Genomic DNA, 56,711 nt, shown 5'->3' with positions numbered 1-56,711 from the left:
CGGAGAATTCAGGCTTTTTTTAATAATATAGTTTGCATAATAAAATTATGTAATTTTGAGCTTATAAGCTCTCACAATGATCCCGTCATTGGCAGGTTCGAAGTCAAACTCTGGCTGCCGTTCAAAACCTATTCTTTCATATAAAAGGATAGCCCTCTCCATAAATTGTCCGGTATGCAGCCCAATTGCGGTAAAGCCCTGTGCTTTTGCCCGGCTGATACATTCCGATACCAGCGCTGTCGCAACTCCTCTTCCCCGTGTATCAGGTGAAACAGCCAGCATCCGGATTTCAGGGTAATCCAGCAGTTCAACTGCCCCTTCGTAAGCATCTGTTTTGGCAGGGAAAAGTGCAACACTTCCAGTTACCTTTCCATCCCATTCCGCTATTATTAGTTCCACCCCCGGCTGAATATCCGCCTCTGATGAAATAGCCTTCTTTAAGGACTCCCAATGCTCAGGCGGAATGCTTTTGTGATGTTCCTTATAGGATTGAACCCGTTGTTCCCGTATAAAAGCTAATTCATTTTCCCTTGCATTACGGATTATCATCGTTTCACCTTTCCCTTAGGAATTTTTCTTTACTCTTACTTAACGCTTCGCGGTTATGTTTCGAATATAAACCAGACAGGTCTGGCCCTTTTGGTAAAATTCCTGCTGATTTTTGGTCGTTGCTCGCTATATGGTTGGACAAATGATAATGTACCTTAATCGCATGGAAATCTGTTGTGTCCCCAAAGCCTGGAGTTTGGTATAAATCCCGCAAGTATCCCCATAGGTTAGGGAAATCGACTATTCTATTTCGGTTTGTTTTAAAAGCGGCATAATAAGCAGCGTCAAAACGGATTAAAGTAGAATACAAACGGACATCAGAGTCAGTAATAAAATCACCAAATAGGAATCTCTGTGTAGAAAGACGGTCCTCCAATTCATCGAGTCTCGTAAACAGAGTATCATAAGCCTCTTCATATGCTTCCTGGGACTGTGCAAAACCACATTTATACACTCCATTATTTACATCGTTGAAGATGATACCGTTTATAGAATCAATTTCCTCCCGGATACTTTCCGGATATAAATCTGGTGCATTTTCTTTATGAAAAGGTGCCCAAACCGTCTCGAAATAGTTTGTTAGTCTAAAATAATCATTATTTACAACCTTTGTTTCCTGTAGATCGACGATCACTGGAACGGTAGGACGGCCGCTGTATTCCGGGTCAGTTTTTTTATAAATCTCGCTTAAATAACGAATGCCAAGTACCGGGTCCACACTGCCCTCATCAAGGGAAAATTCCCAATCCACCTGGGGAGTTTTTGGCCGCATCGGACTTGCTGTTCCAAGACTTATCACTTCTTCCAAACCTAAAATTCTTCGGACAATCACAGAGCGATGTGCCCAGGGGCAAACGGCCGACCATAGTAAACGGTAACGCCCCGCCTCAACAGGCAAATCATCTGGCCCATTTCCAAATGGAGTGATAAATCTATTTGTCTGACGGTTAAAAGAACCATCCGCTTTAATTTCTGCTACTGATTTTTATTGTTTCTGACATGTTTTCCACCTCACATTTACCTACTATATTAAACAACTCATAAATATTTTCCTACTTAATTTTTTTAAAATTCTTTCTATAAGTCTAAGTTTCTTGTGTAATTCTTTGGAATTAAGTAAAATAGAATAGTATTAACCTTATCGTTAACTTAACTTATTACCTGGGAGGAAACCAATTTGGAAAACGTAAAAGGAAGATGGGCACTGATTACCGGAGCTAGCCGAGGTGTAGGTTATCAAACGGCTATATTTATGGCAAAGCAAGGCTGTAATCTTATCTTACATAGCAGAAGTCTGGAGCATACGAAAAAAGTTGAGGAAGAAGTTAAAGAGCTTGGTGTAGAATCTTATAGCGTTCAGGCGGAGCTTGCGAACCATGATGAAGTAGTTGCGATGCTTGATGAAATTGAGGGCAAAGAAACTCCAGTTGATATTATTTTTAACAATGCCGCTGTTCAAATTGCATATAGAAATGATTACTGGAAAACACCAGTTGAAGATTTTGATATGAGCTTTAGAATCAACTTTATATCTATAGCTACCATATGTAACCGCTTAATGCCTAAAATGGTTGAACGTGGATTTGGACGCGTTATCAATACAACAAGCGGCATTAAAAACCAGCCAGAGCAGTCTGCATATGCTGCTAGTAAGGCTGCTCTTGATAAATATACGAAGGATTTGGCTTCAAAGCTTGAAGGAACTAATGTGATGATCAATATTACAGATCCAAACTGGTGCCGAACAGATTTGGGAGGACAGCAGGCTCCTAACTCCGTTGAAAGCGTTATTCCGGGTGTAGCAGTGGGTGCTTTGGTCGATGATAAGAAAAGCGGCCGATTCTTTCACGCTAGCAGATTCTACGGCTTAACTCTAGAGGAAGCCGTTGAAAAAGCAGAAACGATTGAAGCAAAGCCATACGTGATTTAAAAATAAGCGCGCATTCAGAAATGAAGGATTTCGGTTTGAGGTAAAAAAAAGTAACCAAATTTGAACCCTCGATTATCTATGTCGAGGGTTTTGACCGTAACAAATATATTTAGCAACTCTCAATGGAAAAATCCATTTAGTTCGATACGTGTAAATCCTTCTTCATATACTCTAGAAAATGCCGCCTAACTTCTATTAAATATAGTTGTTCTCCAATTTCCGGATCATCAGTTCCTTTAACTAAATAGCATCTTTCTTCCCCTGCCGCTATATCTTCCTGTAAATAACTACCGGTCAACTTCTACTTCCGAACCTACAACTGTTTCTTCACCTAGTTCGAGTCCAGCCCCCAGCGGTGGTTAGTAATTTTTTCCTGAAAATACTAGTTTTCTATTAGAATAGGATTATTTTTAATAATAGCAGCAAAGGGCCTTGGTCTATTTTTTGCATATGTAAAAGCTGCAAATTTAGAAATTAACTAAGCTATCTGTTCTCTAAAAAGTAGTGGTGTCTTCGTTTGAGGAATTTGTGCATTTGTTAAGGAAATCGTGCATTTGTTAAGGAAATCATGCATTTGTTTAAGGAAATCATGCATTTGTTTAAGGGAATCGTGCATTTGTTTAAGGAAATCGTGCATTTGTTTAAGGAAATCGTGCATTTGTTTAAGAAAATCGTGCATTTAATTAAGGAATTCGTGCATTTAATTAAGGAATTCGTGCATTTGTTTAAAGAATTCGTGCATTCCGAATTCATTTGTGGGCATAAAGGGGTATAGTGGCCATAAATCCTTTTGGTCGGAAGGGTTTTTTCTTTAAAAGTTTAATTTATTGGCGTTAGATACATCAAAATCGACTAAAAGTTACATCTTTTTAAATAAAAACCACGAATATCAGAACTTATTGGAAGATGAATCGACCCACAGGTGGTTAATCTAAAAAGGTTATCCGCTGGGGATAACCTCTATTTATTAGTTGCACGCTGAATTACGATATTTTCGATTTCCCTATGCCTGCTTAGCTGGCCGGTATGTATGATGTTCTGGCCTTGCTTTTGCCTGATGCGAACCTTTTGGTTTACTTCATTTAATAGAAGACCTGAAAATAAAAGGTAAGGAACAAGAATAACCTGTCCCCGCGTAATTTTTGAAATCTCCTCAAGCCCTTCATCAAGTCGAGGTGAAGCAGCTGCCATATAACATACTGAAACCTCTGTTACAGGCAAACGGCTTCGAATTCCTTCAGCGATTTTTGAAAAATCCTTCAGTGTATCCGGGTCACTGCTTCCCCTGCCAACAATCAGAACAGAGTCTTGATCTGACAAATCAGGTGCTGAGCTCCTTACAAGCTCCGCTGCAGCATCCAGCATGAGGTCCTGGACCCCAAATGGATCACTGATTGTTACTTTAATAGAGGGATTTTCTTTCATTAAAGGGGCTAGAGCTTGGGGGATATCAGACTTGATATGACCGGCTGCAAGCAGGAACAATGGAACAACCGTGATTTCTGTTGCCCCTTTTTCTGCACAAGCCCGAAACCCTTCCTCAATTGAAGGCTCCGTCAATTCCAGGAAAGAAAGCTCCTGAATGGGTGCATCAATCCGCTCTTTCACTCTTTCTATAAAAAGCCTTGCTTCTTCTGCTCCCTTTTTCGAACGTGTTCCATGTCCGATAAATAGAATCCCTTTCATATTAAAGCTCCTTTCAAACTAAACGTGAACAACCGGAAGATGTGGCTGAATTTCTTCTTCAAACCAATGAAGTTTTTGATGCAGCCTGACAACATCTCCAATGACAATCATACTTGGATTTGAAATGCCTTCTTCTTCTACCCGGTTTTCAATTGTTTCTAATGTGCCGACTACTGTCTTCTGAACGCCAAGAGTCCCCCAATGGACAAGAGCTATCGGTGTCATCGGTGACTTGCCGGCTTTGATTAACTTATTTTTAATAGAAGGAAGATGGGAAACTCCCATATAGACACATATCGTATCAACGGCCTTTGCTAAGTGTTCCCACTGATGTTCGGCTTCCACATCACCAATCTGGTGGCCGGTAAGGAAAGCAAAGCTGCGGCTTAATGTCCGGTGGGTTACTGGTATGCCCGCATAGGCAGACGCAGCAATACCAGATGTGATACCTGGAACGATTTCAAAGGTGATGCCATGTTTCGCACATTCTTCAGCCTCTTCCCCGCCCCGGCCAAATACAAAAGGATCTCCGCCCTTTAATCGGACAACGTTTAGGCCCTTTTTCGAATACTTTACTAAAAAGTGATTAATCGTTTCCTGCTTCATTGCGTGGTGATGTGGCAGTTTTCCGCAGTAAACAAGCTGAGCATCCTTCTTTGCTTGCTTTAAAAGTTCAGGATTTACGAGTCTGTCATAGAGAATTACTTCTGCTTCCTGAATAAGTCGTAAACCCTTAACCGTAATTAAATCCGGATCCCCGGGGCCGGCTCCTACTAAATATACTTTTCCTGCCATTTCATCACCACCCTTTTACTCTATTTTATTTAGATTATGTTATGATCCGTCAAATAGCTGAGAATCGTTTCTACCGCTTCTTCAACTGATAATGAACCGGTCTGTATAGTCAGTTCCGGGGTTTCCGGAGCCTCGTAAGGAGAATCGATACCGGTAAAGTCTTTTATTTCACCGCGGCGTGCTTTTTCATAAAGCTTCTTAGGATCCCTGCGTTCACATTCCTCAAGCGGGCAATCGACAAATACTTCGATAAACTCACCTTCTGAAAATAAGGATCGAACCTGGTCCCTGTCCGAACGGAAGGGTGAAATAAATGCTGTGGTTACTATTGTACCACTGTCGACGAACAGTTTCGATACTTCCCCAATTCTTCTAATATTTTCTGTACGGTCATGGTCTGAAAAACCTAAATCCTTGTTAAGTCCATGGCGGATATTATCTCCGTCAAGAACATATTCGTGGATACCCCTCTGAAACAAACTCGCTGAAACGGCATTAGCGAGGGTGGATTTACCAGAACCAGATAGTCCGGTAAACCACAATACTGCGCTGCCATGTCCGTTATTTACTTTACGTTCGTTTTTAGTAATGGCTGTATCATGCCATTTAATGTTAGTTGACTTTGACATTGAATTCTTCCTCCTAGACCCTTGATTCTTCTTTCATGCCTTCGATCAATACTTCGACTACTTCCTTACGGCTGAACGTGGATGGCGGAAGCTGTCCTGCACGAAGCATTTCTCTTACCTTTGTTCCAGAAAGAATCACGCGGTTTTCCTTGCTGTGCGGGCAGGTTTTATCAGAAGCCATGCCTTCACATTTAGTGCAGTAGAAGCTATGTTCAAAAAATAAAGGCTTGATGCCCAGCTCTTCTTCGGAAAAATTGCTGAAAATATGCTGAGCGTCGTATGTGCCGTAATAATTGCCAACCCCTGCATGGTCACGGCCGACGATAAAGTGTGTGCATCCGAAATTCTTACGCGCAATTGCATGGAAAATGGCTTCGCGTGGGCCTGCATATCTCATCGCTGCTGGGTATACACCTAGCTGGACGCGATCTTGCGGATAGTAATTTTCTAAAAGAACACGGTAGCTTTTCAGGCGTACGTCCGCAGAAATATCATCTGACTTGGTTTCACCAACTAGGGGATTAACAAACAAGCCGTCTACCGTTTCAAGAGCTGCTTTTTGGATATACTCATGAGCTCTGTGGATTGGATTTCTAGTCTGGAATCCAACGACTGTTTTCCATCCCTTACCTTCAAAAAGAGCACGGGTATCTTTCGGCTCAAACCAAACGTCGCCGAACACACCTTTTTCTGGCTTTTTCACAAGAGTAACGTCACCTGCAACATAAACAGGGCCTCTTTCAAAAAGACGCTTAACACCTGGATGGGCAGTTTCGTTAGTTTTATAGACTTCAATCGCTTCTTTTTCCAAATCCGGCTCATACCAGCTGGAAACCTTAATAACGCCATAAGCTTTGCCGTTATGGACAAGTTTAATTTCTTCGCCCTCCTGCAAGCCTCCAGCAATTTCAAAAGAAACGGGAAGTGTTACTGGGATGGACCAAATAGTGCCATCGGCCAGTCTCATTCTGCTTACAACAGATTCATAATCTTCTTTTCCAAGAAAACCGGTTAACGGGCTGAACAACCCGACGCCTATTAATTCAAGATCGCTTAGGGCGATATTATCAATCTCAATTTCTTTGTTTACAGATGCAAGATCATAGCTAGGGTTATAAGCATCAATTAACTTTCCCCCATGTGGTTTTGGTAAAAATGACATTTCAATCAACCTTTCTCAGCAAATTTAGTTCTTTTGTTTGATTTTTTTCCGATACGGAGGTTACAGCGCTTTTCTTAATCAGGAAGATGACTCCAAATACTGAAATCAACACGCCCGCCATTGCAACAATCGGATATATATTATGTTCAATCAAAAGCTGGATTAATGTATAAGAAATGACCATGGATAATACTGGTGACACAATCCAAACGGTCAAAAGCTTAACAACGATATCTTTTTTCAACACGCTCTTCCCATGTTTGGCAAAGCCTATGCCAATAATGGAAGAAGTAGTGATTTGAGTAAGCGGCACAGGAATGCCAAATACGGATGCTGTGGTTACGATTGTAGCCCCGATTCCGGAAATAATGCTTCCCTCTTCAAGCCTTAGTGATGTGATTTTTTTGCCGTTTGTTTCAAGGACTCTATGACCTAAGAATGCTGCTCCGAGAGCGACAAATAATCCACCCCACAGAATACCGCTATTCGTGGTCATTAACCCTGCTGCTACTAACGGACCTACGGCATTTGCCACGTTGTTCATTCCAGCTGAAAATGCCTCAAACAGTCCCATGCAAACAACTAAAACCGCAAGAATTGGACCTGCTTTGGATGATGTCACCCATTTTTTAATCCACTTTCTTTCCAAAACAAACGCCGCAGCAATCGCAATCAGGAAAGCAGCAAATGGAGTCAAAAGCCAGAACATCGCGATCCAGGCAATTTTCCCAACAAATACTGACTGATATACAATTCCAGCACCTATAACGGATCCGACTGCCACTTCGCTAGTTGATAATGGAATGCCGAAGACATTGGCTAGAAACAGAGATGTCGCAGCAGCTGTTAAAACGACCAGCGCTATGGCATTTGTAAAGGTGGAGCTTGGAACAATACCGCTGCCAATGGTTTTCACTACTTCTCCTCCGCCAAGCCATGCTCCAAGGAAGACAGCGATCGCGCAAAGAAAAAGGGCAATCTGGCGGTTTTTTATAACGCCAGCTCCATAAGAAATACCCATTGATGCAGCTGCACCGCTTGCACCTATATTAAAAGCAAAAAACAAACCAATTAGGATTGCCAATATTGTGAGCATGAATGTCCTCCTTAACGTGTGTGCAGGCCACACTCTGTCTTGCTGCTTCCTGCCCATCTTCCTTCACGGGAATCACCATTACCGCTAACGGCCTGTGTACATGGGAAGCAGCCGATGCTTGGGTAATTTTGATCATGCAGGGCGTTGTAAGGAAGGTCTTTTTCTTTGATGTACTCCCACACTTCATCCCAGGTCCAATGAATTAAAGGACAAACCTTGATATTTTGGAACTTTTCATCTTGATTTAAAAATTCTGTATTAGCTCTTGTTGGAGATTGTTCCCTTCTCAATCCTGAAATCCATGCATCTTTTGAGGTCAGAGTTTCTCGCAAAGGAATGACCTTTCTGATTTGGCAGCATAGACCTGGGTCCCTTTTCCATAAAGCAGAACCATATTGTTCTCTCTGCTCATCAAGTGTCAGCTCTGGCTTCTTTTTTTCAATGCGAAGCGATGGGAACCTCTGCTGGATTTTTTCAATAACATCATAGGTTTCAGGAAAATGAAGATCTGTATCGAGAAAAACAATATGAGCATCTGGTTTAACCTGCTGTATAAGATCTATCAAAACAATCGCTTCTGCACCAAAGCTTGAAGCATAAACAATCTTATCTTCCGGATAGTGGCTGTAGGCCCACTTTAATACATTGAGAGCTCCCTTTGCCCCGTCATCCAGTGAAAACTGGTTTGTAATTTCTTGAATATTAACGATATTTTCCATTTCTATAACCTCCGCAATTGATTCTGTCCACTAAAAAAAGGCAGTCTTACTCCCTTAATCCATAAGGGGAAGACCGCCTCTAGTTTGTCTAGTCAGCGTTTATTCTGTTGAAGACGAACCTTTTCATTTTTCTCAATTTGAATGATTTTACCGTCCTGAACAATCAAAGTGATTGATCCGAATTTTAAAGTAGCAAGCATTTGTTCAAGATGAGGAATTATTTCTTCCCACTCCTCTGGCTTCAAATGGGTTCGCCTCCTTTTTATAACAAAACCTCTCCTGGCTTGGAGAGGTGATTTTTTGAAGTTCACCTTATCTCCCAAAATGAGCAACATTTTGCTGGAATTGGCACCTTGTTTAACAGGTTGCCGGGCATCATTGGGCCAGTTCCCTCAGCCGCTCTGGATAAGTGTTATTCAGTTGATGAAATTAATCCTACCATACCAATAGGAATTCTGCAATTACTTAAATTAAAAATTTTTAAATTAATTCATTTTTACCAGTTTTTTTGGTTTGAATGGTTATAAAAAAGGCCGGAACCACAAGGGTTGACCGGCTTTTTAGAAACATAGAATTTTATAATTTTTTTGCCAATTACCCAGTGTTTAATTCCGACCTAAATGCTAGTACATTGCAGAAACGTTTCTGTCCTTAAGTCTAAAAATATAGACATGTTTTATCAAAGCGAGGATTCCGGTCTTTTTTAATAAATAGGCCCTTCTTATCTCCAATTTCTTGCTCAAACTGTTCCTCGCAAGGATCCTCAGATATTGTCTTGCTTCATATTAAGGCATGGTCCCCTACTTGATGACTCTTCCTGCATAAGTCCTCGTTTTTTCTGGGTAGTGGAAAATTAATATTCCCTGTGTTGATATTAGTAAAAAAGCAAATAACTAACGTATGATCAAAGTCTAAGGGGATGAGTATGGAAGATAAATATAAGAAACTGCCTTCATTAGCTTCCAACTCCATTTATTTGGGGATTTTATTGGCCATCGTTGGCGGTTTTTTAGATGCCTATACCTTCATTAGCCGTGATGGAGTGTTTGCCAATGCTCAAACGGGGAATTTGGTGCTCCTTGCAGTAAATGCTGCTGAGAAGGAATGGAAACAGTCGATACTTTATATCCCCCCTGTTGCTGCTTTTATTGCAGGTGTTTTTGTATCCGAAATTGTTAAGATTCCTCATATTAGAGAATTATTGTATAGCTATAGGCGTTCTATTCTTATATTAGAATGTGTTATTCTCTTCGCAGTGGGCTTTATGCCGGAAAGTGTACCTGATATCATCGTTACTGTAAGTATTTCATTTGTTTCCTCTTTACAAATTTCGACCTTTAATAAAATTGATAAATGGGCTTATAATTCTACGATGGCAACGGGTAATTTAAGGACCGCTGCCAAAGCAGCCTATTCAGCATTTATTGAAAATGATGACGAATCGAGAAAGCAATTCATAGATTTTGTAACGATTATTGGTTCTTTTTTATGCGGAGCTTTAATAGGAACCTTTTCCACCACTTATATTGGGGATCATGCCATATGGATTGCTTCAGTAACTTTGGTGATTACTCTCATCTTATATCACAGGGAAAAAGGCTATTTTAGAAAATAAAAGCCGGTATCATCCAAAGATACCGGCAATTTCTTTAATTAAAGGTTTCCACCATTTGTTTGGATTACATCCTTGTACCAGTAGAAGGATTTCTTGCGGCTGCGGTCCATTGTTCCGCTGCCATCGTCATGCTTGTCTACATATATGAAGCCGTAACGTTTTGAATACTCACCTGATGAAGCAGATACAGGTCGATACACCCCCAAGGTGTGTAACCCATCAACTCAACACCATCTTCAATAGCTTCGCCCATTTCACAGATATGTTCTCGAAGATATTCAATTCGGTAATCGTCATTGATCGTTCCGTCTTCCTCCACCTTGTCATAGGCACCCAACCCATTTTCTACAACAAAAAGAGGAACCTGATAGCGGTCATATAGTTTATTTAAAGTTATTCGCAAACCGATTGGGTCTACTTCCCAGCCCCAGTCACTTGCTTTTAGGAACGGATTTCGTACTCCGCCAATCAAGTTACCCTGGCTGTTTTCCTCATCTGTTTTTACCATTTTCTCGGTACGTGACATATAATAGCTGAACCCGATGTAATCTACTGTTCCTTCCTTTAATAGTTCAAGGTCACCTTCCTCGATTTGAAGCTCGATATTATGCTTTTTAAAATAACGCTGAATAAATTTAGGATACTCCCCGCGGACTTGTACATCACCACAGAAATTGTTGAAAAAACGCTCTTCTTCAAGGGCATACATCACATTTTCCGGATTAGAATTCCAAGAATATACCGGTGCATAAAGAAGCATACAGCCTATTTTTGCATCAGGAATGATTTTGTGGCATGCCTTAACCGCAATGGCGCTCGCCACAAATTGATGATGGAATGCTTGGAAGGTTGGCTGGTAACGATCCTCTTCTTTTTGAATAGAGAAACCAAGACCCATGATCGGCATCGCCAAACCGCTGTTAATTTCGTTAAAGGTCATCCAGTACTTAACCTTATCTTTATAACGATTGAATAGGACATTTACATATCTTTCAAAAAAGGAAACTACTTCACGGCTTCTCCAGCCGCCATATTCTTTAACAAGTGTTACTGGCATTTCATAGTGGGATATCGTTACAACCGGCTCAATGCCTTGTCTGATAAGCTCATCAAATACCCGGTCGTAAAATGCAAGACCTTCTTCATTCGCTTCCAATTCATTTCCGTTGGGGAAGATACGAGTCCAGGCAATGGACATACGGAATACTTTAAATCCCATTTCCTTAAAAAGAGCAATATCCTCCTTGTAACGGTGATAGAAGTCAATTCCTTCATGGTTTGGGTAGTATTTATCCTGATCGATTTCAAAATTGAAGCCAGGCTCCTGCAGTATTTTCAGGCGCTGTTTTCCGCCTGGCAGTACATCTGCAATATTTAAGCCTTTATTACCTTCGTGAAAACCGCCTTCCATTTGGTTAGCAGCCGTTGCTCCTCCCCATAAAAAACCTTCAGGAAATCTTTTTTCGGATTGTACCATTTGTAATTCCTCCTTATTATAAGTTCTATATATTTACAGGCGTGACAAATGTCCCGCTCTGGAAATAAGCATTATGCCTGCAAAGCAAGAAAAGCTTCGCTCGTGTTAACCTTTCCCTTTTTGACAGGAGAAATGGATTCGTAGTTATCTGTATTTGTAATAATAATAGGAGTGATTAAATCATAGCCCTCTGCTTTAATAGCATCCATATCAAAGGTTACGAGAATGTCGCCAACATTAACTAAATCCCCATCCTTTACATGTGCTGTAAAGTGCTTGCCATCCAATCGAACGGTGTCTAATCCAACATGAATCAAAATTTCAGCACCTTTGTCGCTCGTAATACCAATGGCATGCTTTGTTTTAAAAATAGTGGTTACTTTTCCTGTCACAGGTGATACCACTTTTCCCTCTTCTGGCTGGATAGCAACACCCTTACCCATAATTTCAGAAGAAAAAGTATGATCATTTACTTCACTAAGTTCTTTAACTTCGCCTTTTAAAGGGCTGTATAATTTTTCAGCAGCTATAACCATTTCAGATTTTGCATCCATTATCGTTTCTTCATTATTTAAAGATGGAGTTTGGTCTTCTTCTGATTCAATGTCATCAAATCCCATGATAAATGCTGCCGCAGCACCTGCAACGAAAGCAATCGGCAATCCGATGAGCGCGTATACAAAGGTCGATCCGATAAAGGAAGTAATACCAGGAAGTCCAACATTTCCTCCAAGTATAAAGTACTTTACACCAAGTGCACTATAATAAGCTCCACCAACGGCTCCACCAATCAAGGCACCGATAAAAGGCTTTTTCAGACGCATGTTAACACCGTACATAGCCGGTTCAGTGATTCCCATTAAAGCTGTTAAGCTAGTGGTCATAGCCAATGATTTAAACGATTTATTTTTAGAGCGAAGTGAAACGGCAAATGCAGCTCCTGCCTGTCCCATATTCGCAGTAAACATAGAAGGCAGAATAAAATCATACCCCTTAGTTGCAAGATTGTTCATGACAATTGGCAAGAATGCATAGTGCATACCGGTCATGATAATCAATGACCATGTACCTCCTAGGATAAGACCGGCGAAAATCCAACCGTGAGCGAATAATGCACCTACTCCTAAAGATAGATAGTTTCCGATAATAGCACCTAAAGGGCCAACAGCAATTAAAGTCACAGGGACGATGATTAATAAGGTTAAAGTTGGAACAACAATTAGTTTTACCACGCTTGGAATGATCCGATCAAGCCATTTTTCAAGGTAAGAGGCTATCCAGATGGCAAGTAAAATCGGTATAACTGTAGATGAATACGTTACTGAAGTTACGGGAATTCCAAGGAACGCTACCTTATGCCCTGAGCTTAAAAGAGCAGTTAGATTAGGATGAAGAATCGCTGCCCCGATAGCGGCTGCTACATAAACATTGCTTCCGAACTTACGGGCTGCACTGACTGCGAGCAGGATTGGCAGGAAGTAAAAGGCTCCATCACCAATTGCATTTAGAATCGTATACATCTGGCTTTTATCCGTAAACCAGCCAAATGTTAGCGCAATAGCAAGAATTCCCTTAACCAAACCGGCTCCCGCTATTGCTGGCAGAATCGGTGTAAATACTCCGGAAATAACATCAAAAATGGCGCTGATCACATTTATTTTCTTACCTGATGTTGATTGTCCGCCTTCTAAGTTTTTGCTGCTGTTTTCCTGGATGGCTTTATAAACTTTTGGAACATCGTTTCCGATAATGATTTGGAATTGGTCGCCGCTCATGTTGGTTCCCATCACGCCAGGCACTTTTTCAAGCGCTTTGCGATCTGCTTTGCTTTTATCATATAAATTAAAACGTAAACGAGTCATGCAGTGAATCATATTTTGAATATTGCTTTCCCCGCCAACAAACTCAATGATACTTTTTGCGGTTTGATTGTAATCCATGGAATTTTCCTCCCACTATGTTTGTTTTTTTACAAAAAAATAACCTGAACAGCAAACATGATAGGACCTAAGAATCCAAAATGTGCGCTGCTCAGGTTTTGCCTGCTTCACCAGTAACAATCCTGATTTTGATAATATTCATTTTTGATGTTTCGGCAGATTCTCTTACTTGGGTATGGCCATTACCTAAGTGAAAAACCAAATCAATGCTTCACAAAGAAGATGTGATTTTGCTTGCCTGACCAGTAATCCTTTATAAGGATCTTCTGAAACTAAAAAAACCTAAATTGCACGTCGGGAAATTAGACGTTGCAATTTAGGTTTTGCCTGCATTATCAGTAACAATCCTAAAAATTACGATTCATTTATAGGAAAAGGATAGCATGGCGGTTCATTTTTTGTCAACGCTTTCTTTTAAAAAAGTTAACGGCGATTTACCACTCTCTCAATATGAATGGATAGATAAGCCATTTCCTCTTTTTCAAGTGAATGATTGTGAGTTTTTACTATAAAATTCTTTATTTTTTCTGTGCATTTAAAGGCTTCCGGATATTTATCCTTGACCATGTCATAAAGAAAATCGTCCTTACTTTCTAAATTGCTGTTGGTATACAAACGCTGCGCAAAAAACTTTAAGTGAGTCAGAAAGCGAAAATAATTAAGAGACTCCTCGTCAAGTTCAATTCGGAAATGATATTTCACAATATTGAGGATATCCTGAATCAGCCTTGTCATATTAACCACGTTCGGCATTTCCTCGTTCAACTCAGCGTTTACGAGATGCATGGCAATAAAGCCGGCTTCATCCTCAGGAAGCGATATACCCAATTTTTCTTCTATTTTCTCAATGGCCTTTAAGCCAATTTCATACTCATCTTTATAGAATCTCTTAATTTCCCATAGAAGTGCATTGCTGATCATCATACACTTTTTACTTCTCTCAATCGCAAAGTTGATATGATCTGTAAGTGAAACATAAATGCTGTCGTTCAGACTTTTACCTAAAGTCTTTTTAGCATAGCTAATGATACCCTCGGATATTTTCATATATTCCATAGGTACTTCATACAAAAGAGTCTTGAACTTTTCGGAGACGTCTTTATTTTCAAGTTTGAAGATCTTTTCAATCTTGGACTCGTCCACCACGTCACCAGGCCTTTTTTGGAAAGCAATCCCCCGGCCCATGACTACCAGTTCCTTTTTCTGCTCATCAAGGACGCTGATGACATTGTTATTTATCACTTTAGCAATGATCATATTCATCACCTGTTCTAATCAGTTTAAGAAAAAAATAAAAACCCAAGCCTAATAAAGAATGATTAGACTTAGGTTTTGCCTGCTTCACCAGTAACAACCCAGAAGTTTTAATTTTAGTTAATAAAATAGTAACATCTTTTAAAAAAGGGTGCAATTGTTTTTGGACTAGTATTGATAACGCTTACGAGCGGAATGAATAAAAAGCACCCCAATCATGAGATGCTGGAATATCAAAAATCTCTTCTGACTTTTTCTTTTGGTGCTGCAACTGTGATGCCAGTAGTTTCTTCAAAATTATATAAGCTTGTTGGGAGATCAGTAAATCGCTCTAATTCATTATATGCTGGAATCCCGTGGTAAGACATATCCAAACCTTCTTCTTCTTCCCGGGCGCTGGCACGGAAACCGACAGTCATCTCACAAACCTTTGCCATAAATGATCCTCCAAGTAATCCCCAAATGATTACTACTGCTGCACCTAATAATTGGATATACAAAAGATGCCCATTTCCTGTGGTTAATAGGCCTTCTGATTTATCGAAAAGTCCCACAGCGATGGTTCCAAAAACTCCATTGAATCCATGGACTGCTACTGCACCCACGGGATCATCAACCTTTAAATTATCTACTAACAAGGTAGCGTATATGACAATCAGGCCACTGATTACCCCGATTGCAATCGCACTCCATTGGGAAACAAAAGCACAACCGGCTGTAACTGCCACAAGTCCGGATAAAACGCCGTTGATAGTCATACTCGGATCTGCTTTGCCAAATTTCTTCATTGTTAAAAATAAAGCAGAGGTTCCGCCCGCTGCCCCGGCAAGCATTGTATTTATTGCTATAGATGCCAAGGAAGAATTGGAAGCATCAAGGGTGCTTCCTGCATTAAAAGCAAACCAGCCAAACCATAGAATAAATGCACCAGCTGAGGCAAGTGGTATATTACTCGGTGCAAATACATTCGCACTTCCATCCGAATTAAATCTTCCCTTACGCGGGCCCAACAGTTTTGCCATCGAAAAGGCTGTAAACCCTCCCAGTGCATGTATGGCAGCAGACCCGGCAAAGTCTTTCATTCCAAGCTTTGCGAGCCAGCCATGTTCATTCCAAATCCAATGTCCAGAAAGAGGATAAATGATTATACAAATTAATAATGCAGACACTAAATATGCTTTAAAATTCATCCGTTCCGCAACCGCTCCGGAAACAATGGAAATGCATGCTACTGCGAAACCCATCTGGAATAATACAAACGCGGGACTCGGCAGCTGCATGGCAAGAACGATAGATTCTGGATGGCCAAATAAAGTTGTCCCTACCATGCCAAACGCATCTTTCCCGAACATTACGGCAAAACCAATCATCCAAAAAGCTAACGCACCAACCGTTAAATCTACAAAAATTTTCATAATGACATTAACAGCATTTTTTGTTCTCACAAATCCAGCTTCTAATAAACTAAATCCGCCCTCCATAAATAGAATCATTGCGGCAGCCAAAACAACCCAAATCGTATTTAAAAACTCTAGTTTCATGCTGTCAATCCTCCTGATTCGCTAAATCGTCAATATCAAAATCTGGCTGCCCTGTTCGAATGTTATATGCCTCCAGTATTGGATAAACATAAATTTTTCCGTCTCCGTCTTCGCCTGTCTGAGCGGCATTAAAAATCGTTTTGATGGTTGGCTCAACCATATAATCCGAAAGGATAATTTCTAATTTAACCTTCGGATGAAGTGTTACCTGATAATTTTTCCCGCGATATACTCCCTGTGTATCCTTCTGTTTTCCTCTTCCAACTACCTGAGAAACAGTAAAACCTGTAATTCCTATTTTCTTTAAATCTTTGATTGTCTCCGTAAGTCTTTCTGGTCTAATAATGGCATCTATTTTTTTCATCCGAACCACCTCATGTAAGGTTTTCTAACATCATTTGTTAAAGGATATAACATGCTGTACTTGTTCGTCAACTATCAATCCTTTATTAGTTGGTTTAAACAAGCGTAATTACTAGTTGAAAAGTGTTACAAAAGTCCAACCTGAAAATAAAAATCATCATAACTTGTTTATAGAGATGTTTATATACGGGGTGAATAGGATGTCTATTGGGGAAAATGAAGAAAAGACAGAAAGGCAAATCGATCCGATGGCTAAATTTTTGTTCGGAGGCAGAAGGTTCCAAGAGGTTAATCAAGAGGTTAATCGTGAGGAAAATCAAGAAGAAAACTTTGACTCAAACCATTCTGAACGCAAGAACTTCAGATGGCAGCAAAGACCTTTTTCGCGGCAAAGGAATCCAGGCAATGATTGGCTTCTAGGAGGCAGAAATCAAAGGAGCCAGCCCAGGAATGAAATAGAAAAAGTGCTTAACCAGGTCGATTATGAATTACTTATGGAAACTATTGATTCCTGTTATAACTCCTACGAGCAAATAAAACCCTTGGTTTTTCCATATTTACAAAAGTTTATAGGTAAGTTTAAACAAAAATAAAGAGAGAACTCCGGCGGGTTCTCTCAATGTTGTTATCATAAATTTTGCTCAAGCCACTTCAGTAATGTTAAGGTCAGTTCTTTACGTACATTTGTATAGAGATGCTCTGTATCAAAAGTTTTAGTTAGAAGGTGTTTTGCGTTTGCTTTTTCGAGCATGTCCACCAAAGGATCATGAAAATATTCCTTTGGCAGTTCTTTATCATGGGTGGCAGCAGTTAAAAGCAGCCTTCTGTTGGCTAACTCCGGTGCGAACAGGAAGGTATTCCACTTTTCACTGTTATCGCGAACTTCCTCAACAATGATTTCCGGCGTACTGCCATTAAGAAAAAATGTTCCTTCTTCTAACATAGCATATAGCTTGTCTTCTATTGCTGGATTTTGATCCATCATTTGTACAAACAAGGCAAAATTGGCTCCTGACATAGAGACAATTGTTTTTATGGAAGGATCGAGCGAGGCCGTTTTTAGAGCTAAAAACCCTCCAAAACTATGCCCTATCAGAGCTATCCGATTCACATCTACTCGATTTTCTATAGCCACATCATCTTGTTTTATGTATTTAATGGTGGCGAAAACATCCTCAAGTGAATTTGTAAAAGAGAAATCCCCCTTGCTTCCCCAAGCTCCACGGTAATTAATCACCAATACATTCCATCCACTTTGATGAAGAGATGTGGCAATATCAAAATTCATTACAACTCCAGGGAAACCATGAAGCATGATTATTGTAGCGTGCGGTCCTTCTCCTGCTGCAATATACATACGGCCGGCAATCGTATCCTCTCCACTTGGAATTCTTAATAAGACTAATTTTCCTGAAGTATCGCTAACCATTCCTCTCCACTCCAATCTCATCTGCGTACCTTATCCTTTTTAAAACCTTCTATAAAAAGGCTATTTCTCCTGCAAACAAATTGACTTAGGGGAATAGTCTTCTTCATCAATAACCATTTGTGAGGAATAATTGTGTCCGTTAACCGCCCTCTATAGAACAGAAAAACTTTGTCTGTCCGAAAAATAAACTCTATAGGACAGAAAATTTTAGAGAAAAAATTCAAATGCCCTTAATCCATTTTAATCTATCCAAATCTGCGTAATCGGATGGGCGTTTTTGCTGGCTCCTGCATGAGATAATCCATATATGTCTTCAATCGTTCTTAAAAGGTCAAAGTGATCTTTTTCTTCATTATAACTCCCTTTTTTTATCATTGGTCCCACCAAAAAAGTAGGAATCTTGTTTCCTTGAGACTTATCGTCTTCATCCCATGTAACAATTAATAGACTGTTATTCTTTTCCGTCCATTTTACATAAGAATCAAGATGAAGCTTTAGCCAATTATCGGCCTGACGTATGGTTCCATCGTGCATATCGTTTCTTAGAGTCGGAATCACAAAAGATACGGTTGGCAGCTTATTAAAATCAGATGGAAAGTTATTTAAAGGCTGGTTGGCGCTTTTCGGAACATTTGTGAAGTTGACCCAAGGATTATGCTTGCGGGCATATCCACTTGGATCATTTGTTGACGGTCCATTAAATCCAACGGATGGCATTCCTTCCGAATACCCTTTAAACGTTAAATTCTTGTCCGCCAGTTCACTAGCAAGATTGGGTGCAGTAAATGTTTTTCTAGGAACCCTATCACCAGTTACACCCTGATTCGATCCTGAAAATAAATCAATATAATTTGGCTGGCTTGGGTGCTCAATTGCGTGGTAATTCGTTAAATTTGCTCCCTTTTTCATCAAGGAATTCATATAGGGTGCAGAAGGATTTCCCGCTATTTCCTTATGAGAATGGTTTTCCTCAACCACAATGACAATATGATTGATTTGTGGAAGGCTGTCCGTTACCTGATTCTGAGCTTTTTCTGCTTTTTTGACTATTTTTTTAGACTGTTCTTTTGAACAAGCTGATAAAAGGAATAATAATGCTGCTAAAAGGATTAAGATGTTCTTTTTCAAAAGAAGCACCTGCTTTCTTGGGATCATGTATCAAGAATAATATTACCCATAAAAATACTTCAATAACAAAAAAAGCAGGATACCTGCTTCTGAAATTTGTTAATTACTTTCAGCTAAAGCCTTCATGTTACGTTGTACGAATACCTATTTATAACTTCGATGCATTTAGCATGCGGGAAAATCCGATACTTTCTGCCAAGTCTGCTATTTGTAAAATGCATGTTTTTTTATCGAATCATTCATTTTGTCTATCGTTCATATAGCGAAGAAATTCTCTCGTGATATAGGAAACATATCTGTCCTTTTTTAAAATAACTCCTAGTTCCCAAGGGATAACTGGATTTGTTATTTTAATCGCTTTAACGGTTTCATGGTTGATCTTTTTTTCAATAGGCTGAGGAAGAATGGCAACACCAATGTTTTGTTCGACCAAGGCGACGATAAAATCCCATTGTGAGCTCTCATAAGAAACATTTGGAGTAAAACCTGCTTTTATACATTCTTCAATAATTTTGTCATGAAGCATAAATGCCTCATTAAATAAAATAAAGGACTCCTCATGTGTCCTTTCCAGGGATATCTCGGTTTGTGATGCAATTGGATGAGTGCTGTGAACGAACAGCTGCATTTCTTCTGAAACGAAAGGAATAACATTAAATCTATCCGCTTCCACCGGTAAAACCACAACGCCTAAATCGATTTCCCCGTCCTCTACCAGCGCTTTAACCTTATTTGCCCCTACCTCTATTAATTGAATGGTAACTCCAGGATATAAATCCTGAAATCCCTTGATGATTTCCGGGAAAAATAAAACGCCTATGAGAGGTGGTATGCCAATTTTGATTTTCCCCTTCTTCAAATTCATCAGGTCATACAGCAGCAATGACACTTCATCAATCGATGCTAGTATTTTTTGACCCTGTTCAAAAACGATCTCACCGGCATCTGTCAGTTCGATTTTTCTGGAGGATCGGTCAATGAGTTCTACCTCCAGCTCATCCTCCAGACTTTTAACCATCTTACTTAAGGTTGGCTGTGTTAAATGTAGAATGTTAGAGGCCTTTGTAAAATTCTTTTGCTTTGCTACTTCCACAAAGTAGCTTAATTGTTTTATGTCCATATAGTTAACCTCACTATAGTCATCATGCATAGTTGAAATAAGAATAATTCATTTTAACTATAGTTTTAACGATAATCAAGGATAGTTAAGCGGAAAAACATCCCAGAAAAATAAAAAACTCGCCCTAAGGCGAGGAGTATAATTTGGGTGGAAAAAAGTTTGTTGCTAGGATTAGAATATTTTCCCCCCAAAAACCTGGTGGCAGTTCAAGATTTATTCTTGATAAACCGTTATAAGAACATTTTCTTATTGTCGCCATTAGATGATGAAGAATTCTCAGTTATCGGATTGATATCATTGTCTGTCATAAAAAACGCGTGGTGTTTCATTAACTTCTCTTTAAGGTTATCCGAAACTCGCTCTGCATTGTAAGCACAAACGGTAATTATTTTTATATTACTTACAATTTTATTCACTTCATTTTCAAATTCCTCTAGTGTGGTTTCAAAATCTTTGGGATCTCCCCATTCGACATGTCCCCATGTTCGGACAGGCTTGTTTTTTTCCAAATAAGGATTAACGATTTCGGAAAAATAGGACAAAATGGTTTGGGGATAAAAATTGTTATTTAGCCAATAAAATTTAAGGTTATTAAAAAAACGTATTTTTTTAAGTTGTTCCTTCGTTAACTTCAATTCCAGTCTTTTATAAATAAGTGGATAAATTCTCTCGTTTTCAATCATTATTATAATATCTTCCTGTTTAATTCCGGAAAGAATGTAAGAAACAGCATTTTGTATATAACTTTCCAACTCACAAGAATAATAGAATACATGAACGCCTTTCGACTGCTTCAAATGATTAGAAAGTTGAGAAATTTTTTTATCCAAAATTGCCATTCTCCTTTATACTACTGGATAAAGTAAATGTATAAATTTAATATAAATTTAGTTTACTATTACGAAAAAAATTATAAAATCTTTGTTTTATTTAGGTGCTTCCCTGGTGAAGGAATGCCAAGAAAATCTTCATTCACTTGGCCAGCTGACAGCAGGTTCAAGGAGGGTTATTCTGTTATTTATAGTATCAAGATTAACTGTTGCACCAATAGGAATAGTTGCTTTATAGATACCATGTGAGGTAGTTAAGTTTTTTATTAAAGGCTTACCCAACGGTACTAACATTTCGTTAATGATATCATCCCAGCTTTTTCCGTAAGCTTCAGCACAGTAAGTACATTCACCAAGTATAATACCAATGCAATCTCTAAATTTCCCGGCGGATTTTAGATGATTTAAATACCGGTAAACTGTATTTATGGGTTCCGTTTTTTCTTCCAAAAGAAGAATCTTGCCTCGGGTATCAATCTCAAACGGTGTTCCTAAACTGTCTACAATAGAAGTTAAATTACCTCCCACGATCCTTCCTGTCACGTTTCCCGAAACTAGGCTGATGAGTGGAATATTCGGTGGATTTACGATTTGTCTTGGTGAAGTAAATGTAGAAACAGCCGAATAGAAGGAAGTGTAGTTATATGGAGGTGTTGATGGAAGAAAATCTTCAAGCATTAAACCTAAAAAAGTGATCATTCCGGTAAACTGGTACAGAACATTTAAAACAATGGAAATATCGCTATAACCAGAAACGATTTTTGGGTTACTTGCAATAATCGGATAATCTAAAAATGGCAAAATCCCCAATGATCCTGTTCCTCCACGGACAGATAAAATCATTTTGACACTAGGATCCATGAACATGCTCATTAAGTCAGATGCCCTTTGCTGGTCAGACCCTGCCAAAAATCCGTTTTGTGCATAAACGTAATTTCCCACTGCCACATTAAAACCGCTATTTTGAAGATTAGCGATGGCCTGATTAATTTTTTCCGCCGGATACGGACTAGCTAGAGATACAACGCCAACGGTATCTCCCTGCAGTAATGTAGGTGGACGTGTTGCCATACTTGTTCCTCCTAAGTATAGGTTCCCCCTTTATCTATATGTACCATTGGGCGTTTTGGATTCTTATTTAGTTTTGTTTTTTGATTGAAATCCTTGTAAACAGACTTTAACTTTGTTGTTCTTTTTCTGAAAAGAATCAATGCTATGATGGTTAATGTGCAAATATAATCTGCTTTATATAAAGAGAGTGACAATAAATGCTGAATTTAAAAGAAGCTGCTGAACAATTAACTTTGGCTGGTATTGCCGCCAGTGATGAAGAAGTAATGAGGTGGATTGGGGAAGGAAAAATAAAAGCCGATATATATCAAACTAGAAAAGTAACTTATAAGATCAGTTTAAAGGATCTTACTGAGTTTATTTTAAAACAAAAAACATCGCAGTTTGCTTCTCGATTAGAAGCTTCAATACGGGAAAACCAAAGACTTGATGAAGAGATCCAGCTTTTAAAAACGCGAATACATATTGAACAATCAAAAGTTCGCACTCTAAAAAAATTACTAAACACACAAATTGAAAATAGCGGTCCCAGCTCAATCGGTGAATTCCTTGGATTAAAACAACCCGGAAACAGTCAAATAATGAAGAAAGAATTTAAAAAGCTGCTAAAAGCACTTCATCCAGACCGTGGCGGTGACGAAAGGCTTTTTAAAGTGTTTAATGAACACTATGAAAACCTAAAATAAAATGACCTCTTAGAGGTCTTTTTTAACATCATTCTATTCTTGCAAGCCCTAAGCTGTAGTGGGTTCCTAAAATTTTTTCAATTTTATCTGCACTTTCTTTCTCACATTTTACTAGTAAAACTACGTCGATTATATGCTTTCTAATTCTTTTCTTGTTGGTTGTCTTTTTAAAAAAATAATCTACTGCAAGCCCAATAAGGGTTCCTGCTACTAATCCAATGGATGCCCAAATGATTGGCCCCAATATAGAACAAACCCATTTAAAAAACCGCATCGGTTAAAGATGCGGTTTCTACTCTTTTTAAAGTAAAGAAATGTTTTCAGGTAATTTTAAGGATGTCAAAATTTCAAGTTCATCCAGGCGGGGTTTAGCGTAGGAAGAACGGCTTAGTAAGGTATTGTCCAAATAAGCTGGATGAGACATAACTTCTACTGTTATTCCATCTGCCACTTTTTCAGAAAGAGATGTGAAAAAGTCCGCTTTGACTCCGTCACCATAGAACTCCGATAAGGATATATCCGAGAAAGGATTAACCCCCTCTAGGGCCTTGTCTCCATTTACTCTAACTGGTAAATCATATTTGTTTGAAAGCTTTTGGACGACTGGGAGAAATTTCTCTAATGTATGTACGTGATGATGACTGTCAAAATGGGTTGGTGTTAGGCCTGATTTAAGAAACTTTTCTATTTGAGCCGTCCATTCTCTTTCAAGCTCATCTAAAGAAATGTCTTTATAATCATTTAAATAAGATTGCGAATGAAAGTTTCCTTTTTCATCAACCAGAGAAGGAACATCCTGCAATAATGGTTTACCTGCCGTAAGCACTAAATGGATGCCGACAGAAAGGCTGGGATTACTTTTAGCCAAAGAAATTGCATGTTCTGTGCCTTGCATGTTCATCATCATCGTTGTTGAATTCACGATGCCGTATAAATGGCTGTCTACTATTCCATGGTTAACCCCATGGCATAAACCAAAATCATCTGCGTTTACGATTAGCTTTATCATTTTTGTGCTCCTTTTATGAAAGAATATGAAACTATTTTTTTTATGCCTGCGCACAAATTCTTTTGTTTTCCCTTACGTTCTTTAAACGAGTTTCGGTCACTAAATGTGTCCTGATTTACCTCTTTTGGATTTGAAGATGGGTTTAAGGTCCCTAAATATGTTACTCCATTGCTCCTTAGGGCAGGTATGAGTTCACCATTTGGTTTGGTCGTAACCATTTTTGCTGGATAGATCCCCTTTTTTGGTTTATAACAAGTCAAGCATTTCTAATCCGTGCCAGATTCCATCGTCATTGATGTCTTTTGTCACATAGTTGGCTGATTGCTTAACCAGTTCTGGTGCATTTCCCATTGCTACACCATTCCCTACGAACTCCAGCATTTCAATATCATTCAATCCATCACCAAAAGCACAAACGGCTTCTTTTTCAAACCCTAGATGGTTAATAACCGCTTCTATCCCTTTCGCTTTCGATCCTCCGGATGGAAGCACGTCGGACACAAAAGGGTGCCAGCGGATGAAATTTAACTCACCCAATAAGGAGGAATAATGGTGATTCTCCTCTTCATAACAAAATAACAAAGCCTGGTAGATCTCCCTATTTTTAAAATAGTGACGATCAAACAATAGCGGGTGCTCTATTGTTATAGGTGATAAAATTTCTTCAGCATTTTTATGCCGTTCGAACATCATGCTCATATTGTCCTGATCGACAAACACCAGGGGATGATTATTCTTAAAGGCATTTTGATACAGCAGGTTCAATGTTTTTTTGCTTAAGGGATTTTTAAAAAGCACATCTCCATTATGAACAGCGTATTGACCATTCAGGCTTATAAAAGTATGAATGTCCAGCTCATCACGAAGTTTTTTAAACATAAATGGAGCACGTCCCGTCGCAAATGCTACCTCATGCCCTTGTTCCTTAAGCTTTCTAATGGCACTTTTCGCCGTGGCTGGGAGCTGCTGATCCTGATCAATGAGCGTACCATCAATATCAAAAAATATTAATCTTTTATCCAGAAGGCTCCCTCCCTTGCCTAAACAGAAAAAACTTAAAGGAAGTCCTCGAAAGGTGCTTCCCTTAAGTAACTTCTATTATTGGTTGCTGTATTCCGGCATACTGAACTGAGGAAGAAACTCTTTGTGTGCTTCCAGCATTTCATCGAGAATAACTTTAGCAACTCTGTCACTTGGTACAAGCGGGTTGATGGTCATTGCCAATAAAGCGGTATTGTAATCACCTGTTACGGCAGCTTCAATTGCTACTCGTTCAAATGACTTGATTTGCTGAACAAGCCCGTTAACTGAAACAGGAAGTTCGCCCATTGCGATTGGTTTAGGGCCATCTTTTGTAATGACACAGCTTATTTCCACTGCGGATTCAAATGGCAGATTGGCAATTGCGCCCCTATTCATAGTATTAACTGCCTGAATATCCTTTTTGTCAGTATACATAGAATGGATAAGTCTTACTGCTGCATCGCTGTAATAAGCGCCCCCGCGTTTTTCTAACTGTGGAGGCTTGATTGATAGATTCGGATCTTTATATAACTCGAACAATTCATCTTCAAGCTTTTGAACTACCTGTGCTCTAGTGCCGCCTTCTTCGTAGTTTTTCAGCTCTTTTTTCAGCATGTCACCGGACTTGTAATAATAGTTATGGTACGGGCAGGTCATAACATTTAATGCCTGTAGAAATTCAGGCTCCCAGCCCATTGCTTCTATATTTTTCATGGTGATGCTTTTTTCCCTGTCGGAAATTAAGTCTATAACTTTGTCCTTAACAGAAACACCATCAACATAGACATCCAAGCCATAAACCATATGGTTTAATCCTGCAAAATCAATTCTTACTCGGCTATGTTCAACATCAAGGAGTTTTGCGACGCCCATCTCCATTCCAATCGGAACATTGCAAAGGCCTACTACTTTTTTGATGCCGCTATGTCTTAGTACCGCTTCTGTCACCATGCCTGCAGGATTCGTAAAGTTAATTAACCATGCATTCGGGCAAAGCTCTTCCATATCACGGCAAATGTCCAAGATGACAGGTATCGTACGAAGGGCCTTAAACAATCCGCCAGGTCCATTGGTTTCCTGTCCAAGAACACCATGCTTTAATGGAATACCTTCATCCTTAGCTCTTGCATCCAGCAAACCAACACGGAATTGAGTTGTAACATAGTCAGCATCCTGCAAAGCCTGTCTTCTGTCGAGTGACAAATGTATATCGATTGATACACCGGCTTTTTCAACCATTCTTTTAGCAAGTCCGCCAACGATTTCAAGCTTTTCTTTTCCAGCTTCAACGTCCACCAGCCATATTTCACTTACTGGCAGCTCATCATAATATTTTATGAAGCCTTCGATTAACTCAGGAGTATAGCTTGATCCCCCGCCAATTGTTACGATTTTTATTCCTGTCTTCATTCTGTTCACCTCTGTATGATTTTAAGAAAAAACAGCAGCTCAGGTCATCTGCCCCTGAGCATGATAAAAAGCTGATTTAATTCATCTCTCTATTTTTTTAAGACTATTAAACACTAAAAGTATCATTTGATTTTGGTACAGTTTGTGTCTGCTGTCTCTTCGCTTCCATGCGGCCCTGCAGGATAACAAACGGGATGTAAATAGCAATTGAAATTCCGAAGTTCACCAATGATAAGATCGCACCTGAAATATGTCCGCCCGTAGCCAGCCAGCCGCCTATTCCGACTGGTGTTACCCAAGGAATATTAGCAACCACCGGGTATACTAAGTGAGTTTGAATAGCAAGGTATGAAACAGTTGTCAAGATAACGGGTGTTGCAATAAAAGGTATTAGGAAAAGCGGATTGAGTACAATCGGTACACCGAAAATAACAGGTTCATTGATCTGAAATAGTCCTGGAGGTGCAGCGATCGCAACCAATTGCTTCTGACGTTTTCTGGCCATGAGCATAAAGGCAACAAGTAATCCCAGTGTAGCTCCAGAGCCTCCAAGGTTTACAAATGCATCAGCAAAGCTTCCTGCGTAAATATGGTATTTATCCATATCAGTTACATGATCTTTATATAGATTAATATTATCTGTCCCTAATTTTGTAAGAAGCGGTGTTTTGATTCCTTCAAGAATATTGTCACCGTGTAATCCAACCGACCAGAATAAATGAATCAATAAGGTAACTAAAATAGCAAATGGAAGTGAATCAACTGCCCCGCTTAAAGGCTCTACCAGAACTCGGCTTAACCAGTCATTGAAGTATTCTCCGCTTGTCATCATTCGGAAAACTAGTCCAATCAGACCCATGATGAATACGGTTCCCATGCCAGGAATCAGGCGGGCAAAGCTTCGTGCTACTGCTGGCGGTACACCATCAGGCAGTTTGATCTCAAGGCGTTTAACTCTTGAAAGGCGGGTGAAAATTTCTGTCGCAATAATAGCAATGATAATAGCGGTAAAAAGTGCAGTTGCGCCAAAATATTTGTTTTGCATTAATCCCCAAACAGGATCTTTAAGACCTTCTATTTTCGCAACCTGAGGTATTAAAACAAAAAAGCTTGCACCGGATACTAGCATAGCTTCAAAACCATCATCACCATACGATTTAGAAAGTTTATAAGCAATACCAAAAACCGCAAAAACACTCATAAATGCCATGGTACCCCACCAGATGTCGCCACCCAGCATGGTCCAATTTTCGCCGAAAATGGCTTTCATCATCGTACCGTAAGGTTTAATCAATTCCCCGATATTATTGAAAAGGACCGCGAAGGATCCAACCATGGTAATGGCCAGCATTCCTACAAAAGTGTCACGAATAGCAATAAGATGACGCTGACTTCCTAATCTAGCTGCATATGGCAAAATATATGTTTCTAGAAATTTCATCATATAGGTTATCTCCCCTTAAGCTCATAAGCTTGTTTTAATACAGCTTCCCCGTTGCAAAGACCATAATTAACAGGGTTAATCGAATCCACCGGAATTCCTTTACTATCTCCGACCGTTTTTAACTTTGGTAAAAGATAACGAACCTGTGGGCCCAAGAGCAGTACATCAGCTTTGTCGATATTCTCGTTTACTTCTGAATGTCCTACAGCCCAGATTTTGCAATCAATTCCTTGTGCTTTTGCGCTAGCTTCCATTTTCGTAACTAATAGACTTGTTGACATACCCGCGGAGCAGACTAATAAAATATTCATTTCATTTTCCTCCTGTCATTATTTGAAAGCGATTACAAAACTTTTGAAAAAAAACACATGATGACTTAGGTTATCTACTTTTGCAGCCAAACTGGAAAACTAGCACCTCCTAAAAAATAATTATGTATAGCTGGGCGAACCTTTAACCTTATTGTAATTACAATTCAGAATATTATCAATACATTTTTTAAAAGTTGTTATAACAAATTTTTAAAATGTAACTTATCAGTACAATTTCTTTCCTGTTTCTGCTAATCTATTTATATCAGGGGGTATTGCAATGATAGAGGAATTAAAGGACGGAAACGCCCTGCATCTGCAGGTAAAGGATGCAATTGTTCAATTAATCAAAGATGGAGAATACGAGCCGGATTCACAGCTGCCAACGGAGGCCGAGTTCTGTGATAAGTATGGGGTTAGCAGAACAACGGTAAGGACAGCACTCCAGCAATTAGTGACTGAAGGATATGTTTATAGAAAACGCGGCAGCGGCACCTTTGTTTCCGCCAATAAAGTAAAACAAGTTTTAACTACAACTGTTGAACGATTTACAGATCAAATAACAATGCAAGGCAAAAAACCCCTAATTAAAGTATTAGGGCTTAATGTCATTCCAGCAGATGACTTTCTTAGCGAACTATTAAATATTTCCGAAGGTGAACCAATTAATGTACTTGAAAGGATTCGCTATGTAAATGATGAGCCTCTTCAGTTTGAGATCGCCTACTTACCCTGGTATCAAACCCCGGGCTTAAATAGAAAAGAATGCGAAAAGTCCTTATATGAACTGCTAAATGTCCAATTTGGGCTAAAAGTAAGCAAGACAATAGAATCGCTGGAACTATTTAGTGCAGATGAAACCACTGCGGAGAAGCTCCAGATCGCTGCCGGGGATCCCTGCTTTGCTTTAGATACCCTTGCCTACTTAATTGATGGTTCCATCATTGAATATTCTAAAACGATTTTTAGAGGCGACATGGCTCATTTTGTCATCGAACGTAATTATGAATAAAAGCACAGGGGAATTTATCCTGCTGTGCTTTTTACTTTTTATCTTTATTAAAATCAGGTTTTATAACCCAATGTTCGGTAAGAATTTCCTTCAGGATATATAATACCTACTTTTCTCCTCCCCATTGCATTTTCAAAAATTAACATGCCATGCGGCAGATAATCAAATTCTCTGCCTTTGAAAATCAATCTTCTAGGACTATCATTTACATTTTCTATAATTGTATCAATTTCATTTTTATTGGTAATAACTTCTGTTCTGTGGTCCATAAAGGTAATAGTCAATTTATTACAATATCTTGTGGTTATGTACATAAACAAGATTGGAAAAAATATATTTTCTTAGCAGCTCTACTCCCTTAATGAAAAAAAGCGATGCTTCTTTTTGAAGCATCGCTTAGTTATTTGGCGGGAAAAAAGTGTCATCCCAGGGGTTTTTCTCAGAATGCTCATCACGTTTTTTTAAACTGGGTGAACTCATGAGGAACTTGAGCATGAAAAATAAGCCGGCGATTAAACAGACGATTCCTATTACGGCATATATCACAAAAACCAACCCCTTTTATTTTCAATTATACCATAAATTTACATATTGGACGGCATTCGTTTAAAAAATCTGGCAGTCCTATTAACCTAAAAAAAGATGCATACAAGCTGTAATTAGTAAAAAGATTCCCACTCCAATGTTAAAGTAAGACATTTGCAGTGGTTGTTTTTTATTTTTAGCGATCTCTGCTCCATTAAGAATCAGTAAAACTGCTGCAATTGAATAAATGAATGGGATTAAATCTTTCCTGGTGAAAAAGCTTACTGTTGACAGAATCAAACAAACAATAGCAAGAAAAATTCGTAACCAAGTAAGTTTTTTTGAGGCCATAATTCCTCTCCCCTTAATCTTTATTAGATTCCTCTATATTAAGTATAATCGATTACTAATTTCTATTTTATAAAATTTTAGTCTGGCTGCTTACATATGACATTAATTGCAATGGACAGTATATGAACTTTTTTCAAAAAATTTGGGACAAATAAATGTTCAATTTGTGAAAACAATCACAATATAGTAGAAACCTATTATACTCAAGGTGTCTTAGAAGAACGTTAACTTCGGAAGGAGCAATTATAATGGGTTTATTACTTGGTATTTTTATAGGATTGGTTTCAGGAGCAGTAATAGGAGCAGCTATTTCATTACCGGTAGGTTCAGCATTGGGGATTTTCATCGACAGGAGCTTTGGTGGCTGGTCTTTAGGAATTGAGTTTGTGTTAATTCTTTTGAGTATTTTAGTCATCTTTAAGTTCTTTAATATTCATTTAAGAAAAAGTAAAAAAGCTATATAAACCTTTAAGGTACAGACACGGTTCTGTACCTCTTTTCATTCTGTTTCATTCCAGCTTTGACTTGTTAAAATTCGATGGTTAATATAAGATTAACAGCCAAATAGGCTTTTAGTGCAGTGAGAACAAGTTTGAAAGGATTTTGCAGGATGAAACTTCATGAAACAGATGATCTTGGAGAAACAAGGAGAACAATTATTAAAACAGCACATAATTTGTTTATGGAAAGCGGATATCGCGCAGTTTCTACCAGGCAGATTGCGGATGCATGCGGATTGACTCAGCCTGCACTTTATCACCATTTTAAAAATAAAGAAACTTTATATATAGAAGTCATTTTAAACGAAATACATAAAACAAAAACCGGGCTTGAACGAATCATCAAGCGCCATAAGGATTTAAAGGAAAGACTAGTCGAAGTTGCTTACTTTATCTTAATTAATAAGCCTGAGGATATGAGCCAAATGTTCAGGGATATCCAGCAGGAATTATCAGAAGATGCAAGAAAGCTTATTTCCGATAGCTGGTTTAATGGATTTATTATCCCTATCTCTGAGATTTTTGCAAAAGGACTGGAGGCCGGCGAACTCCGGTCTCCTGGTGATTTTGGAACCGACCCGGTTAATTCAGCGTTCCTTCTTCTAAATTTATTAAGCCACTCCCCTTTTGAGGCGCGCAATGCAGCTCCACAGGATCAAAAAAAGGTATATGAAAAGCATGTAAATATGATTGTAAATGTTCTTTTATATGGGTTATCACCCAATCAAGAAAAAATATAATTTAATTATATTTTTTTGCCAGCCGCTTATCACTTGATAAATAGTTAATAACGCATTATGCTAAAAATATATTTGTATAAAAGGATTTTATTTATGTATTACTTATCACTTGATAAGTTAAAGGAGAGGGAAAAATAAAAAAAGGCTTCTTGGGAAAATACTCAAATTCTGTCGGTGGGAAACGGGGAAAATGGATTACTCTTGCCATCTGGATTGTGGTGGTAGGCTTGCTAAATACCATTTTTCCACAGGCAAACTCACAGGAGAATAATCTGGCAGCTAATTTAAAAAATAAGCAGCCTTCCGTTGCAGCTCAAGAGCTTGCGGAAAAAGAATTTCCTTCCGGAACAGGGAAACCCGCACTACTTACCTGGTATCACGGTACAGGAATAACCGATGAAGACTTAAAGGCCATTCAGGGCTTTGCTGAAAAAATAACCACAGACCCTATGCCCTATCAGACAGAGGCACCTCCATTTCATAAGCTGCCCCTGCCTGCACTAAAACAGCAGCTATCAAAGGATGGAACCACATTCATCTATCCAATTTTGTTTGATAAAAAGGCAAGCACGGAGGAATTGAATAAAAGTATTGATCAGTTAGATAAATTAGCAGCTTCCCAATTTGATAAAAATCCGTTAAAAGTCTCACTTTCAAATAAAGACAGTCTGCTGTTTAGAGTCACTGGCCCTGTTGGTATTGAAGTGGATGCCACAGCGCTTTTTTCACAGGGTGATTTTAAACTTCTGTTTGCAACTGTGCTTTTGGTTCTGGTTTTCCTTCTCGCTATCTATCGTTCCCCTATCCTGGCTTTGGTACCCTTAGTCGCAGTAGGATTTGCTTATGGGGTAATTAACCCAATACTTGGAGCTGCAGGTAAGGAAGGCTGGGTAACGTTTGATTCTCAAGGGCTTTCAATCATGACTGTTCTTCTTTTTGGAGCCGGAACCGATTATTGTTTATTCTTGATTGCTCGATTCAGAAGTGTTTTACAGGAAGAAGAAAGCAAAATGACTGCTTTAAAAAGTGCTTTGGGAGGTTCTTCCGGAGCAATTGCTATGAGTGGCCTGACGGTTGTGTTTTCATTATTAGCACTCCTTCTCGCTCATTATGGTTCTATTCAGCGCTTTGCGATTCCGTTTAGCTTATCCATCTTTATTATGATGATTGCCAGCTTAACTTTGGTCCCTGCTCTTCTGGGGATTTTCGGCAGGATTTCTTTTTTCCCTTTCATTCCAAGAACAGAGGAAATGATAAAAGAACGTGCCCTGCGCAAAGGAAAACCAGTTCCCGCTGCAAAGGCAAAGCACAAAATTGGCACTTTTTTAGGCGAGTTTATTTCTAAACATCCTAAAATGATTGCGATTATCACAACAGTCGTGTTAGGTGTTTTTGCTTTTTCGGCGAGCCAAATTTCCTATACCTTTGACACACTTTCCTCCTTTCCAAAGGATATGCCGTCAAGAGAAGGTTTCAAAATTATTTCAGATCATTTTACTCCGGGTCAGTTAGCACCTGTTCAGGTTATGATTGATACAGAAGGAAAAGAAGTAAACGCCGGGGAAAATTTGAAGGCACTCTCCTTTGTATCAAAGGTGTCAGAGCCGAAAACGGGAAAGAACAATAAGAACCTTTTATCCTATGACGTTGAACTTAAGGAAAATCCATACTCCAATAAGGTCATGGATCAGATACCAGCCATTAAAAAAGCAGCACAAGCGTCCCTCAAAGATGCCGGAAGTTCCACAAAAAATGTGTGGGTATCAGGCCAAACAGCACAACAATATGACACCAGGGAAACAACCCACCGAGATGAAAGTGTTGTAATACCCGTAATCATCGTAATGATTGCCGTTTTGTTGTTCATTTATCTGCGTTCGATTGTCGCCATGGTTTACCTGATAGCGACCGTGCTGCTATCCTTTTTCAGTGCACTTGGTTTGGGATGGATTGTCCTTCATTATCTGTTTGATGTACAGGCAATCCAGGGATTCATTCCTTTGTATGCCTTTGTCTTTATCGTGGCATTAGGCGAAGACTACAACATCTTTATGATTTCGAGCATCTGGAAAAAAGCCCGCCGGGTCCCTCTCGCAGAGGCAGTAAGAGATGGCGTTGCTGAAACAGGTTCAGTCATCACCTCTGCAGGTTTGATTCTGGCAGGAACCTTTGCTGTTCTGGCTACCCTTCCAATTCAAATCCTTGTCCAATTCGGAACCATCACAGCGCTTGGTGTTTTACTTGATACCTTTATTGTCCGTCCTTTTTTAGTACCGGCACTTACCGTTTGGATTGGCAAATATGCTTTCTGGCCAGCAAAGCAGGAACAGAAAACAGTTAATCAGGATATGTAAACAAACCCCCTCAGTAAACTGAGGGGGTTTGTTTTATTCCAGGTGATAAACTCTGCGTTCTTATAAGCCACTTCTCCAAGGCTTCTCCCCTTTTATTTTCTAAAAAGCCAACGGTAATTTTATCGTCTATACCTGGATTGGTGGGGCTTAGGGGTTTAATAAAAACACCCCGCTGCAGAATTTGCAGCGGGGTGCTGGTCATTTTCTTTTGTTTATGGTCAATAGAAAAGTTGGGAATTCAGGATAGCCTGTTGGTTCGGTTGCCTTTTTATTTTCTGTATTTGTGGATGGAACTTGTGCATTTATGGATGAACTCGTGCATTACCGTTGTAGAAACGTGCATTTGCTGGATGAATTCGTGCATTACCGTTGTAGAAACGTGCATTTGCTGGATGAATTCGTGCATTACTTAAGCAGAAACGTGCATTAATGAAATGTTTGGGAGGTATTTTGGAGAAAAATTTAGTAATTTATATCATTTTTAGATCCAGGCATAAAAAAGAAATCTCTTTTTTAACTAAAACGTTAAATTTTCTTTTATTTTTTTAAAAAAAATGAAAGAAAAATAAAGAAAACCAACCTAATTACCTTGTGGGGTATGCCCTGTAAGTATAAAAATAATTCCAGGATCAAAAAAACGATTCAGTTTTACCTGAATCGTTCATTAATCTATTTATCTCTTAATCCCTTAATCCTTTTCCCCTCTACAAATGAAGGTGTTTTTAGACCTAGGAGATTATATATTGTAGGTGCAATATCTAAATTAGAAACAGGTTTAATTTGTTTACCTTTTTCAATATCGGAACCTGCTGCCATAAAGACAGCTTTAAGTTTCTCTCTTTCTGGATTTCCTCCATGAGTTCCAAGTTCAGGTGAAGGTGTTACTGATTCGGAGGCACCGTTCCCCATTATATAACCAGGTGCTGCCATCAACAGGATGTCCCCTTCATGAGTGTCCTTCCTTATCGCTTTTTCATTTTTATGAAGAATCCTTACTTCTTCATATGGATGAACCTGTCTGTTTTTAATGTAACCCGTCATGTCCTTGGTATCTTCTTTAATAGATGAAAGTGTCAACCCTTCATTTGTAAGGCTGTCCCACATTTCTTTGGCATAATGTGATACTACTTTTGTGCCTTCAGTTCTTTTTATTTTTTTGTCTTTAAAGGCTTTAATAACCTCATCTCTTACCTTCTCATAATCCTGTTTAGGAACAATGCCGGATTTTTCTCTTGATTCAAGATTAATGTATACATGGGCAGCAGAACCGCTCGGAATGGCAATCGCCTTTGTTTTTTTCAAATCAACATTCCCCTTGTCATCCAAAACTAGAAGGCCCGCGTCTTTGAGGACCTTGTTAGGCTCAAGCATGGAATGCGCAGGTTCCATTCCGTGATCCGAAACAATGAACAAGTTATCATTCTTATCAAGAGACTTTTCTGTTTTGCCAACCACTTTATCTGCAACTTTATAGGACCATTCAATATAGTTCTGATACTTTTTTGATTTTTCAGGAGAGTATCCAGGCTGGCGTGGATCGGTCATTAAATAGAGATGCTCTTGATGGTCAATTTGAGGAGCATATAACATAACCACATCTGGGTTGTACTCTTTTTTAATAAAAAGCGAAACATCCGTAACCCAATCTACGAATCTTTCAGAAATTTGCTCATACTCCTTCCTTGTAATCCAACCTTTTTCAAAAGCAGTGTCATCAGCTTCCACTGGAAAAAATCCAAAACGGTCCTTTACTTCTTTTTTAAAATGATCGGGTCCATCAATCCGGCCGGAAGTAACAGGCGTTCTATACATTTCCGTTTCCTTTTCTAATTTCTCATCACCTTGGGAGAAACGGTACCAGAACCCGGCAGTTTCACCATCCTTTACTGGGATGCTAATTGAACCCCATTTCCCTGACTTTATTGCGTTATCATCTTGATTAAGTTCTTTCTTTTTAGAAACAATGAATTTATCATAATTAATCTTTTGGTCGTCTGTTGTATCAATCGCCAAAATAAAGTAAGTTTGATTTTTTTCATTTTTCATCTCAATATGGAGTTCAGTATCCTTTGCAGGACTAAAGCTTTTCGGAGTATTCCTCCAGTTTGATGCTTTTCTGAACGTGAGTTTATCATTATTGCTAGGGGACCATGTTTCTCCATAATAAACCGTGTAGTCTGCCTCTTTTCCTTTTTGAGGCACTGCCCCCGGAAACGCAATCGTTGCTGTTGTTTTTCCTTGCTGTTTTGCTTCTAGCCAAAGAGGATCAACCTCTGGCCTAGTTAAAAATGCGTCCTTCTTATTTGTCAAAGAAGCTCCTGACTGTTGCCATACATTACTGACGACAGAGGTTTTAAGCGGACTTGCTCCTGTTGCGATGGCTGCATGGGACGGTGCCGTCAGTGAAGGGCTGATCGTTGTAGAATACTTTGCAATTGTCCCTTTTTTAAACACCTTCTTTATATGAGGAAGCTTGTTTTCTTTTACATATCTCCTCATCAAATCATTTCTCATTCCATCAAAAGAAATAAGGATGACTTTTTTATTATTTGTATCTGCGAATGCGGCGCTCGCTCCTGGGCCGAATCCAGCCAAAACAAAAACTACTATTACTAAAACTTTTGCTATTCTTGTTGTCATTCGTTCACCTGCTTAACTTTTGTCTATGCTCTGTATACCCTCATTCTTCTATTTTTAAAAATTTAAATGGTGGATGGTATGGTATTAATTTATTAAACTTCTAATTTTTGCATGATTAAAAGTTTTTAAACGGGGAATATACAAACCAAGAACAAAAATACTTATAGAGGTGATTTCAAATGAGAAAAGAAAAAATTTCATTAACAGAGTTTACTAGTGAAGAAGGATTTGAATTAAAAGGTTATATTTCTCAACTATTTGAACACGTATCTTCTGAAGAAAATAATAAAGAACAAAGCTAATCAGACTATGCTGATTAGCTTTTATTTTGTTTATTCACCTTTTTTCTTTGAAAAATTACCACAACGGCAGCACATAAAGAAAATCCCAAAATAATAAAGACCATAAACAATAAAGTAAGTAAGGAAATGCTTTTTGGATTAAGATCAGTTTGAGAAGCAAAATAATTTGCAGCGAGTTTACTGCTAACAATGAATATGACGATTTCAAAAAATGCAGCTATTAGAATATAAAATTTCCTCAATCACTCCACCTCTTTATTGTTTCTGTATCCACTCTAGGTCTAATTTAGCATTTTATCTCAAACCCTCTATCAATTATTTTTTTCTAAGAGTTCAATTATTCGATCAAGCTTTTCCTCAATGCTTTTATTGCTGTGATTTCTGGTGTTTGAATGAATAAGCATTCTTCTAATAAAAAGAGCAAAGGATATTACAAACAATATTAAAAGAAAAAAAACGATCAAAATATAAAATAAACTGCCCATATTTTATCCCCTTTTACTTTTATTAAAAAAAGGTGGGATACTCCTCATGCAGCCTTTTCGGCAAGTTACTTCACAAACTTAGACATAAGAATATCATCCACATATTCTTTATCGCTTAATTTGAGTTCTTTAATTTTACGGCCTTCTTCAATAAATCCCATACTTTTATATAAGGATATTGCACGTTGGTTGGTTGAAAATACTCCTAAACTTACCTTTTCAATGAAGGGGGTTTTTTCTGTCCAGCCTAATAATTCCTTCAAAAGCACCTTTCCAATTCCCATGCTTCTGTTTTTTTCGCGATCATCATAAGCGACTACTTCCCAAATCAATATTTGTACCGCTTTGTAGATAAACGTTAGTTAAAAAAGTAAATTAGAATTAATTCTATGTTGGGAAAAGTTTGAAACAAAAAAGAGAGCCAAGGTTACCTTTTTTGTGATCTTATAATTTGAAGGGTTTTTTGCTGTTTGGAAGAAGTTTTATACCTATCCCTTATAAAACTAAGGGAATGAAAAAGGAGTGAGAACCAAATTCTAATCTTGCGATAAATACATCAATTTGGTTAAATCCAGTTTAGAAATGTCGAAGTTTGAGCCGATTGATTTTAATAAAGTTTGGTAAAAAGGAACATCTTCTGTTAATGGCATTTCCTCAAACAACTTCAAATCCACTTTATAGTTGTAATATGAAGCGCAATTATCCTTTAAATCCACTAACCCATCAGCAAATGTCTCAATCATCACGCTATCTTCCTGCGATAGGGGTTCATCCGAAATGATGTCCACTTTGATGATATTGTTGCAGACACCAATATCCTCTTTCTCCATGTACTGAAAGGTCGTTCCAATATCCTCTAACATAAGAGGTCTCCGCAAATCCTCAATGACCATATATCCCAATGAAATGTTGTTCTTGAAAGCCATAAAGATCTCCAAATCCCTCAACCTGAGTGTTCTTCTAAACTTAAACATCTTTTGGCTCCTGTTCAACGGTTACTCTCCCTCCATTTTGCTTAATGAGTTGATCCAGCTTATTTTCTATGTTTTTTAATATATTCCTAACTGAAATCAAGTAGGTATATCCCTGAAATAATAAAGAAAGCACTATAATGGCCAATATTATAAAGCCCATAATGATAAGAAATTCTGGCATATCTCCACCCCTGGATAGTAAAATGAGCTGCCCAACGACAGCTCATTTAAAAATTTTATTTTTGTTTTTGCCTTTGTGCCTTTAGTTCAAAGTACGCTTTAAATACTTCGTCGGCGATTTCTAAGTTAACATGTGTTTTGTCCGTAGTAGACCAAGGAACAACTACAGAAAGGGCGATTTCAGGATTGTCGTAAGGTGCATATCCCACAAAGGTTACGTCCCAGGTCATTGGGTGAATAGGTAATGGTCCGTCGTATAATGCCTGGGCTGTTCCTGTCTTCCCAGCAATCTTGTATTGTTTATTTTTAATGGTTCCGTATCCTGTGCCCTGCGGGTCATTTACAACCAGTCTGAATCCTTCTTGAACACGGTTAATCCATTCTTCCTTCATATCAATTTTATTAAGGACTTTAGGCTGAATTTGCTGAAAAACTGGCCCCAATTGATTTGAACTAAAATCTGGCTCTCGAATTTCTTTTACTAAGTGTGGCTGGAGACGGTAGCCGCCGTTTGCGATTGTAGAAACATATTGCACAAGCTGCAAAGGTGTATAGGTGTCATATTGTCCAATGGCAAAGTCAAGCACTTTACCGGCCTCTTGCGGTATTTGCCCAGCTCCATATCCAGACATTTCTCCTGGCAGATCAATGCCCGTTTTAACCCCTAATCCAAATTGGGCAAAATTGTTTCTTAATTTGTTGATGGCGGCCACTTTATTGATACGCAGCGGGGCCTCCCTCACGTATTGCTGCTGTCCGCCAATTTTCATGGCCGTTAAGAACATGTAGACGTTTGATGATCTTTTTAGCGCATATAAATCATTAATATTACCAAAACCAGACGTATTCCAGGATTTTTTCACCTGTGTGCCTTTAAACTTTAATGGCTGGTCATATTGATAGGTGTTCGGACTTATTGCTCCCGTTTGGTATCCTGTTAATACTGTGGCACCCTTAACAACCGATCCCATTGAATAGGAGGTTGTCATATTGCCAAGAGCAAAATCATTTATGCTTGTTTTTCCTGTTTCAGGATCCTTTACATATTGTTTGCCAGCCATGGCGAGCAGTTCACCTGTCTTCGGATTCATGACCGAGACCATGGTTCTGTCCATGTAAGGCTGGCCAATCTTAAATTTTCCAAGCTTATCCTGAATAATGGCTTCGACTTTCTTTTGCAGGTCGACATCTATAGATAAAACTAAATCCTTGCCGCTCTCTCCTTTTTTGATTACCTCTGAATCTATAACATTACCTGATTTGTCAGTAACATTTTTGACCATTTCCTTTTGGCCCTGCAGCACATCTTCATACTGTTGTTCCAGATAGCTCTTGCCTACACGGTCATTTCTGCTATATCCTTCAGCCATAAAAAAATCTAACTTATCCTTCGGTAGACCCTCTTTCGAGCTTGTCACTTTACCCAGAATAGAGCTTAAAGTACTATTTCCATCCTGCTCTTTTAATACATAATCCCGATCCCAATCTGTAGTTGCATCCACGCCAGGCAAATAATCCAGGTTTTGGCTTACGATAGCATACTCTTCATCGGTAACATCTTTATTTTTAATCGTATGAGGAATTAAGGCGGTTGCACTCGACATTTCACGGAATATAGCAAGCACTTCTAATTCCTGCTTTGAAAAAGAATTTAACTCCTGTTCCGTTATTCTTTTTCTGGTTAGATCGTAGATTTCTTTATTGTATTCTTTCGTATCTAAATCTTTTTTCTTTAATTTTTTTTCATCTTCTTTGGTTATTTTGGCCTTTGCTTCATTTGGATGTTTGATAATCCAGAAGTCTTCCCTATCCCTTTTGGTAATTGCTTTAAAGTCCTCTTCCGTATCTTTACTTATGAGATCTGCTAATTTAGCTGCGGTGCTTAACATCTCTTTTTGATCCACATTGTTTGCCCGTGTATAGGTAATAGCCTTTAATGGTTTATTGCCTACAATCAGCTTCCCGTTGGTATCAAAAATACGCCCGCGTGGGACAGATGAATTAACGGGTACGACCTCTTGTTTGTTAATCTCATTTTTGTAGGTTTCACCATAAACAATCTGGACGATTCCCAACCGCAAAATCAGTGCAGAAAACAATATAAATACGACGAAGAAAAGAAAATTCAATCTTGCAGGCAAGTGATTCTTATTCTTATTTTTTTTTGTTGATAAGTTCACCTTTATTGCCTCCCCCTGTTTAACATGAATGTAAAATCCTTGAAAATATTGTCTAATTATGTACTGAATGAATAAAAATTCCAAGCTATTCTTCTATCATACTATCATAAAATTCCAAGAATTTGTAAAAGTAACACATAAAATGGCCTAAATACTTTAACCCAATATTAATGGCGAAAATTTGCCGAGGCACGGGGAGTAATTATTCCCAAACTCAGTCTTCCATTCACTAGGTCATAATGGTTTTTAGAAGGCCTTAATGTTTTAATAACAAAAGAAAAAAGCTGTTAACAGCAGCTTTTTTCATTAATAAAGAGTATAAAGTTTACATTTAATTGTCTAGCTCCAGCGCCCAGCGAGTTTTCATCTCTGTAAAGCTTCCTTGAGTATCTTGCATCAAGTATGACATTAGGTGATACTTGGTGCAGCTTGTGTCCATCCCGCTTCTCCCTACGATAAGTCAACATCGAACTCAAGTGCTCCTGCGCCACAGCTTTTTCAAAGAAGGTTAAGTTCAACTCGTAGCAAAGCTGCATGTCGTTTATTCAGAGAAACCGTTACAGGAAGTTTGTTCAGGTAGTTGCTTCGCTGAATGGGCGCTTGCGCTTTTCTTGTTTTAATCAAGTTTCGCTCGATCAGCGGCTTTTGGAGGTTCCTCCATCCAGCCATGATCAATCAAAATATTAGCTCCGTCTTCTACAAACAAAGATACATTCATTAGGGATTTTGCGTATAGAAAACCTATATCTTTTCTCCCGTTCACGGCCATTGAGTTGCCAAACGCCCTAATCTTTATGGAGAACATATCTACTTTATGAAATAACATGAGTTTATCAGAAAAAGGCGAGAAGGATGAAGTGGTGACTAAGTGATCGAGCAACGTAGGAGAAGGCAGTCCCTGGTGATTCATCTTTTCACTGCATTGCTCAATGATTTTGTCGGTGATATTTAAACCACGTTTAAATAAATCACGTACCTTTTCATTTTTTGCTACCTGAGTGAATCCTATTAATAATGCTTTGCTTGTCGCATTGCTCTCAATATTATCATATAGATGGGTTATTTCTAATGCATGAAGCGGCCGTATATCCCCTATAAAGCCATTTAAATAACTTTGTTTTTTTACAAAATCAACTCTTTCTGGAATCGGAATTTCAGGGGCTTTGATGATTAAGCCTTTTCCAATTAAAACATTATTAATCTGGCCTAAAAAAACCACTGTACATTCATTACATCTTACAAAAAACTCTCTAATATCCTCCCTCAGGACTAAGGGAATAGCGACTGCGTAAAGGCTCATCCCCGCTTTACAAGCATATTTCAAATAGTGCACATAAAAATCATCCTGATACAAACGTGGAGCTTCAAGATTAACATCGTTTTCGGTAAAGCCTATAGGTACTGGGATGTTTTCACCCTTCATGAACCCCTCTATTTTGGACATAAAGTCTTCACTTAGACTTAATCCATTTTGAAGAAGCAGTTTAATGTCTTTGTCGTCTACATGCTTAATAAAATATTTTAAAATCTGATTTGACATACTGTTCCCGACATATGTAGCCCAAAGTTTCCCCATTTCCGCGGCAGTTAATTTTTGATCAGGGCTTAACTTTTTAGCGCTTATCTGAATAGGTTTCATTATTTTCATCACTAAACCCCTTAATTACTTTTGAGTTTAGTTTTTCTAACTAATCAGCAATTATACAAATTGAATAAATCAGTTCGTATGGAAAGAAACTATTTATTATGGTACTCAATCAGCCAGCAATCCTGAAGTACGCCTTCATGCAGCTCTTGTTTTAGGAGCATTTTCACCTTTTTAAATCCGCATTTCTCATAGCACTTGATTGCTCTTACATTTCGTACTTGGGGATCCAACACTACTCGGTCAGCTTTTTTCTGTTTGATTAGGAATTGAACCATTGACGAAACAAGTAAGGTTCCAACACCTTTATTCCAATGCTCTGGTTCACCTATAAACTGGTCCGTTCCATAAATCGTTTCTTGTTGTGAATAACCATATACTTTTTTCATTTCTTCATCTAATAAGTAAAATTGAATATAACCAATTTCACGGCCTTCATAATCAATAATACATCTTACTTGCCCTCGATCGGATTTATAAAAGACGCTATTTACTTTTTCAATACTAAAAGGATTGTTTCTTCCTTCATAAAATTCCAGAACAGTTGGGTCTGAAAGCCATTTTGCAAGCAGATAATTATCTTTTTTTCCAGCTGTCGAACTTTCAACTTTCCATTTATAAAAAATATAATAACGCTTCACACCCTTCTTATTCTGTAATAGAAGGGATATCCAATTTCCAAATATTTTGGTCCTTTTTTAAACCGATCGCCACAGCGTCAGTAAACGAGCCTATGCTAACCTTCATTACGACTGTTTCTGTATGATCATTCTGGTAACGCCAACGAAGATCTGGATTGCCAGCACCTCCCCAAGAAGGACTAAGGGTTGCAACTGCATCTCCTAGCTGGAGCCGTTTTGGTTTTATTAACATGATTACACCCTCCCCACTGGAAGATAGAAAACATCCTCTTCTCCCAATACCTCACTGGTTGGAAGAAATCCTAAATTTTTATAAAGTTTGCGAGCAACCTCGTTGTCCTTATTAACAGTTAACCGAATTTCCTTGCACTGGGGAAATTTCGTTTTTATCCAATGAATGATTTCGAGCATTGCTGCTTTGCCATATCCTTTTCCCTGATATTTTTCATCAATCAAAAGACCGTTAATCCAATACATATTCGTTGTATCTTCTTCATAAGCATGCATGATAAATCCGACCAAGGTGTCATGGGCATAAATGGCAAAAGGAATATACTCAACGTTATCTCCATCAGGTTTGATATATACCTTAGCAAGGGATACTGCCACTTCCGGGGTAAATTTGCATTGGGAATCCTTAATACGCAGTTTCAGCGCATCTTCCCAATTGTTTCTTGTAACAAGTTCCAATTTTACTTTCATTTTATCTACCTCTTTTTTTTATTAATAAAAACCCTTTTTACATGTCCATAAATATTTGTCAACAGTAAGCAAATCTCAGGAAAAACAGTTAATTTTGTTGTCATATGAGTTTAATAAGCCCTATTGAGAACAATCGGCGTGTATTTTTTGAGGAGAAAGTCCAATAAACATAATAAGAATCCAAATGATGTCTAATAAGCTATTAATAGAGCCTCTAGAGGACAAACTCTATTCATTTACCAGTTTAATAATCCCATAGTTAAACTCCCTATTAATTATTCAACAAATAAGAATTTCTTCCTTCATTATTTTTCCAGTTCCGTAAGATTAAGCTGCTCTGCTTTAAGCTTACGGAAGATTCAGGTAAAATATAAGTGAAAGCGCTATAGCAAATCCACTTAGGAGGAAGATATATGAGTTTTTCAAAATTGGTTTTTCCGCCACTTAGCTATACTGGCTGGGGTTCGCTTGAGCAGCTGGTCCCTGAGGTGGAAAAATATGAACCTAGAAAAATACTTGTTGTAACTGATCCAATGCTTGCGAAAATTGGCCTTGTCGAACGGGTTACTGTTCCTTTAAAAGAACATGGATACCAGGTGACAGTTTATACGGACGTTGTTCCGGAACCACCGCTCGAAATTGGCGAAAAGCTGGTCTCTTTTACAAGAGATGGTGGATTTGAAATGGTGATTGGCGTAGGCGGCGGAAGTGCTTTAGATTTAGCTAAGCTTGCCGCGGTCTTAGCTGTTCATGAAGGTCCTGCTGCAGATTATTTAAACTTAACAGGAACCAAAAAGGTGGAGAAAAAAGGACTTCCTAAAATCCTTATTCCTACTACATCAGGAACTGGTTCTGAAGTGACCAACATTTCTGTTCTTTCGCTTGAAACAACCAAAGATGTCGTTACTCACGATAATTTGCTTGCGGATGTCGCGATTGTTGATCCAGAGCTTACTGTGACAGTCCCTCCTCGTATTACCGCTGCTACAGGTATTGATGCGTTGACACATGCGGTAGAGGCCTATTTGTCAGTCAATGCGAGCCCGACTTCTGACGGTCTAGCTCTTCAGGCGATCCGGCTGATTGCTCGTTCGCTACGAAAAGCAGTAGAAGACGGAAGCAACAAACAGGCCAGGATTGATATGAGCCATGGAAGCTATATTGCGGGACTCGCCTTTTTTAATGCAGGAGTCGCAGGTGTCCATGCCCTTGCCTATCCACTCGGAGGCCAATTCCATCTTGCACACGGAGAGTCAAACGCAGTTCTGCTGCCCTACGTAATGGGTTACATAAGAAACAGCTGCCCATCCAGAATGGCAGATGTCCTGAATGCATTGGGAGGAAACTCAAATTACTTATCTGAAGAAGAAGCATCCTATAAATGCGTGGAGGAATTAGAACGGATAGTAAAAGATGTAGGCATCCCGGCAACACTGGCAGATTTTAATATTCCTGAATCTGCTCTTGAAAGCTTGACCCAGGATGGAGTTAAGCAAAAAAGGCTGCTTGCCAGAAGCCCTTATCCTTTAGAAGAGAATGATATTAGAGAGATTTACAGAGCTGCTTTTGAAGGAAAGTTGACCGAACCAACAATGAAAAGTGAGCAAATAACCATTTAAATTTGCGCAGAAAAAAATGCACCCTCCCTGGGTGCATTTCGTTTTTAGATACTTTTCTTCATTCCGCATTGCCTGCATTCTCTCATGAAAATTCCATTTTTAACTGAACTTTTAAAAAGAGTATTACCACATTTATCGCAGCGACCGCTATTTTTATCAGGGAATTCTTTAAAGTCATAGATAATATTTACATCGATTTCTTCAGGCTCTAATAATCTAGCCATGGATAAAACCCCTTTTCTAAAAATCACTCTTTTAATAATACCGTATTTTAAAAGATTTATAAATCACTACTTAACAAACTCCATGCTTCTATTCGTTTTATCAATAATTTCAAGATCTTTTGGAATATGCAGATATAAAACAGTGGATCCTCCGTAAAAGGAAGTATTGTGACTGAAAAGATGTTCATTATTAAATTGCGCAACCGGGAATGGATTTTGGAATTGGTAAAAGTCCATTTTGAATTTCTTCGGCTTTTTTATTGTGAGTGTATTTCCTTCCAAAATCATTCTGGGCATATTTTTAAGACTTGTTATATCAGTATTATTCATCGTAGATTTCGATCGATAATATACCACATCTATGTTATCCTCATTTGAATCTTTTCTTTCTACAATGATCTGGGTATCAAGGGTGTTTTCTGTTTCAACAAGAAGTTTTTGCTCCGTGTAATGGAAGCTCCATTTTTTGCCAATGAATCGAGGATTTAACTGATTCAATTTTCCTTCTGCAATTGCCTCCTGCAATTCTTCACTTTGTTTTTCCACATCCTTAATATAGACACTTTTCATTTCTGCTCCTTCAATTGCGGGAAAACTAGAAACAACTAAGGTACAAGTAAGCAGAAGAACGACATATCCTCCCAATATCCTTCCGGCTCGGTAACTAGAGATATTATTTCTTCTTTTGCTGCTTGAAGAAAATTTTACAATACAAAAAATAATAGCCACGATTAAGAGTATTATGATTAAGCTCATATTAGTAACTGACCTCCTTTCTGTTAGTCATAACGAAAGCACTTGAAAAAAGCAGAATTACCATTATGAGCATTTTGAAAGAGAATAAAAAGTAAGATGACTCATTGAAAATAAAGTTATAGACGATTGTTGTTATGCTTGTATTACCTCTCAGTCCGCCGATAAACAAAACCCCAACAAACAGAATGGGCATTAAAATGGCAAAGGACTTATGAATTTGAATAAGTGTGCCTGCTAAATACCCTGCGGCACAAAAAAAGAAAATGTACAATGTGGTGGCTGCTATCGCAAGGAATAAGTGTTCAGGTGCCAACATTAAATTGTGGAAGTCGAGGTGCTTCCAGTTAACAAAGTAATACAAAATCACTTTGATTAAGGAAGTAGAAAGAATTGCTGTGAGACCGCCAAGGAAACTAATCACAAGCAGAAAAAAGAAATTGGCGAGATTACTGCTCATTCTATTTGTTACAAAAGTGAAATCATCATTCCGGTATGATTTTGTCGTGATTAAAATAGCCGTGATAAACCCCCATAACATAGTGAAAACAATGATAATATCCGCTGAATAAAAGTGGATATTTAATTCGAATTCATCGCTGCTTGTTCCGCTTCCCCCAACTCCGCCAAAAGAAAAGAGAATTCCTAACAATTGTATAAAAATTAATGACAAAAACACCTGGGAATACGCTTGCAATTTAAAGGAAAATTGTTGTTTTACAACAGACATCAGGTTAGGCCTTATTAAAGACATCATCTATTCCCCCGTTCGCTTTACTTGTTAAATAGACACATAGATCACTTAATGCGACCTGAGACATTTCAACCCCCGAAGCCTGGAATTTTTGTAATTCCAGCTCTGAAAAATCATTTTTTACAACTATATACGTCCGGTCACCGACGATCTTTGTATAAAGGGTCTCTCTATTAGTCGTCCATTCATTGATGGAAGAGGTTTTTCCCTGCAGCCCGATTGCCCATTCTGCCATTTCCGCAACGGGCATATGGAGCAGTTCTTTCCCTTCATTAATGAGCAATATATCTTCTAGTAAATCTTCAATCTCTTCTAAATGATGGCTTGAAACAATAATGGTACGCGGATAATCAATGTAGTCTCTGAGAAGCACTCTGTAAAAATCCTTCCTAACAGCTGCATCCATACCAGTTGTTGGTTCATCAAAAATTGTTAAGCTGCAGCGTGAGGATACTCCGAGAATCATGTTGAAGGTGCTTTTCTTTCCTTTTGAAAGGCTGGAGTAATTTTGTGTGGGGTTGAATGAAAAATAATTGAATAGTCGGTTAGCAAGTTCTTTGTCCCAGTTAGCGTAAAATCGGTTAGCAGTTTCAAGTATTTCCTTTAGGTTTAAGGAGGCTGGAAGGCTAAGCTGATCATGAATGAAAATATGATTCGCCGATACCAGTAGATTGTTAAATGGACGCTCATCAAACACTTTTATTTCACCTGAACTTTCCTTTAAATAACCAGCTATGATCTTCAGGAGGGTGGTTTTTCCAGCTCCATTCCGGCCAATCAGTCCTGTTATTTTATTTTCCTCTATGCTGAACGACATTCCGTTCAAAGCTTTTCTCCGGCCATAGACTTTCATGAGGTCAACACATTCAATCACACTCATTCATCTTCTCCCCCTGTGTTTACTTTTTCAATCATTTCAATTAACTCTTCCCGGGTAACATTTAAACGTTCCGCTTCTTGTACAATTTCCAATACAAGCCGCTTCAAGGTTTGGCTTTTTCGTTTGTTAAGAATCATTTCCTGTGCATTAGTGGTTACGAACATTCCCAGTCCGCGTTTTTTATATAGGATATTTTCGTCGGCCAATATATTGAGACCCTTTGCAGCTGTAGCAGGATTGATATTAAAAATTTCAGCAAGCTGGTACTGAGAATAAATTTTCTGATCACTTTCAAAGCTTCCATTCAGGATCTCTGTCTCAAGCCACTCTGAAATCTGTATATAAATTGGTTTTGTTCCATCTAAATTGGGAATCACCCCTTATTCCTCCCTCCCTGGCATAGTACATTAGTCTTGTAATGTAGTATATGTTGCTTTCTTAAAAATAACAATGTTTTTTGAATATTTTCCAAAAAAAAGCTCCTCCAATAATTTGGAGGACCAAGAATCAAAGTAAATCCCAAGGAGAAATAAAAAGTATTGCAACTATTAGAAGGTTGTTCAATTGCAAAAGCAAAGGCTCGGGCAATGCTCTCAGCATCAATGGCAACATCTTCATAAAGTTTAACAATCCCAGGTTGAATTAGCAGAGGAGCAAGTGTGAAGGTAGGAGAATATCCTGGTTATGACGGCGAGGTCACAGCGATTTACTTTGAAAAAAAAATCAAGGTAAAGGCTATGGAAAATAGTTATTAAATGGTTTATTTGAAGTGTTTAAAAGAGAACGAGGATATAGAAATTCTATTGTAAAAGTTGTGGCAGAGAAAATGAAGGTCGATACCTTTATGAGAAAATGGGGGCTAAGTCAATTGATGAGCAACCTTTAGAAGAAGGCAAATCAACAATGTTATAAAACTTACATTTGGACTGAAATTTAAAGAGAGATTTTTATTTATTAGCATTAGAATTATCTTATCAAACGCAATCAAATTTCCCAAAACATTGCAAAGAAAAATAGAGTTGACCTATGTATTAGGTACAACTCTATTTTCGGGCACATTTCCTATTTCTACTTAAACTATCCTGCCCGTTTGTAGGAACTTCATCAAAACGGTCTTTTAAGAAAACTTGAGGTATTTCCAATTCTCTTGATAATTTTTGAATATCTTTGCATGTTTAACATTATAAGTTATCTTATTTCTTTGTAACCATAAAGAATCATAACAACACAATAAAGAAGGTAATCCAGTTTATAGGATCACCTTATCTATTAAGATGAAAAAATGAAAACGAAAACGCAGCAAGTTAACCACGTCTTCCTCCTCTTCCACCTCGTTTTCCTTCAGTATTACGTTTTAGAGAAGTTAAGCTCTCTTCACTTTTCTTTAAGAATTGAGACATTTTATCTTCAAAGGTTTCTCTTGGTTTAAAGTTACCTTTAGAACGATCATTCCCTCTCCCTTGTGCTGAGCGAGGACGTTCCTTATAAGAAGATTGCCCTTCAGGTTTATCTACGGTTTGCTTAATGGATAAAGCAACCTTTCCTTCTTTCTCACTTAACACTTTTACTTCAACCATATCGCCAATTTTCAGATGATCATTTACATCTTTAACATAGCTATCAGCAACTTCACTGATATGCACAAGACCTGTTGTTCCTCCGGGTAATTCTACGAATGCTCCAAAATTAGTGATACCAGTTACTTTCCCTTGTACCTTACTTCCTATTTCTATTGACATTAAAATAATGTGCCTCCTCGATATGTTACAAACAGTTTATTATAACAAAGAAATAGTATAAAATCAAATTCGAAAAAGTCCGACCTTTTTATAGCAATGATAATAGACGTCCTACTGTAATGCACCGTCATTACTCAAGGCTAACCCATCCCAAATCCAAGGATAATGCCACCCACAACTGTAATTAACAAAGTATCCCCTTCAATAATAGCTGGCGTATGATGCAATAAGCTTGTACCAACCGATAGAAGCTATTCCAATAATTGCTACCGGGGGCATTAGTTTAATAACTAATTAAGGATTAGTTGAATAAGAACCCCGATTGCAGTGAGAGCAATAAAACAAACTGTACCAGCAACTATTTGGTTTAAAGTTGCTTTCGTTTGCATAAATAGATTCTTTTTCATCCAAAAATTAAAAAAGCTTATAGTCACTGATAAAATTACAAAAGTCGTTATTATGTTGAAATATGAATTATTTAGCACCTCTTCCTTAAAAGGATACCTAATAACATAAAGCAAAATAAACAGGGTGTTAAGCATAATAAGATCAGCGATTTTTATTTGCACTTAACATTCCTCCATTTTTCTGAACAAACATTAATGCCGAACGGTAGAAAATATCGTCTTCTCATTTAAAATTCAACGATATAGATTAGAATTTTAGTGTACCATATTTTTTACAAACATAAGGATGTCTTCTTGAACTAAACTGCCACGTTTGTATTATAAGGTTAATCAGAATGCTAAATATTTCTGCCATATTTATTTTTGTCTTATTATATCAGTAGCCAGGGTAGAATGTAACTGACCGTGGGGCTTTGACCCCGTCAGCTAAACGGTTCGCCCACTCTATCCAATTATGGACTTACCCTTGAACTGCTTGAAAATCAACAGATAGAAGATCACGTATTTTTCTAGCCACACGAAGTTCTGCATATACTCCTTGTGGAATATTAGGTTCAGCATATCTCCCGTCTTTGACCAACTATGGCTTTACATCATTTTTAGATGGAGAATTATCATCTAACTCTTTACTCTTCTTTTCATGCATAGGATTAACAACTACAAACTTGATATTTTCCCCCATAAGGTAGTGAGCTAAATTAAGCCAATAGTAACCTGTCGGCTCCATGCCTACAATCACTTTTTCCATTTTGTTTTGATCCATTAACTTTTTAATCCACACTATGAAACAATTAAAGCTAGAATTCGTATTTTCAAAGTATAAAGCTTGCCGAAAATTCTAAACCTTTAAAATTTTGGACTCTTGCGCCATGCTTGTATTTAGCAAATCAACGCCTATAATTAATGTTTGAGAAGTAATTTGATTTTTGGTTATAATTCATTTAAATAGCCTCCTGGTAATTATGTTTGTCCTTTTTGCCTCCAAGCTTTGGACACTCATATCTTACCAAGGGGCTTTTTTTTATTCAAACCTCATTTTTCTTTATTACAGGAATGCTGCCCGTTTCTTCAATTAGGAAGTCAAAAAAAGGCAGTTAGTCCTTCCTAGATCAACTCATTCTATAGTTTAAGTGTAATGTTTCACAAACTTCACAACAATTGCTCCTTAAAGCCTGTATACTCCATCATTAATCAAATTATTTAAGGTTGAAGTTAAATATATTTAATTTATTTTGTTTTATTTTTATTTTTTTAATTTAATTATTTATTTTCTTAATCGGCTGATGTATGATTGAATTATAAATAATGAAGGAGGGAATTATGGCTTATCCTCTTATATCAGTGTGTCCCGTTTGTAGTAAGCAATTAAAAATCACAAAGCTACAGTGTACTCATTGTCATACCACAATTGAAAATGAATTTGAACTCTCTAATTTTGCAACTCTAAGCAAGGAACAGCTTAGTTTTATTGAAACTTTTCTAAAGTGCCGTGGAAACATTAAAGAAGTTGAAAAAGAACTTGGAGTATCCTATCCCACCGTACGTGGGAAATTAGATGACATTATCTCTTCTCTTGGATATTCCACCACTAAGAAAGTTGAAAAAATTGATCGAAAAAAAATAATTTTAATGCTGGAAAAAGGCGAAATAACAGCCGAAGAAGCTATTGGGATATTAAATGGGGAGGAATCTTAAATGAGTAACGAAATTTCAAGAGTTTTAACAATGGTTGAAGAAGGTAAGTTGACCAAAGAGAAGGCTGCTGAATTAATCGAAGTACTGCAAGAAAAGGGTAATCAGGTCGATGTAAATAAACGGGCCTCAAACTCCTACTTAAACAAAATGCTAAAAATCCGTGTTACTTCTGAAGATGGTGACAATGTAAATGTTAATCTGCCAATAAAACTCATAAATGCTGTATTAAAGGTAGGAACCAATATTGCTAAAATGATTCCCGAATCCGAAAAGTATGTAAAGGATATCGACGTTGAACTTTTAATTGAAGCTATTGAAAATGAATTGGACGGACAAATTGTAGATGTTACCTCAGCAAAAGGTGACAAAGTACTGGTTATAATTGAGTAATATGATGAAGATAAAAATAAAAGTAAAATCCAGACGATTTATTATTCCAGTCCCGTATGGTTTTTTACATCTTTTCATCGGAATCCTCACTTCCAAGCGAATCCTGATGCTTGTAAATCGTGCAATTGAAAAAAAGGCAAAGAAAAAATTTCAAATTCCTAATATAAACAGACATGATTTGAAGCCTTTGCTAAGGGAACTTTCAAAGCAAAGAGGTTTACTGTTGGTTGAAACAAGCCTTAAAGACGGAACAGAAGTTTCTATTAGGTTATAAAGCACAATTCCTCCGTACATTGGAATTGTGCTTTTTCTCTGCTAATGGTAAGGTTCACCAAACTTTATGTTTTAATTGTCAGAAAATCCATATTGCATTAACCTGCCCTTTAGCACAATAAGAAAACGGAATAGCCGCAACCATCCCATTTTTAACATAAGCCCGCGTTAGCTGAATAAAAAAGTCTGCCTTTGTTGACAGCCTGTTCTGCAACATAAAACCCTTTTAATTAAGCTTCTTTTTAAAACCTAAATGAGTTTGGGAACTATATCCTACTGACTCATAAAACTTTACAGCTTCCACTCTATTTCTTTCAGTTACCAATATCACTTGAGAGCAATCCCTTTTGGTAGCAATTTTCTCAAGTTCGGATATTAAAACTTTCCCTATCCCTTTTTCCCTATAGCTTTTATCTACTATCATGTTTTCAAGAACTAAAAAAGGCTTACAATCCCCATATAGTTCCTCACATATTACTCCCATAACCGAACCGATTAATTTGGTATTTTCAATGGCACTGATAAATATGTGGCTATCTTTTTTGTGTAGTTTATTAAACTGTTTTTTCATACTTTTAATACAAGATTCTTCGCCCCAAAACTGTCTATATAATTGTTCAAGTTGAGGTATGTCTTCTTCAATCATTTGCCTTATAATCATTTATTACTCCTTTCTTTCTTTCCGGAGAATCCTTGTTAAATCAACCTACTCCTTTTTTTACTTAAGAACTTCTATACAAAAAGCGTTAATCCTTCTTCACCTTACTAATGATTCAATATAAAAAAACGTCCAAACCCATATATACCAAGGGTTTAGACGTTTTTACTACCAAGTTTATCAAAGCGTTAATTTATATTATACTAATAGTTATCCTTTTCAAACAGTCCCTTACATCCATTGATCATATATCTCTTTTCTTGCTTGATGGTACAATCGAGCATACAGCTGGGATTGTTGTGGACCGTTTGTTTAATGCAAAATAAAAGTTCATAGTTTTGCAGAGGATTTGTGCAGAAGTCGCTGCAAAAAAAACAGGCTTGCCAGCCCAATAAATAACCTCTAATTATAAAAAACAGGTGCACTACCTGTCGTTGGTAATACACCTGGTCATTGAGTCCTTAATTCTGGAACTTTCTTCTTATCAAAACGGTCTTTTAAGAAAACTTGAGGTATTTCCAATTCTCTTGATATTTTTTGAATCTCTTTGCATGTTTAACATTATAAGTTTATCTTATTTCTTAGTAACCATAAAGAATCATAACAACACAATAAAGAAGGCAATCCAGTTTATAGGCTCACCTTTATCTATTAAGTTGAAGAAATGGAAAACGCAGCAAGTTAACCACGTCTTCCTCCTCTTCCACCTCGTTTTCCTTCAGTATTACGTTTTAGAGAAGTTAAGCTCTCTTCACTTCTCTTTAAGAATTGAGACATTTTATCTTCAAAGGTTTCTCTTGGTTTAAAGTTACCTTTAGAACGATCATTACCTCTTCCTTGGGCTGAGCGAGGACGTTCCTTATAATATGTCTATTAATTATCCCAACATAGACAAGTCAGAAAAAGGTTTGTTCTTAGGATATTTTTATTTATGTGTTTCTTATTGTTAATAAAAGTTCTTTTTTCTCTTGAATATTTCCCAATGTAACTTCTAAAAAAATGAAAAAATGCAATAGACAAACAATCATCCTTTTAATTATGCTTAAATTGTTTTTTATATAAATTAGGAGGCATTGTAAAGTTGAAAAAAGTTATGCAATTCTATTAATCCTTTTCACGGCAGTAGGGTTTTTTAGTCCTAAAATTATCTTTGCCTATGTCTTGAATGGGGATTTTTGGTCAACACCAAATGACTTAACATATTATGTAGACCAATCAACTATTAACGAAGGCTATACAAAATATGCTGATTATGGTGCAAGAGCTTGGAATCCGTCTTCATACATATATGTATACAAGAGTTCAGGAAGTACAAACAATGGAAATAAAACAACTATTGCATCTTCTGATGAAAATGATTTAGGCGGGTATTATGCAACAACTACAAAATATAAATCTGATGGGAGTATGTGTCAGGCTGGCTACTACTGTAATCAGTACAGAGTGAAAATTATTATAAATGATCCAGATTATGCGAAATTATCGGAAGTACATAGATATGAAACCATTACACATGAAATGGGACATTCTTTAGGGCTTTATCATGAAAATTATGTATGGTCTATTATGGTAGCAACCGGCTGGATAGACAATGAAGATCCAACCACAGATGATTGGAATGGGATAAAAGCAATATATAATCCATAAGGTTTTAATTTTAGGGGGAAGTTAAATGAAAAAAATCATATTGGCTTTTGTTTTGCTGATAAGCGCCTTTGTAGGATATAAATTTTTTCAAGAATCTAAGAGCAACATAGTAATAACCGAGGCAAAAGCTGGGAAATCTTTTAATTCTCTTGATGAAATGAACTCATATTCTCCACTGATTGTTATTGGTACAAAAACCAATGAAAAAACTATTATTGATAGAGATGACGAGGGTTATATGAACTATTTCTTTACTTTATCGGACTTTAAAATCAATAAGGTTTTCAAAAATAAAACAGGCAAAGTTATTGAAAAAGATGGGAATATTACTATTTTAGAAACAGCAGCAAAAGACGATAAATCAGATCAATTGTTCAGTGTTAGTGGATACCAATTAATGGAGAAACAGAATCAATATCTGCTATTCCTAGAGCCAAATTCATCTGAGGATAAATCTTTCGCGAATACATTTAATATAGAAGGGGTTGTTGATGGTAAGTTTTCATTCCAAAAAGATAAAAATAAACGGGATGAAAATGATAAGAGGGAAACGAGCGAATATGAAAAAGATTCCTTAAATAATCATCGGAAAATGTATAATGAGTTGAATCATAAATATAGCTATTAAGTTCTTCTCGGTTTGACAAAAATTATTAAGTTACACGAAAAATGTTAAGGCAGGAATGTGCTTCACATTTTATAATGAAAGAAGCTGAGTATGCCGCCTACAAGGGCAATACTTACTCATCACCAAAAAAAGGGGTGCTAAATCTAAAGAAAAGCTTCCCTTTTTGTGCTGTTTTCTAACTTTTCTATTGAAAGGAATACTCCCAGCCGGGTCTACACCAATTCACTGCTCAATGAATACACCTTTTTATCCAGTGTTTCCAGCCAGTATTCAACCAGTTAAACACCGTTGATCAGTTGGATAGTTAAATCGCTTGATGTTCTTCAGCGTAATATAGATGGTTTAAGACTTCATTCGCTACAATTTCATAAATGTTGTCAGATGCATTTTCTTTGTAATACCTAAACCATTGACCACCATTATCGCACTATGGAACTCAATCCCTTCAACCATTTGGCTTTCGGGCCGCTACCTAACTGTCTACGCTTAAAGACTAAAGTTACCTTTAGCCGTCCAAGACTCGCTACGAGCAATGGCTAGTTCTTACTCGACGGGAATCCCACCCGTTATATGATACGCCCTAGGCTCGGCCGCACACCAGCCACGGTAGTCGAATAAAAAATTGACACAGCGATCCATTGAATAAGAAAAAACTATTAAAATAAAGCGTTAATCCTTCTTGAATCAACGCACCTATATAAATTTATTAAATTAAAAATAAGAAAAGCAGAGATTTCTCTCTGCCTGGTTAAGTAGGATTATATTCTTTTAGCGCCGATATAGCGAGGCTTCCAGTATGTATTGCTAGTAGATGCGATGGAAACTCCGTGAGAAGTTGCAGCTTGAATCATTTTACCGCTTCCCATGTAGATCGCAACGTGTGTTGGTCTTGAAGCTCTATTAGGAGCAAAGAACATTAAATCACCGACTGCTAGACTACTGACTCTAGTTCCTTTTGCATACATGTCGGCAGCGGTACGAGGAAGTGTTTTTCCAGCCTTCGCATAAGAGTATTTTACAAGTCCTGAGCAGTCAAAGCCTCTTGGAGTTATACCGCCCCAAACATAATGAACACCCAGATTTGATTTAGCGACAGCAATTGCTTTTGTATGATAATACGCGGCTTCACTTTTATGTGGTAATAGAGTTGATGTTCCAGTGGCAAGGGTAGCGGCAAGAATTCCGATAGATAAAAGTTTCTTTAACATTGTTGTATTCCCCCTGTTGTTTTCTTCTAAACCTAATTTACAAGATTTATTTAACAGGAAGATATCACCTGTGTTACAATTACATTTCATGCCCTAGTAAATTTATCCATTAAATTAACTGGAAAATTATTCCATTAGCTCTTTTCTATTAACATCTCCATTTTTTCTTATAGTAATCTTTGCTATCACCGCTATGCCAAACAAGGACAAATTCTGCGTTCTCTTTTTTAAGATTCGTTGTAACTGCTTAGGTTCTTAAATGTTTAGCTTTTAAAAAAAACGGGTACTTATCGCCAACTTCCAAAAACCTGGAAAGCTGGTGATGCAAATGAAATATTCAAAGAAACAGATCCAACAAATCAGTGAGGGCAAGCCTTCGGAAATAGCC

60 protein-coding genes, 6 pseudogenes and 1 riboswitch are annotated in these 56,711 nt (G+C 37.9%); of the genes and pseudogenes, 15 read left to right on the top strand and 51 right to left on the bottom strand.

Features of this window, described 5'->3' with window-relative positions; all coding sequences use genetic code 11:
• Nucleotides 1-45 precede the first annotated feature (45 nt).
• Both AC3WR0_RS05920 and AC3WR0_RS05915 read right to left on the bottom strand, forming a co-directional pair.
• The gene (locus AC3WR0_RS05920; protein ID WP_492551433.1) at nt 46-549 is read right to left on the bottom strand and encodes a GNAT family N-acetyltransferase; all 504 of its coding nucleotides are present in this window, start codon (nt 547-549) and stop codon (nt 46-48) included.
• Between the two features lie 4 nt (nt 550-553).
• Complete coding sequence (locus AC3WR0_RS05915; protein WP_492551566.1) at nt 554-1,519, bottom strand: glutathione S-transferase family protein; 966 nt, start codon at nt 1,517-1,519, stop codon at nt 554-556.
• Nucleotides 1,520-1,726: 207 nt separating this feature from the next.
• Between AC3WR0_RS05915 and AC3WR0_RS05910 the strand changes: the two genes are divergently transcribed.
• Nucleotides 1,727-2,479: an SDR family NAD(P)-dependent oxidoreductase gene (locus tag AC3WR0_RS05910; protein ID WP_492551432.1), complete on the top strand. Its 753-nt coding sequence runs from the start codon at nt 1,727-1,729 to the stop codon at nt 2,477-2,479.
• A 136-nt stretch (nt 2,480-2,615) separates the two neighbouring features.
• Here AC3WR0_RS05910 and AC3WR0_RS05905 read toward each other — a convergent pair whose 3' ends face one another.
• From AC3WR0_RS05905 to AC3WR0_RS05870, 8 genes are all read right to left on the bottom strand, one after another.
• The gene (locus tag AC3WR0_RS05905; RefSeq protein WP_492551431.1) at nt 2,616-2,777 is read right to left on the bottom strand and encodes a hypothetical protein; all 162 of its coding nucleotides are present in this window, start codon (nt 2,775-2,777) and stop codon (nt 2,616-2,618) included.
• 662 nt (nt 2,778-3,439) lie between these two features.
• Nucleotides 3,440-4,165 (bottom strand): sirohydrochlorin chelatase, encoded by a 726-nt coding sequence (locus tag AC3WR0_RS05900; RefSeq protein ID WP_492551430.1) that lies wholly within the window; start codon nt 4,163-4,165, stop codon nt 3,440-3,442.
• An 18-nt stretch (nt 4,166-4,183) separates the two neighbouring features.
• On the bottom strand, nt 4,184-4,960 hold the full coding sequence (cobA, locus tag AC3WR0_RS05895) for a uroporphyrinogen-III C-methyltransferase (protein ID WP_492551429.1): 777 nt from the start codon (nt 4,958-4,960) through the stop codon (nt 4,184-4,186).
• Between the two features lie 29 nt (nt 4,961-4,989).
• Nucleotides 4,990-5,589 carry an adenylyl-sulfate kinase gene (cysC, locus tag AC3WR0_RS05890; RefSeq protein WP_492551428.1) on the bottom strand — a complete coding sequence of 200 codons (600 nt, stop codon included), beginning with the start codon at nt 5,587-5,589 and terminating at the stop codon, nt 4,990-4,992.
• 13 nt (nt 5,590-5,602) lie between these two features.
• Entirely contained in the window at nt 5,603-6,751 is a 1,149-nt protein-coding gene (gene sat / locus AC3WR0_RS05885; RefSeq protein WP_492551427.1) for a sulfate adenylyltransferase, read from the bottom strand.
• A gap of 1 nt (nt 6,752) precedes the next feature.
• Nucleotides 6,753-7,847 carry a sulfate permease gene (gene cysP, locus AC3WR0_RS05880; protein WP_492551426.1) on the bottom strand — a complete coding sequence of 365 codons (1,095 nt, stop codon included), beginning with the start codon at nt 7,845-7,847 and terminating at the stop codon, nt 6,753-6,755.
• Nucleotides 7,848-7,858: 11 nt separating this feature from the next.
• A complete protein-coding gene (locus AC3WR0_RS05875) occupies nt 7,859-8,566 on the bottom strand; it encodes a phosphoadenylyl-sulfate reductase (protein ID WP_492551425.1) in 708 nt (235 codons plus the stop codon).
• Nucleotides 8,567-8,658: 92 nt separating this feature from the next.
• Entirely contained in the window at nt 8,659-8,766 is a 108-nt protein-coding gene (locus AC3WR0_RS05870) for a YezD family protein (RefSeq protein WP_081679927.1), read from the bottom strand.
• Nucleotides 8,767-8,875: 109 nt separating this feature from the next.
• Nucleotides 8,876-8,978: riboswitch (SAM riboswitch) on the bottom strand.
• A gap of 513 nt (nt 8,979-9,491) precedes the next feature.
• On the opposite strand from AC3WR0_RS05870, the gene AC3WR0_RS05865 reads away from it, so the two are divergent.
• Nucleotides 9,492-10,181 carry a YoaK family protein gene (locus tag AC3WR0_RS05865; RefSeq protein WP_492551424.1) on the top strand — a complete coding sequence of 230 codons (690 nt, stop codon included), beginning with the start codon at nt 9,492-9,494 and terminating at the stop codon, nt 10,179-10,181.
• A gap of 38 nt (nt 10,182-10,219) precedes the next feature.
• Here AC3WR0_RS05865 and AC3WR0_RS05860 read toward each other — a convergent pair.
• From AC3WR0_RS05860 to AC3WR0_RS05840, 5 genes and pseudogenes are all read right to left on the bottom strand, one after another.
• Nucleotides 10,220-11,658, bottom strand: a pseudogene (locus AC3WR0_RS05860) (glycoside hydrolase family 1 protein).
• A 71-nt stretch (nt 11,659-11,729) separates the two neighbouring features.
• Nucleotides 11,730-13,598, bottom strand: coding sequence for a beta-glucoside-specific PTS transporter subunit IIABC (locus AC3WR0_RS05855; protein ID WP_492551423.1), 1,869 nt, complete (start codon nt 13,596-13,598; stop codon nt 11,730-11,732).
• Between the two features lie 423 nt (nt 13,599-14,021).
• Entirely contained in the window at nt 14,022-14,855 is an 834-nt protein-coding gene (licT, locus tag AC3WR0_RS05850; RefSeq protein ID WP_492551422.1) for a BglG family transcription antiterminator LicT, read from the bottom strand.
• A gap of 230 nt (nt 14,856-15,085) precedes the next feature.
• The gene (locus tag AC3WR0_RS05845) at nt 15,086-16,393 is read right to left on the bottom strand and encodes an ammonium transporter (RefSeq protein ID WP_492551421.1); all 1,308 of its coding nucleotides are present in this window, start codon (nt 16,391-16,393) and stop codon (nt 15,086-15,088) included.
• A gap of 4 nt (nt 16,394-16,397) precedes the next feature.
• Complete coding sequence (locus AC3WR0_RS05840; protein WP_166029771.1) at nt 16,398-16,757, bottom strand: P-II family nitrogen regulator; 360 nt, start codon at nt 16,755-16,757, stop codon at nt 16,398-16,400.
• A gap of 199 nt (nt 16,758-16,956) precedes the next feature.
• Between AC3WR0_RS05840 and AC3WR0_RS05835 the strand changes: the two genes are divergently transcribed.
• Nucleotides 16,957-17,349 (top strand): hypothetical protein, encoded by a 393-nt coding sequence (locus tag AC3WR0_RS05835; RefSeq protein WP_492551420.1) that lies wholly within the window; start codon nt 16,957-16,959, stop codon nt 17,347-17,349.
• A 35-nt stretch (nt 17,350-17,384) separates the two neighbouring features.
• On the opposite strand, the gene AC3WR0_RS05830 is transcribed toward AC3WR0_RS05835, so the two are convergent.
• The 5 genes from AC3WR0_RS05830 to AC3WR0_RS05810 form a co-directional block, all read right to left on the bottom strand.
• The gene (locus AC3WR0_RS05830) at nt 17,385-18,185 is read right to left on the bottom strand and encodes an alpha/beta hydrolase family protein (protein WP_492551419.1); all 801 of its coding nucleotides are present in this window, start codon (nt 18,183-18,185) and stop codon (nt 17,385-17,387) included.
• Between the two features lie 240 nt (nt 18,186-18,425).
• Nucleotides 18,426-19,322: an alkaline phosphatase family protein gene (locus AC3WR0_RS05825; RefSeq protein WP_492551565.1), complete on the bottom strand. Its 897-nt coding sequence runs from the start codon at nt 19,320-19,322 to the stop codon at nt 18,426-18,428.
• A gap of 226 nt (nt 19,323-19,548) precedes the next feature.
• The gene (locus AC3WR0_RS05820; RefSeq protein WP_492551418.1) at nt 19,549-20,433 is read right to left on the bottom strand and encodes a LysR family transcriptional regulator; all 885 of its coding nucleotides are present in this window, start codon (nt 20,431-20,433) and stop codon (nt 19,549-19,551) included.
• 230 nt (nt 20,434-20,663) lie between these two features.
• Nucleotides 20,664-21,263 (bottom strand): MEDS domain-containing protein, encoded by a 600-nt coding sequence (locus AC3WR0_RS05815; RefSeq protein WP_492551417.1) that lies wholly within the window; start codon nt 21,261-21,263, stop codon nt 20,664-20,666.
• Between the two features lie 138 nt (nt 21,264-21,401).
• Nucleotides 21,402-22,334: a S66 peptidase family protein gene (locus AC3WR0_RS05810; protein ID WP_492551416.1), complete on the bottom strand. Its 933-nt coding sequence runs from the start codon at nt 22,332-22,334 to the stop codon at nt 21,402-21,404.
• 197 nt (nt 22,335-22,531) lie between these two features.
• Between AC3WR0_RS05810 and AC3WR0_RS05805 the strand changes: the two genes are divergently transcribed.
• Nucleotides 22,532-23,020 carry a J domain-containing protein gene (locus AC3WR0_RS05805; RefSeq protein ID WP_492551415.1) on the top strand — a complete coding sequence of 163 codons (489 nt, stop codon included), beginning with the start codon at nt 22,532-22,534 and terminating at the stop codon, nt 23,018-23,020.
• Nucleotides 23,021-23,048: 28 nt separating this feature from the next.
• Here AC3WR0_RS05805 and AC3WR0_RS05800 read toward each other — a convergent pair whose 3' ends face one another.
• The 6 genes from AC3WR0_RS05800 to AC3WR0_RS05775 form a co-directional block, all read right to left on the bottom strand.
• Entirely contained in the window at nt 23,049-23,264 is a 216-nt protein-coding gene (locus AC3WR0_RS05800; protein WP_492551414.1) for a hypothetical protein, read from the bottom strand.
• A 57-nt stretch (nt 23,265-23,321) separates the two neighbouring features.
• A complete protein-coding gene (gene chbG / locus AC3WR0_RS05795; RefSeq protein ID WP_492551413.1) occupies nt 23,322-24,029 on the bottom strand; it encodes a chitin disaccharide deacetylase in 708 nt (235 codons plus the stop codon).
• A 246-nt stretch (nt 24,030-24,275) separates the two neighbouring features.
• Nucleotides 24,276-25,052, bottom strand: a complete 777-nt coding sequence (locus AC3WR0_RS05790; RefSeq protein ID WP_492551564.1) for a Cof-type HAD-IIB family hydrolase — start codon at nt 25,050-25,052, stop codon at nt 24,276-24,278.
• 75 nt (nt 25,053-25,127) lie between these two features.
• Nucleotides 25,128-26,462, bottom strand: coding sequence for a 6-phospho-beta-glucosidase (locus tag AC3WR0_RS05785; protein WP_492551412.1), 1,335 nt, complete (start codon nt 26,460-26,462; stop codon nt 25,128-25,130).
• A 106-nt stretch (nt 26,463-26,568) separates the two neighbouring features.
• Entirely contained in the window at nt 26,569-27,906 is a 1,338-nt protein-coding gene (locus tag AC3WR0_RS05780; protein WP_492551411.1) for a PTS sugar transporter subunit IIC, read from the bottom strand.
• A gap of 5 nt (nt 27,907-27,911) precedes the next feature.
• On the bottom strand, nt 27,912-28,217 hold the full coding sequence (locus tag AC3WR0_RS05775) for a PTS sugar transporter subunit IIB (protein ID WP_027319708.1): 306 nt from the start codon (nt 28,215-28,217) through the stop codon (nt 27,912-27,914).
• A 280-nt stretch (nt 28,218-28,497) separates the two neighbouring features.
• Between AC3WR0_RS05775 and AC3WR0_RS05770 the strand changes: the two genes are divergently transcribed.
• A complete protein-coding gene (locus tag AC3WR0_RS05770) occupies nt 28,498-29,229 on the top strand; it encodes a GntR family transcriptional regulator (protein WP_492551410.1) in 732 nt (243 codons plus the stop codon).
• Nucleotides 29,230-29,282: 53 nt separating this feature from the next.
• Here the strand turns inward: AC3WR0_RS05770 and AC3WR0_RS05765 are convergent, their stop codons facing one another.
• Both AC3WR0_RS05765 and AC3WR0_RS05760 read right to left on the bottom strand, forming a co-directional pair.
• On the bottom strand, nt 29,283-29,513 hold the full coding sequence (locus AC3WR0_RS05765; RefSeq protein ID WP_492551409.1) for a hypothetical protein: 231 nt from the start codon (nt 29,511-29,513) through the stop codon (nt 29,283-29,285).
• A 343-nt stretch (nt 29,514-29,856) separates the two neighbouring features.
• Entirely contained in the window at nt 29,857-30,105 is a 249-nt protein-coding gene (locus AC3WR0_RS05760) for a hypothetical protein (protein WP_492551408.1), read from the bottom strand.
• 248 nt (nt 30,106-30,353) lie between these two features.
• On the opposite strand from AC3WR0_RS05760, the gene AC3WR0_RS05755 reads away from it, so the two are divergent.
• From AC3WR0_RS05755 to AC3WR0_RS05745, 3 genes are all read left to right on the top strand, one after another.
• Nucleotides 30,354-30,569: a hypothetical protein gene (locus tag AC3WR0_RS05755; RefSeq protein WP_492551407.1), complete on the top strand. Its 216-nt coding sequence runs from the start codon at nt 30,354-30,356 to the stop codon at nt 30,567-30,569.
• Between the two features lie 146 nt (nt 30,570-30,715).
• Nucleotides 30,716-31,345 carry a TetR/AcrR family transcriptional regulator gene (locus AC3WR0_RS05750; RefSeq protein ID WP_492551406.1) on the top strand — a complete coding sequence of 210 codons (630 nt, stop codon included), beginning with the start codon at nt 30,716-30,718 and terminating at the stop codon, nt 31,343-31,345.
• Between the two features lie 149 nt (nt 31,346-31,494).
• Nucleotides 31,495-33,699, top strand: a complete 2,205-nt coding sequence (locus tag AC3WR0_RS05745; RefSeq protein ID WP_492551405.1) for an MMPL family transporter — start codon at nt 31,495-31,497, stop codon at nt 33,697-33,699.
• Nucleotides 33,700-34,368: 669 nt separating this feature from the next.
• Here AC3WR0_RS05745 and AC3WR0_RS05740 read toward each other — a convergent pair.
• Nucleotides 34,369-36,339, bottom strand: a complete 1,971-nt coding sequence (locus AC3WR0_RS05740; protein WP_492551404.1) for an alkaline phosphatase family protein — start codon at nt 36,337-36,339, stop codon at nt 34,369-34,371.
• Between the two features lie 179 nt (nt 36,340-36,518).
• On the opposite strand from AC3WR0_RS05740, the gene AC3WR0_RS05735 reads away from it, so the two are divergent.
• Nucleotides 36,519-36,641: a hypothetical protein gene (locus tag AC3WR0_RS05735; RefSeq protein WP_492551403.1), complete on the top strand. Its 123-nt coding sequence runs from the start codon at nt 36,519-36,521 to the stop codon at nt 36,639-36,641.
• Nucleotides 36,642-36,655: 14 nt separating this feature from the next.
• On the opposite strand, the gene AC3WR0_RS05730 is transcribed toward AC3WR0_RS05735, so the two are convergent.
• The 10 genes and pseudogenes from AC3WR0_RS05730 to AC3WR0_RS05685 all read right to left on the bottom strand — a co-directional run bounded on the left by AC3WR0_RS05730 (nt 36,656) and on the right by AC3WR0_RS05685 (nt 43,448).
• A complete protein-coding gene (locus AC3WR0_RS05730; RefSeq protein ID WP_492551402.1) occupies nt 36,656-36,883 on the bottom strand; it encodes a hypothetical protein in 228 nt (75 codons plus the stop codon).
• Between the two features lie 69 nt (nt 36,884-36,952).
• Nucleotides 36,953-37,126, bottom strand: coding sequence for a DUF4083 domain-containing protein (locus AC3WR0_RS05725; RefSeq protein ID WP_492551401.1), 174 nt, complete (start codon nt 37,124-37,126; stop codon nt 36,953-36,955).
• A gap of 65 nt (nt 37,127-37,191) precedes the next feature.
• Nucleotides 37,192-37,416 (bottom strand): annotated as a pseudogene (locus AC3WR0_RS05720) (GNAT family N-acetyltransferase); the annotation flags it as partial.
• A 246-nt stretch (nt 37,417-37,662) separates the two neighbouring features.
• The gene (locus AC3WR0_RS05715; protein ID WP_492551400.1) at nt 37,663-38,052 is read right to left on the bottom strand and encodes a hypothetical protein; all 390 of its coding nucleotides are present in this window, start codon (nt 38,050-38,052) and stop codon (nt 37,663-37,665) included.
• Nucleotides 38,053-38,092: 40 nt separating this feature from the next.
• A complete protein-coding gene (locus AC3WR0_RS05710) occupies nt 38,093-38,281 on the bottom strand; it encodes a hypothetical protein (RefSeq protein ID WP_492551399.1) in 189 nt (62 codons plus the stop codon).
• Between the two features lie 55 nt (nt 38,282-38,336).
• Nucleotides 38,337-40,460: a peptidoglycan D,D-transpeptidase FtsI family protein gene (locus AC3WR0_RS05705; RefSeq protein WP_492551398.1), complete on the bottom strand. Its 2,124-nt coding sequence runs from the start codon at nt 40,458-40,460 to the stop codon at nt 38,337-38,339.
• A gap of 616 nt (nt 40,461-41,076) precedes the next feature.
• Nucleotides 41,077-42,108 (bottom strand): DUF3231 family protein, encoded by a 1,032-nt coding sequence (locus AC3WR0_RS05700; protein WP_492551397.1) that lies wholly within the window; start codon nt 42,106-42,108, stop codon nt 41,077-41,079.
• Nucleotides 42,109-42,197: 89 nt separating this feature from the next.
• Nucleotides 42,198-42,733 (bottom strand): annotated as a pseudogene (locus AC3WR0_RS05695) (GNAT family N-acetyltransferase).
• A 20-nt stretch (nt 42,734-42,753) separates the two neighbouring features.
• On the bottom strand, nt 42,754-42,978 hold the full coding sequence (locus tag AC3WR0_RS05690; protein ID WP_492551573.1) for a hypothetical protein: 225 nt from the start codon (nt 42,976-42,978) through the stop codon (nt 42,754-42,756).
• Between the two features lie 2 nt (nt 42,979-42,980).
• Nucleotides 42,981-43,448 carry a GNAT family N-acetyltransferase gene (locus AC3WR0_RS05685; RefSeq protein ID WP_492551396.1) on the bottom strand — a complete coding sequence of 156 codons (468 nt, stop codon included), beginning with the start codon at nt 43,446-43,448 and terminating at the stop codon, nt 42,981-42,983.
• A gap of 413 nt (nt 43,449-43,861) precedes the next feature.
• Between AC3WR0_RS05685 and AC3WR0_RS05680 the strand changes: the two genes are divergently transcribed.
• Complete coding sequence (locus AC3WR0_RS05680; RefSeq protein ID WP_492551395.1) at nt 43,862-45,067, top strand: iron-containing alcohol dehydrogenase; 1,206 nt, start codon at nt 43,862-43,864, stop codon at nt 45,065-45,067.
• A 44-nt stretch (nt 45,068-45,111) separates the two neighbouring features.
• Here the strand turns inward: AC3WR0_RS05680 and AC3WR0_RS05675 are convergent, their stop codons facing one another.
• The 9 genes and pseudogenes from AC3WR0_RS05675 to AC3WR0_RS05635 form a co-directional block, all read right to left on the bottom strand.
• Complete coding sequence (locus tag AC3WR0_RS05675; RefSeq protein ID WP_492551394.1) at nt 45,112-45,291, bottom strand: DUF8096 family protein; 180 nt, start codon at nt 45,289-45,291, stop codon at nt 45,112-45,114.
• 66 nt (nt 45,292-45,357) lie between these two features.
• The gene (locus AC3WR0_RS05670) at nt 45,358-46,047 is read right to left on the bottom strand and encodes a hypothetical protein (protein ID WP_492551393.1); all 690 of its coding nucleotides are present in this window, start codon (nt 46,045-46,047) and stop codon (nt 45,358-45,360) included.
• Nucleotide 46,048: 1 nt separating this feature from the next.
• Nucleotides 46,049-46,801 carry a hypothetical protein gene (locus tag AC3WR0_RS05665; RefSeq protein WP_492551392.1) on the bottom strand — a complete coding sequence of 251 codons (753 nt, stop codon included), beginning with the start codon at nt 46,799-46,801 and terminating at the stop codon, nt 46,049-46,051.
• Nucleotides 46,779-47,678, bottom strand: coding sequence for an ATP-binding cassette domain-containing protein (locus AC3WR0_RS05660; protein ID WP_492551391.1), 900 nt, complete (start codon nt 47,676-47,678; stop codon nt 46,779-46,781). The genes AC3WR0_RS05665 and AC3WR0_RS05660 overlap by 23 nt, the downstream gene beginning before the upstream one ends.
• Nucleotides 47,675-48,055: a GntR family transcriptional regulator gene (locus tag AC3WR0_RS05655; RefSeq protein ID WP_492551390.1), complete on the bottom strand. Its 381-nt coding sequence runs from the start codon at nt 48,053-48,055 to the stop codon at nt 47,675-47,677. Before AC3WR0_RS05655 ends, AC3WR0_RS05660 begins: the two co-directional genes overlap by 4 nt.
• A 927-nt stretch (nt 48,056-48,982) precedes the next feature.
• The gene (locus AC3WR0_RS05650) at nt 48,983-49,417 is read right to left on the bottom strand and encodes a S1 domain-containing RNA-binding protein (RefSeq protein WP_492551389.1); all 435 of its coding nucleotides are present in this window, start codon (nt 49,415-49,417) and stop codon (nt 48,983-48,985) included.
• A 117-nt stretch (nt 49,418-49,534) separates the two neighbouring features.
• Nucleotides 49,535-49,665, bottom strand: a pseudogene (locus AC3WR0_RS05645) (YitT family protein); the annotation flags it as partial.
• 42 nt (nt 49,666-49,707) lie between these two features.
• Nucleotides 49,708-49,986 carry a hypothetical protein gene (locus tag AC3WR0_RS05640; RefSeq protein WP_492551388.1) on the bottom strand — a complete coding sequence of 93 codons (279 nt, stop codon included), beginning with the start codon at nt 49,984-49,986 and terminating at the stop codon, nt 49,708-49,710.
• 301 nt (nt 49,987-50,287) lie between these two features.
• Nucleotides 50,288-50,765, bottom strand: a pseudogene (locus AC3WR0_RS05635) (IS110 family transposase); the annotation flags it as partial.
• A 379-nt stretch (nt 50,766-51,144) separates the two neighbouring features.
• Between AC3WR0_RS05635 and AC3WR0_RS05630 the strand changes: the two are divergent.
• From AC3WR0_RS05630 to AC3WR0_RS05620, 3 genes are read left to right on the top strand one after another with little or no spacing between them, the layout of a single operon-like run.
• Nucleotides 51,145-51,519: a DUF2089 domain-containing protein gene (locus tag AC3WR0_RS05630; RefSeq protein WP_492551387.1), complete on the top strand. Its 375-nt coding sequence runs from the start codon at nt 51,145-51,147 to the stop codon at nt 51,517-51,519.
• Complete coding sequence (locus AC3WR0_RS05625) at nt 51,520-51,909, top strand: SHOCT-like domain-containing protein (RefSeq protein WP_027323052.1); 390 nt, start codon at nt 51,520-51,522, stop codon at nt 51,907-51,909.
• A 4-nt stretch (nt 51,910-51,913) separates the two neighbouring features.
• Nucleotides 51,914-52,183, top strand: a complete 270-nt coding sequence (locus AC3WR0_RS05620) for a hypothetical protein (RefSeq protein WP_492551386.1) — start codon at nt 51,914-51,916, stop codon at nt 52,181-52,183.
• Nucleotides 52,184-52,408: 225 nt separating this feature from the next.
• Here the strand turns inward: AC3WR0_RS05620 and AC3WR0_RS05615 are convergent, their stop codons facing one another.
• The gene (locus AC3WR0_RS05615) at nt 52,409-52,843 is read right to left on the bottom strand and encodes a GNAT family N-acetyltransferase (RefSeq protein WP_492551385.1); all 435 of its coding nucleotides are present in this window, start codon (nt 52,841-52,843) and stop codon (nt 52,409-52,411) included.
• Nucleotides 52,844-53,521: 678 nt separating this feature from the next.
• A pseudogene (locus AC3WR0_RS05610) lies at nt 53,522-53,701 on the bottom strand (RNA-binding protein S1); the annotation flags it as partial.
• A gap of 300 nt (nt 53,702-54,001) precedes the next feature.
• On the opposite strand from AC3WR0_RS05610, the gene AC3WR0_RS05605 reads away from it, so the two are divergent.
• A complete protein-coding gene (locus AC3WR0_RS05605; protein WP_492551384.1) occupies nt 54,002-54,487 on the top strand; it encodes a matrixin family metalloprotease in 486 nt (161 codons plus the stop codon).
• A 25-nt stretch (nt 54,488-54,512) separates the two neighbouring features.
• The gene (locus tag AC3WR0_RS05600) at nt 54,513-55,115 is read left to right on the top strand and encodes a hypothetical protein (protein ID WP_492551383.1); all 603 of its coding nucleotides are present in this window, start codon (nt 54,513-54,515) and stop codon (nt 55,113-55,115) included.
• 758 nt (nt 55,116-55,873) lie between these two features.
• Here the strand turns inward: AC3WR0_RS05600 and AC3WR0_RS05595 are convergent.
• The gene (locus AC3WR0_RS05595) at nt 55,874-56,323 is read right to left on the bottom strand and encodes a C40 family peptidase (RefSeq protein ID WP_492551382.1); all 450 of its coding nucleotides are present in this window, start codon (nt 56,321-56,323) and stop codon (nt 55,874-55,876) included.
• Between the last annotated feature and the right edge of the window lie 388 nt (nt 56,324-56,711).

This window comes from Neobacillus sp. FW104-15D2, from assembly GCF_058790155.1.
This window is presented reverse-complemented; position numbering and strand designations above follow the sequence as displayed.

What these genes read in the sequence shown, in the direction of transcription:
- AC3WR0_RS05920 (WP_492551433.1), bottom strand. Translation starts at nt 549, where the DNA reads ATGATAATCCGTAATGCAAGGGAAAATGAATTAGCTTTTATACGGGAA.
- AC3WR0_RS05900 (WP_492551430.1), bottom strand. Translation starts at nt 4,165, where the DNA reads ATGAAAGGGATTCTATTTATCGGACATGGAACACGTTCGAAAAAGGGA.
- cobA (WP_492551429.1), bottom strand. Translation starts at nt 4,960, where the DNA reads ATGGCAGGAAAAGTATATTTAGTAGGAGCCGGCCCCGGGGATCCGGAT.
- cysC (WP_492551428.1), bottom strand. Translation starts at nt 5,589, where the DNA reads ATGTCAAAGTCAACTAACATTAAATGGCATGATACAGCCATTACTAAA.
- sat (WP_492551427.1), bottom strand. Translation starts at nt 6,751, where the DNA reads ATGTCATTTTTACCAAAACCACATGGGGGAAAGTTAATTGATGCTTAT.
- cysP (WP_492551426.1), bottom strand. Translation starts at nt 7,847, where the DNA reads ATGCTCACAATATTGGCAATCCTAATTGGTTTGTTTTTTGCTTTTAAT.
- AC3WR0_RS05875 (WP_492551425.1), bottom strand. Translation starts at nt 8,566, where the DNA reads ATGGAAAATATCGTTAATATTCAAGAAATTACAAACCAGTTTTCACTG.
- AC3WR0_RS05870 (WP_081679927.1), bottom strand. Translation starts at nt 8,766, where the DNA reads ATGCTTGCTACTTTAAAATTCGGATCAATCACTTTGATTGTTCAGGAC.
- AC3WR0_RS05865 (WP_492551424.1), top strand. Translation starts at nt 9,492, where the DNA reads ATGGAAGATAAATATAAGAAACTGCCTTCATTAGCTTCCAACTCCATT.
- AC3WR0_RS05855 (WP_492551423.1), bottom strand. Translation starts at nt 13,598, where the DNA reads ATGGATTACAATCAAACCGCAAAAAGTATCATTGAGTTTGTTGGCGGG.
- licT (WP_492551422.1), bottom strand. Translation starts at nt 14,855, where the DNA reads ATGATCATTGCTAAAGTGATAAATAACAATGTCATCAGCGTCCTTGAT.
- AC3WR0_RS05845 (WP_492551421.1), bottom strand. Translation starts at nt 16,393, where the DNA reads ATGAAACTAGAGTTTTTAAATACGATTTGGGTTGTTTTGGCTGCCGCA.
- AC3WR0_RS05840 (WP_166029771.1), bottom strand. Translation starts at nt 16,757, where the DNA reads ATGAAAAAAATAGATGCCATTATTAGACCAGAAAGACTTACGGAGACA.
- AC3WR0_RS05835 (WP_492551420.1), top strand. Translation starts at nt 16,957, where the DNA reads ATGTCTATTGGGGAAAATGAAGAAAAGACAGAAAGGCAAATCGATCCG.
- AC3WR0_RS05830 (WP_492551419.1), bottom strand. Translation starts at nt 18,185, where the DNA reads ATGGTTAGCGATACTTCAGGAAAATTAGTCTTATTAAGAATTCCAAGT.
- AC3WR0_RS05820 (WP_492551418.1), bottom strand. Translation starts at nt 20,433, where the DNA reads ATGGACATAAAACAATTAAGCTACTTTGTGGAAGTAGCAAAGCAAAAG.
- AC3WR0_RS05810 (WP_492551416.1), bottom strand. Translation starts at nt 22,334, where the DNA reads ATGGCAACACGTCCACCTACATTACTGCAGGGAGATACCGTTGGCGTT.
- AC3WR0_RS05805 (WP_492551415.1), top strand. Translation starts at nt 22,532, where the DNA reads ATGCTGAATTTAAAAGAAGCTGCTGAACAATTAACTTTGGCTGGTATT.
- chbG (WP_492551413.1), bottom strand. Translation starts at nt 24,029, where the DNA reads ATGATAAAGCTAATCGTAAACGCAGATGATTTTGGTTTATGCCATGGG.
- AC3WR0_RS05785 (WP_492551412.1), bottom strand. Translation starts at nt 26,462, where the DNA reads ATGAAGACAGGAATAAAAATCGTAACAATTGGCGGGGGATCAAGCTAT.
- AC3WR0_RS05780 (WP_492551411.1), bottom strand. Translation starts at nt 27,906, where the DNA reads ATGATGAAATTTCTAGAAACATATATTTTGCCATATGCAGCTAGATTA.
- AC3WR0_RS05775 (WP_027319708.1), bottom strand. Translation starts at nt 28,217, where the DNA reads ATGAATATTTTATTAGTCTGCTCCGCGGGTATGTCAACAAGTCTATTA.
- AC3WR0_RS05770 (WP_492551410.1), top strand. Translation starts at nt 28,498, where the DNA reads ATGATAGAGGAATTAAAGGACGGAAACGCCCTGCATCTGCAGGTAAAG.
- AC3WR0_RS05760 (WP_492551408.1), bottom strand. Translation starts at nt 30,105, where the DNA reads ATGGCCTCAAAAAAACTTACTTGGTTACGAATTTTTCTTGCTATTGTT.
- AC3WR0_RS05755 (WP_492551407.1), top strand. Translation starts at nt 30,354, where the DNA reads ATGGGTTTATTACTTGGTATTTTTATAGGATTGGTTTCAGGAGCAGTA.
- AC3WR0_RS05750 (WP_492551406.1), top strand. Translation starts at nt 30,716, where the DNA reads ATGAAACTTCATGAAACAGATGATCTTGGAGAAACAAGGAGAACAATT.
- AC3WR0_RS05740 (WP_492551404.1), bottom strand. Translation starts at nt 36,339, where the DNA reads ATGACAACAAGAATAGCAAAAGTTTTAGTAATAGTAGTTTTTGTTTTG.
- AC3WR0_RS05735 (WP_492551403.1), top strand. Translation starts at nt 36,519, where the DNA reads ATGAGAAAAGAAAAAATTTCATTAACAGAGTTTACTAGTGAAGAAGGA.
- AC3WR0_RS05725 (WP_492551401.1), bottom strand. Translation starts at nt 37,126, where the DNA reads ATGGGCAGTTTATTTTATATTTTGATCGTTTTTTTTCTTTTAATATTG.
- AC3WR0_RS05715 (WP_492551400.1), bottom strand. Translation starts at nt 38,052, where the DNA reads ATGGCTTTCAAGAACAACATTTCATTGGGATATATGGTCATTGAGGAT.
- AC3WR0_RS05710 (WP_492551399.1), bottom strand. Translation starts at nt 38,281, where the DNA reads ATGCCAGAATTTCTTATCATTATGGGCTTTATAATATTGGCCATTATA.
- AC3WR0_RS05700 (WP_492551397.1), bottom strand. Translation starts at nt 42,108, where the DNA reads ATGAAAATAATGAAACCTATTCAGATAAGCGCTAAAAAGTTAAGCCCT.
- AC3WR0_RS05690 (WP_492551573.1), bottom strand. Translation starts at nt 42,978, where the DNA reads ATGTTAATAAAACCAAAACGGCTCCAGCTAGGAGATGCAGTTGCAACC.
- AC3WR0_RS05685 (WP_492551396.1), bottom strand. Translation starts at nt 43,448, where the DNA reads ATGAAAGTAAAATTGGAACTTGTTACAAGAAACAATTGGGAAGATGCG.
- AC3WR0_RS05680 (WP_492551395.1), top strand. Translation starts at nt 43,862, where the DNA reads ATGAGTTTTTCAAAATTGGTTTTTCCGCCACTTAGCTATACTGGCTGG.
- AC3WR0_RS05675 (WP_492551394.1), bottom strand. Translation starts at nt 45,291, where the DNA reads ATGGCTAGATTATTAGAGCCTGAAGAAATCGATGTAAATATTATCTAT.
- AC3WR0_RS05670 (WP_492551393.1), bottom strand. Translation starts at nt 46,047, where the DNA reads ATGAGCTTAATCATAATACTCTTAATCGTGGCTATTATTTTTTGTATT.
- AC3WR0_RS05665 (WP_492551392.1), bottom strand. Translation starts at nt 46,801, where the DNA reads ATGATGTCTTTAATAAGGCCTAACCTGATGTCTGTTGTAAAACAACAA.
- AC3WR0_RS05660 (WP_492551391.1), bottom strand. Translation starts at nt 47,678, where the DNA reads ATGAGTGTGATTGAATGTGTTGACCTCATGAAAGTCTATGGCCGGAGA.
- AC3WR0_RS05650 (WP_492551389.1), bottom strand. Translation starts at nt 49,417, where the DNA reads ATGTCAATAGAAATAGGAAGTAAGGTACAAGGGAAAGTAACTGGTATC.
- AC3WR0_RS05630 (WP_492551387.1), top strand. Translation starts at nt 51,145, where the DNA reads ATGGCTTATCCTCTTATATCAGTGTGTCCCGTTTGTAGTAAGCAATTA.
- AC3WR0_RS05625 (WP_027323052.1), top strand. Translation starts at nt 51,520, where the DNA reads ATGAGTAACGAAATTTCAAGAGTTTTAACAATGGTTGAAGAAGGTAAG.
- AC3WR0_RS05620 (WP_492551386.1), top strand. Translation starts at nt 51,914, where the DNA reads ATGAAGATAAAAATAAAAGTAAAATCCAGACGATTTATTATTCCAGTC.
- AC3WR0_RS05615 (WP_492551385.1), bottom strand. Translation starts at nt 52,843, where the DNA reads ATGATTATAAGGCAAATGATTGAAGAAGACATACCTCAACTTGAACAA.
- AC3WR0_RS05600 (WP_492551383.1), top strand. Translation starts at nt 54,513, where the DNA reads ATGAAAAAAATCATATTGGCTTTTGTTTTGCTGATAAGCGCCTTTGTA.
- AC3WR0_RS05595 (WP_492551382.1), bottom strand. Translation starts at nt 56,323, where the DNA reads ATGTTAAAGAAACTTTTATCTATCGGAATTCTTGCCGCTACCCTTGCC.